The following is a 56804-nucleotide window of genomic DNA, read 5'->3' on the forward strand; positions in this document are numbered from 1 at the left end:
CTGCTCGTCGTCGGCCCGTGCTCGATCCACGATCACGACCAGGCGCTCGACTACGCGCGCCGCCTGAAAGTTGCCGCCGATGCGCTGAAGGACGACCTGCTGATCACGATGCGCGTCTACTTCGAGAAGCCGCGCACGACGGTCGGCTGGAAGGGCTACATCAACGATCCGCGCCTGGACGGCAGCTTCCGCATCAACGAAGGGCTGCGCGCCGCGCGGCAGTTGCTGCTCGACGTCAACGCGCTCGGCCTGCCGGCCGCGACCGAATTCCTCGACCTGCTGAGCCCGCAGTACATCGCCGACCTGATCGCGTGGGGCGCGATCGGCGCGCGCACGACCGAAAGCCAGAGCCACCGCCAGCTCGCGTCGGGGCTGAGCTGCCCGATCGGTTTCAAGAACGGCACCGACGGCGGCGTGCAGGTCGCGTCGGATGCGATCGTCGCCGCGGCCGCGAGCCATGCGTTCATGGGGATGACGAAGATGGGGATGGCCGCGATCTTCGAAACGCGCGGCAACGACGATGCGCACGTGATCCTGCGCGGCGGCAAGAGCGGCCCGAACTACGACGCCGCGCATGTCGAGGCGGGCTGCGCGGTGCTGCGCAAGGCCGGGCTGCGCGAGCAGGTGATGGTCGACTGCTCGCACGCGAACTCGAACAAGTCGCACGAGCGGCAGATCGACGTCGCGCAGGATCTCGCGCGGCAACTGTCGCAGGGCGAGCACCGGATCGTCGGCGTGATGGTCGAGAGCCATCTCGAGGCCGGGCGGCAGGATCTGAAGCCGGGCGTGCCGTTGCAGTACGGCGTGTCGATCACCGATGCGTGCTTGAGCTGGACGCAGACGGAGCCGGTGCTCGATGTGCTGGCGGAGGCGGTGCGGCATCGGCGGGTGTATTCGCGGAATGCGTGACAGGGGTGGCGCCGACATGCGTGCTGCGTCATCGCGTTCGATGCAGCGTCTTGCGAGTGGCGCTAACATGGGCCGGTGCGATGTGTCGCGCACGGAGGCGGCGAGGCCGGCCGCCGATACCGACAACAATTCACCGGAGTGCATAAAAGTATGGCGTTCTACAAAACCCTCATCGCAGCAACCATCCTCGCATCGAGCGTCAGCGCACACGCGCAGATCGCCGGCGCACAGCCGATCAGCGTGACCGTCGAGCAATCGCAGGCACTGCTCGAAGGCTGGAGCGTGAAGAAGAGCGTGCTCGGCAAGGCCGTCTACAACGACGCGAACCAGAAGGTCGGCACCGTGCGCGACCTGATCGTCGCGCCGGACGGCTCGGTGTCGGCGGCGATCGTGTCGGCCGGCGGTTTCCTCGGCGTGGCCGCGCATGACGTCGCGGTGCCGATCGCGTCGCTCGACGTGCGCAACGGCAACATCTACCTGCCGGGCGCGACGAAGGATGCGCTGAAGGCGACGCCGGCGTTCCAGTACGCGAAGGTGCCGTCGCCGCCGAAGCCGAAGAAGCTCGACGACAAGCACTGATCGATGCGGCCCGGCGCGCGCTGCGCCGGGCCCGGCCGACCGCGGGCCGTGAATGGCCCCGCGCGTCGGCGCGATCGTCGGAGGCCGGGCGCCACATCATGGCGGCGAACGGATTGCTTCGACGATCGATGACGATGCGGCTGCATTGCCGCCGCGCATCCGGCGCGAATCGGTATCGTGATTCACGCCGCACCGCGAACGCCGGCGCTCAGCTTGCCGGCATCGTCTCGTCCACCCAAACCCCGTCGAAACCGAACGCGACCGGCCCGCTCAGGAACACGCTGCCGGTGCCGTCCCATTGAACGCCGACGTCGCCGCCGTCGCATTCCACCCGCACCGTATGGTCGAGCAGCCCGCGCCGGATGCCGTTGACCACCGCACCGCACGAACACGAGCCCGACCCGAGCGGCACGCCGCCGCCGCGCTCCCAGATGCGCAGGCGGATATGCGAGCGGCCGATCACCTGCACGAAATGCACGTTGGTTTTCAGCGGAAACAGCGGATGCGTTTCGATCGCCGGGCCGAGCGCTTCGATATCGATCGCATCGAGATCGTCGACGAAGAACGTGCAGTGCGGATTGCCCATGCTGCACGCGGCCGGTGCGCGGGGCAGCGGAAGGGCGAGCGTGTCGACGGCTTCGGCGACGGGCACGTCCTGCCAGCCGACGCACGGCGCGCCCATCTCGACCGTGATCAGCCTGTGCGCATCGTGCGAACAGAGCAGGCGCCCGCGGCTGGTGCGCAGCACGACCGACGCCGCGCCGGTTTCCCGCATCACCTTCCATGCAACGCCGCGCGTCGCGCTGCCACAAGTATCGAGCATCGAGCCGTCGGGGTTCCAGAACGCGACACGGGCCGCCGCGTCGTCGCAGTCCGATAGCACCGCGAGCTGGTTGAAGCCGATGCCGCGATGCCGGTCGCCGATGCGCCGTACGAGGTCGCAGTCGATCGCGTGCGCATGATCCTGATCCTCGCCGCGCAGGTCGACGATGACGAAGTCATCGCCATTCGCGTTCATCTTCTGAAATCGGATCGGCATGGCGGTTCCGGAATCGAGGCAGGCAAACACTGTACGTGGCTTGCCGGAGCGGATCAATCGACGTGGTCGGGGTGCGACGCACTACTTGGGGCTCACCCGGATTCCGAAGTGAATCGTAAGACATGTAATATAAATGAAAGATTGGATTCGGATCTGTCCTAGTCGGTTATCGCGTGCATTCGCGCAGCGGATCCGACCCACCGCCACGTGTCACCTGGTTCTCAACAGAAACGCCCTATGGAACAACTCGTCGATTCGATCAACGGTGTCATCTGGAGCCCCGCGCTCATCTTCCTCTGCCTCGCCGCGGGGCTGTACTTCTCGCTGCGCACGCGTTTCGCGCAGGTCCGCCACTTCATCGAGATGCTGCGCCTGATGCGCGGCAGCAAGGCGTCGGCGGAAGGCGTGTCGTCGTTCCAGGCGCTGGCGCTGTCGCTGTCGGGGCGCGTCGGCACGGGCAACATCGCGGGCGTCGCCACGGCCATCACGTTCGGCGGCCCCGGCGCGATGTTCTGGATGTGGCTCGTCGCGTTCCTCGGCGCGAGCACCGCGTTCGTCGAATCGACGCTGTCGCAGATCTACAAGGTGCGGCGCGAAGGGCAGTATCGCGGCGGCCCCGCGTATTACATCGAGAAGGGGCTCGGCATCCGCTGGTACGCGGTGGCGTTCGCGATCGCGACCGTGCTCGCGTGCGGGCTGCTGCTGCCCGGCGTGCAGGCGAACGGAATCTCGTCCGCGATCGAGAATTCCTTCGGCATCGCGAAGCCCGTCACCGGCGCGGTGCTCGTGCTGCTGCTCGGCCTGATCATCTTCGGCGGCGTGAAGCGGATCGCGCGCGTCGCGGAAATCGTCGTGCCGTTCATGGCGCTCGGCTACATCCTGATCGCGTGCGTGGTGATTGCGCTCGACATCGAACGCCTGCCGGGCGTCGTCGCGCTGGTGTTCGAGAGCGCGTTCGGCTTCCAGGCCGGCTTCGGCGCGATGCTCGGCATGGCGATCCAGTGGGGCGTGAAGCGCGGCGTCTATTCGAACGAAGCGGGGCAGGGCACGGGTCCGCACGCGTCGGCCGCCGCCGAAGTGAAACACCCGGCGCAGCAGGGGCTCGTGCAGGCGTTCTCCGTCTATGTCGATACGCTGTTCGTCTGCTCGGCGACGGGCTTCATGATCCTCATCACGGGCGCCTACAACGTGGTCGCGCCGAGCGGCCGCGCGCTGTTCTCGGGCGCCGCGGGCATCGAGGCCGGCCCCGGCTATACGCAGATGGCCGTCGAATCGGTGCTGCCCGGCTTCGGCGCGGCATTTGTCGCGATGGCGCTGTTCTTCTTCGCGTTCACAACCATCCTCGCGTACTACTACATCGCGGAAACCAACGTCGCGTACCTGAGCCGCACGCGCAGCAGCACCGCCGGCACGTTCGTGCTGCGCGCGGTGATCCTGCTCGCGACGCTGTACGGCGCCGTGAAGAGCGCGAGCGTCGCGTGGGCGCTCGGCGACATCGGCGTCGGGCTGATGGCGTGGCTGAACCTCGTCGCGATCCTGCTGCTGCAGAAGCCGGCGCTCAAGGCGCTGCGCGACTACGAGGCGCAAAAGCGCGCGGGGCGCGAGCCGTCGTTCGATCCGGCCGCGCTCGGGATCACGAACGCGACGTTCTGGGAGAAGCGGGAGACGGGGCAGGAGGCGACGCGGCTTGCGGAACCTGCTGTCCCGGCCGAACGGCAGACCTGATGCGCGCACCGGTCCGGTGGCCGGGCGAAGCGATCGCGATTGCGTCGATCGTCCGCGCCGCAGGCCGGCCGCTGCGCGGCACTTTGTCATTCGGGGGAGCGCCTGCGGTCGGCGGCAGTGGCGCTCTTGCTCCGTTCACGGGCATGGAGTTCATGCATTTTCGTGCGGTCGATCTTGACCTCGAACGTGCGATAGGCGATGCGCGGAAATCGAACCAGCGCTTGCACCGGAATCTCGGTGACACGCTCGGAAATCGTATCGAGCATCAATCGCAACTGCGGCAAGCCCGTCAGGTAGCGTTCCAGGTGATCCTCCGCTTCGTCGACGGTTTCGTAGAACCCGAGGGTATGGTCCGCAGACAAGGTACCGTCCTTGTCCACGCGGGCCGTTTCGACGAAGAAGCCTTCCACGTAACGTTCCAGCACGAGCAGGTCGACCACGGGAACGTCGTCTACGACACGGCCGACGTAGATCGGATTGTTGACGACAACGACGCGCGTCAACCGGAAGTCATCCGGAATGGATACGCCGCGCTTGGCTAGCGCTTTCGAGAACGCGGCACGATTGCGCTCGACGAAGGCGGACTTGCGCCTGATCTGTGCAACCGCGCCGGTGATGACGGACCGGTTGTTGAAATAGTCGATCGGCTCGGTAGGCGTGATCGAGCATTTGATTTCCCCCAGGATCACCCGTTTTCCGATGACCGCCACCAGGTCGATGTCTTCTTTTTCGCGGTCGCCAGCGTGAAACATAAATGCCGAGCGGAGCACCTGAAAGCGCTGTGAGAGCACGTCGGAGCGGCGCGCAGTCGCCAGGCGCTTGCGCACCTGCTGTTCGAACGGATTGCCTTTCTTCGAGACATTGAAATCCAGATATCGTAACCAGCGCTCGAGCACGTATGCCGAGTGTGCATGCTCGATCGACGGCGCCAACAGGCAGAGGCGCCCGCTCGGTAGTCGAATCAGCGGATGTGTCCAGAGCGTCTGTCGGGTGTTGCCATCAAAAATCATGAAATCGACGAGTCGGCGGGCCGTGTCGACGGCGATCGATAGTGCATATGCGACAGCCTCCGTTACTTCTTCGACGCTGTAGGTCTGCGAAAAATTGATCAGCGATTCGTTCGAGGCAATGCGGGGCCACGCATCCGACTCGGATTCGGCGGTCGAAATACTGCCTATGACCAGCCACGCCGCAACCAGTTGTCGCAAGCTGCAATTCCCGAGTTTTGCGACGGGCTGATCGAGAAGCGGCCCGAGGTAGTCGTCGGCGATCTCCCCGAGCGCAAACAGCGCCTGCTCGGCGGCTTGTGCGGCCCGCTTCTCGGTGGCGCCGGCGAAGTCGAACGCATGGCCTTCCGCGTGACGTTCGACCGCGACGACGAGGCGATGAGGCAGCCGCTGTGCAATCTGTCCGGTGTCGAGCCGCGCGAACTGGCGCGACGCAAAGGCCGCGCGGGAGGCCCGCAACGTTTCGCGGCGATACTCCGAAATCACGCGCCATAACGCGTCCAGTCGACTTTCGGTGGAAACCGGCGAAGCGATCACGCCGGGGAAATCGTCCGCCTCCGTCAGCGCATAGCCATTCCACAGACAGTCCTGCCAGAGAGATTCAAGCAGCCGGTACGTGCCGCAGAGGTTGAGGTCGAGTCGGCAGGCCTCAAACGTCGACATCGGGTCCGAATGGAGATCGAAGCGCGGTTCGCGCAGTCGTTCGCCGATGGCCTTCGTCAGCGATTCGACGATCACGGAGGCAATTTCCTCCACGTTGTGTGCCGAGCCTGAATCCAGATCGAGCTTCAGTTCGACAACGTCGTTGAGGGTTGCGCCATGTTCCCTGGACTGAAGGCGTTCGCTAGTCCGACGCCTCAGGATTCGTTGCTCGAGATTGCCGAGGCCGACGAGGGCACGAACGTAGGCGTCGACGTCGGCCTGCCCGACAATCGATTCATAGCGCCGCCGCAGCACCGCAAGCGCGTTATGGATGCTCAATCCTGTCCAATACAGCGCATCGCATGGTTCGTCCTTGCGATAGGTCCGATGCGCGTGTGTCCACGCTTCTCGCGAAAAGCCTTTGTGGATGGGGGCGGAAATGCCGCCGCGGCGTATGTGCTCGACGAACGAGGTTTCGCGACGAGGAGATGTGCTGGACGTGCTCTTGTTGGACATGATGTCGACCGGATCCGAATGGCCTCGTGCATTCTAGGGGCAATGGCGTGAGCGCGGCCGTGAACGGTTGCGGGCGGTTTCGCACCGCTAATCGTGCAGCCGATGTGCGGGGCTACGTAATTTTACGTAGCCCCGCGTACGTAGTTATCCGCTTGTAAGCCGCCCCCGTCGCACGGAATACTACGGCCCATTGCCGCGGCCTTTGCAAGACCGCGGCACGACGCATCGACGTCACGCGTGTGCGGCCACTTCGCCGCATGCCATCAAAACCACATTGGAGACCAGGAGACGCCATGAATCGGGCTTCCAGTACCCTGCTCTGGATCGCGGTCGCGCTGCTCGGCGCGTTCTCGTTCGGAACGATCGCACTCGCGCACGGCGAGCGCGTCAGTGCCCTCTGGATCGTGATCGCCGCAGTCTGCGTGTATCTGATCGCGTATCGCTTCTACAGCCGTTTCATCGCCAGCAAGGTCATGCAGCTCGACGGGCTGCGGATGACGCCGGCGGTCAAGTTCAACGACGGCCTCGACTACGTGCCGACCAACAAGTACGTGCTGTTCGGCCATCACTTCGCCGCGATCGCCGGCGCGGGGCCGCTCGTCGGGCCCGTGCTCGCCGCGCAGATGGGCTACACGCCCGGCATGCTGTGGATCCTGGCTGGCGTCGTGTTCGCCGGCGCGGTGCAGGACTTCATCGTGCTGTTCATCTCGACGCGCCGCGACGGCCGCTCGCTCGGCGATCTCGTCAAGATGGAGCTTGGCACGGTGCCCGGCGTGATCGCGCTGTTCGGCGCGTTCCTGATCATGGTGATCATCCTCGCGGTGCTCGCGCTGATCGTCGTGAAGGCGCTGACCAATTCGCCGTGGGGCACGTTCACTGTCGCCGCGACGATTCCGATCGCGCTGTTCATGGGCGTCTATACGCGCTACATCCGTCCGGGCCGCATCGGCGAAGTGTCGATCATCGGTTTCGTGCTGCTGATGGCGTCGATCGCGTTCGGCCAGACCGTGCACGATTCGCCCGCGCTTGCCGCATGGTTCACGTTCAGCGGCACGCAGCTCACGTGGATCCTGATCGGCTATGGCTTCGTCGCATCGGTGCTGCCGGTGTGGCTGCTGCTCGCGCCGCGCGACTACCTGTCGACGTTCCTGAAGATCGGCACGATCCTCGGCCTCGCGATCGGCATCCTGGTCGTCGCGCCGGAACTGAAGATGCCCGCGCTGACGAAGTTCGTCGACGGCACGGGCCCGGTATGGTCGGGCAACCTGTTCCCGTTCCTGTTCATCACGATCGCGTGCGGCGCGGTGTCGGGCTTCCACGCGCTGATTTCTTCGGGCACGACGCCGAAGCTGATCGACAACGAAACCAACGCGCGCTTCATCGGTTACGGCGCGATGCTGATGGAATCGTTCGTCGCGATCATGGCGCTGGTCGCCGCGTGCGTGATCGAGCCGGGCATCTACTTCGCGATGAACGCGCCGGCCGCCGTGCTCGGCTCGACGCCGGAAGCCGTCGCGAACACCGTCACGCAGTGGGGCTTCGTGCTGACGCCCGACATGCTCACGCAGACCGCGAAGGCCGTCGGCGAAACGACGATCATCGCGCGCGCAGGCGGCGCGCCGACGCTGGCCGTCGGCATGGCGCACATCCTGCACCAGGTGATCGGCGGCGAAGCGATGATGGCGTTCTGGTATCACTTCGCAATCCTGTTCGAGGCGCTGTTCATCCTGACGGCCGTCGACGCCGGCACGCGCGCGGGCCGCTTCATGCTGCAGGATCTGCTCGGCACGTTCCACCCGGCGCTCAAGCGCACCGAGTCGCTGCCCGCGAACCTGGTCGCCACCGGGCTGTGCGTGGCTGCGTGGGGCTACTTCCTGTACCAGGGCGTGGTCGATCCGCTCGGCGGCATCAACACGCTGTGGCCGCTGTTCGGCATCTCGAACCAGATGCTCGCCGCGATCGCGCTGGTGCTCGGCACCGTCGTGCTGTTCAAGATGAAGCGCGAGCGCTACGCGTGGGTGACGATCGTGCCGACCGCGTGGCTGCTGATCTGCACGCTGACGGCCGGCTGGCAGAAGATTTTCGATGCGAACCCGAAGGTCAGCTTCCTCGCGCACGCGGCGAAGCTGCAGGCCGCGGTGGACGAAGGCAAGGTGCTCGCGCCGGCCAAGTCGATCGCGCAGATGAAGCGGATCATCTTCAACGACTACATCGATGCGGCGCTGGCCGGGCTGTTCATCTTCGTCGTCATCAGCATCGCGGTGTACGGCGTGATCGCCGTGCTGCGCGCGCGCCGCGAGTCGAAGCCGACCGTGCGCGAGACGCCGTACGAAGCGATGCCGGCCGCGCAGGCGCTCGGCAGCGGACGTTAAGGGGAGGCCGCGATGTTCAGCGATCTTGGCAGCGACCTGCGCAGCGCGGGGCGTTACCTCGGGCAGGCGTTGCGGCTGATGGTCGGCCTGCCCGACTACGACACCTACGTCGCGCACATGCGCGAAACCCATCCGGACCGCGAGCCGATGACATACGAGGAATTTTTCCGCGAGCGTCAGAATGCGCGGTACGGGTCGGGAGCAGGGAAGTGTTGCTGAGCCGGGCCGGTGAAACGGTTCGGTGATTTACAAGGAAGCGCCGCGATGGATTTCGCGGCGCTTTTTTCTTTGGCGGGCCCGGCGGCGCGCCTGTCGCGGGTATCGCCGCGTCGTTTGCCGGCGCGCAGCACGGCAACGTCCGGCGGCCGGTATCATAGAACTCACTTTTCCCCCAGTGGACCCGCGCAGGAGAACACGTCGTGCATGTCGGTGAGCGTTTCAACAGCATTTCCCACCTCGTCGGCGCGGTGCTGTCGGTGGCGGGCCTCGTGGCGCTCGTGACGATGGGCGCGCTCGAAGGCGACCCGTACAAGGTGGTGAGCTTCAGCGTGTACGGCGCGATGCTGATCCTGCTCTACGCGATCTCGACGCTGTACCACAGCGTGCGCAACCCGCGCCTGAAAGCGATCCTGCAGAAATGCGACCATTCGGCGATCTACCTGCTGATCGCCGGCAGCTACACGCCGTTCACGCTGGTCACGTTGCGCGGCCCGTGGGGCTGGTCGTTGTTCGGCGTGAGCTGGGGGCTCGCCGTGCTGGGCATCGTGCAGGAACTGACGCTCGGGCGGCGCACGCGCATGCTGTCGATGATCCTGTACGTGCTGATGGGCTGGCTCGCGCTCGTCGCGGTGCGCCCGCTGATCCATGCGCTGCCGCCGGTGGGCACCGCGTGGCTCGTGGCCGGCGGCGTGATCTACAGCGCGGGCATCTACTTCTTCATCAACGACGAACGCATCCGTCACGGGCACGGTATCTGGCACCTGTTCGTGCTGGCCGGCAGCCTGTGCCAGTTCGTCAGTGTCGCGATGTATGTCGCGTGAGCGGAATGTGGCGTTGACCAGGTGACGGCGCGCGGGGTCTGCATGGGTACAGCCCGCTCGCCGGCGGCCGTCATGCACGGTCGGGCGCCGGCGTCGCGGCCTGCAGCGCGAGAAAGCCGACCCATCCCCAATACACGCGATGATGCGCGATCAGCCCGTCGCGCAGATCCATCACCTCGACGAGATCGACCTGGTCCCCTTCCGGTGTTTCGCGCGGATATTCCCACGTGAGCTGGCGGCCGTTCGAGAAGAACAGCCCGGTCCGGTACCAGCGTCCAAGTTTGTTGCCCGGATTACGCAAGCCCGCCGCGAAGAATTTTCCGATCGCGGCCTTGCCGTGCAGCACGCCCGAGCCGTGGTCGGGCAGCGTGACGACGATCAGCGGCGTTTCGAGTATCGCGTCGTCCGCATATAGCGACATCAGCGCATCGAGGTCGCGAGCGACGACGGCGGCGTGCCAGCCTTCATGGATGCGCCGGGCATCGGCGTCGGCGTGTGTCATGGTGGGTTCCCTGAAGTGTCGATAACGGAACCCACTGTATGGGCGCGACGCCGCGAGACGTTTCACGTCGGCCCGAAACGTGGATGCGGCCCTGGTTGAAGGCGGCCGCGTGCCAGACCTTATCCGGCCAGCGCGTCGAGATTCAGCACATACGACTTCCCGATCCACACCGCGCAATCGCGATGGTCGCGCAGGTCGTCGCCGGTATTCGGGTGCAGGAAGATATCGAGCGCGCCGTGGTTCAGCACGAGCCACGGCACGATGTCGTCGAATCGCGCGGCGTCGAACGCGATCTGGTACGACCAGGCCGGATGCGGGCCGACGAGGCGTTCATGAAAGCGGCCGAGTTCGATGACCGCGCCGAACCGTTCGTCGACGACCTGGCGAAACGCCCAGGCCGCGTCGCGGCTGGCCGCATCGAAATAGACGTGCGCGTGCCAACTGTCGATGGCGGTGGTGTCGAGGGCAGCCATGGAAGGACTCGATAAAAAATGGGGAATGCATGAGGCGCCGCGCGAAACGGCCGATGCGTGATTATCGCGCGTCCTTGCCGTATGCGTCGTATCACGGTCCGGCAATCCGAAGCCGATGATTTGTCCTGTATCAGAAGAATCGTTTGATCCGATGAAACCGGGCTTGTGGTATCCGCATGCGCGATATCACGCCGGAAACCTTGTCGGCACGTGCGTTTGCCGGAGTGGCACAGGCAACACGTCATTTCGGAAATTGAAAAAGCGGTGCGAGCGTGTTTTGAGGCAAGCGGAAAAATGCGATCAGGCAGTTGAATGAAATAAGGAAATTCCATTTCGGCTGGATGGGTGAATGACGCAGATCGCGCGCCGAATGCAAGGCTGAAAATATCAATTGCGAAATCGGCTATTCAAGCGGAATGCGGCGCGACATACGATGGTTTCAACGCATCGACGATCACCGATCGATGCGGGGACAACCATCTGGAGGCCACCATGCGATCCCTCGTTCCCGTTGCTGTTCTTTCCTGCGCACTCGTTGCGCTGCCCGCCGTCAGTTTTGCGCAGCCGGCCGGCTTCGACTGGTTGCCGAATACCGCACGGTTGAGCTGGTCGGCGGCGCGCGCCGAAACCGACACGCAACTGATGCAGATGACGCGTGCGGGCTATCGCGCGACGACGGCCGGCAACCAGAACTATCCGCTCGCGATGCAGCGCGCGCTCGAACGTGTCCACAATCCGGTGCCCGACCGGTCGCGCGAGGAGAAGGCCGCGATGGAAGCGCGCGTGGCCCGCGATGCGCAAGCAGGCCATCCGGTCAGGGCGTTCTTCGTGAAGACCGCGTACTACCTGAAAGGCGAGAACACGTTCTGATGCAGGAGACGAGCATGGCTTGCCCGATCCGATTCGCCGACGTCGTGCGCGCGTCGGCGCCGCACCGGTTGCCGGATGGGCGGGCAACGCAGCGGCGAGGCGATGCGCATGGCGCGCGGCGCGCGGCGAAGCGCAACCGCGATGCAGGCCGCGTCGGCGTCGCGTGCCGCATCGCGTGGCCGGATTTCGCGGTGAGCGACGCTCCCGCAAGCGAGCGCGAATCATGAAGGCCACCCGGAAAAACCGTCGCCACGTGCCGCTGACCCGCGAATGGCTGCTGCCGCTGCCGCCCGTGCACGTGCGCGACATCTCGCTGAAATGCCACATGGCGCTCGTCGCGCTGCGCGGCGAGCACGGCAACGAGGCGCTGCTGATGCGGCTGCGCACGAGCGTCTATCTGGTGTTCCTGGCGATCGACGATGCGGTGTGCGGGGGCGCGGACATCGACCTGTGCGTCGACGCGGAGCGCGCGCTCGATGCGGGCGTGGCGCGCGCGGCGCAAAGCGGCGCATGGGCGCTGCGCGACGACGAATGCGCGGTGCTCGAGCGCGTGCTCGCGGCGCACGACACCTGCGTCGCGACGCTCACGCGGCATCGGCTCGCCGAGCTGTGGCGTCATGTCTGCACGTTCGCGTCGAGCGGGCAGCCGGCGCTCGTGGCGAGCGCGGCGGAGAAGATGCGCATGCACGCGGCCGAAACGCTGGCCGCGTAGCGCCGCAATCGGTTTCGCGGGGAGGATGGAGGAGACAGGGCCGGCCGCACCGGCGCGGCCGATGCAATCGTCGACGTCGGCGATTGCACGGCTGCCGCGGCAACGTGGTGCGGGCAAATCCAGCGGCCCAAAACAAAAGCGCCACGGAGCGAACTCCGTGGCGCTTCATTCATGCTGTGCCTGCGCGGAGGCTTGACCCCCGCGAGGCGAGGCGCGTTTACGCCGCCGTTGCCGGCTTCGCCGGCTTCTGCAGCTTGCCCTTGCCGGCGCGCTGGATTTCCTCGAGCTTGATCTCGACGTGGCGCGAGAACACGTACTCGGCCGGACGCTGCTTCGCGATCGAGATGTCCGGTGCGAACGGGCCGTCGGTCTTGATGCCCTTCGTGCTCACGCGCAGCGCCTTCAGCGGGTGCGCGATCGTGTCCATCACGGCCGTTGCCTCGAAGCCGCAGTGGACCATGCAGTCCGCGCACTTCTCGTAGTTGCCGACGCCGTAGTTGTCCCACTCGGTCGTTTCCATCAGTTCCTTGAAGGTCTTCACGTAACCTTCGCCGACCAGGTAGCACGGCTTCTGCCAGCCGAACACCGTACGCGCCGGGTTGCCCCACGGCGTGCACTTGTACGTCTGGTTGCCGGCCAGGAAGTCGAGGAACAGCGACGACTGGCTGAACGACCAGCGCTTGCCGCCTTCGCCGCGCTTCAGGATTTCGCGGAACAGGTTCTTCGTCTTGTCGCGGTTCAGGAAGTGCTGCTGATCCGGCGCGCGCTCGTACGCGTAGCCCGGCGACACCGTGATGCCGTCGACGCCGATCGGCCCCAGCGTGTCGAAGAACTTCGCGACGCGCTCGGGCACCGCATCGTTGAACAGCGTGCAGTTGATGTTCACGCGGAAGCCGCGGCGCTTCGCTTCCTTGATCGCCGCGACGGCCTTGTCGTACACGCCTTCCTGCGACACCGAGTGATCGTGCGCCTGCTGGTCGCCGTCGAGGTGGACCGACCAGACGAAATACGGGCTCGGCGCGTAGTCGTCCATCTTCTTTTCCATCAGCAGCGCGTTCGTGCACAGGTACACGAATTTCTTGCGCTTCATGATGCCCTTGACGATTTCCGGCATCTCCTTGTGGAGCAGCGGTTCGCCGCCGGCGATCGACACGACGGGCGCGCCGCACTCGTCGACGGCCTGCAGGCATTCCTCGACGGACAGGCGCTGGTTCAGGATCGGGTCCGGATAATCGATCTTGCCGCAGCCGTTGCACGCGAGGTTGCAGCGGAACAGCGGCTCGAGCATCAGCGCGAGCGGATAGCGTTTGTTGCCGGACAGGTGCTGGCGCACGATATATGCGCCGACACGGACTTGCTGGAGCAGCGGAATAGACAAGGGATGTCCTCCTTAAACTTCGCGGGCGACAGCTTGCGTGAGCTTCGCCGGCAGCTTGAATTCGACTTTTTCCTCACGGCCCGCCATCGTCGCGACATCGACGGGCCCCAGCGCGCGCAGCGCGCCGATTACATCCTCGACCATCTCTTCGGGCGCCGACGCGCCGGCGGTCAGGCCGACCGTCTGCACGCCCGCGAACCATTCGGCTTTCACTTCCGAGCCGTCGGCGACGAGATAGCTCGGCACACCGCTTTCGGTGCCGATCTCGCGCAGGCGGTTCGAGTTCGAGCTGTTCGTCGCGCCGACGACGAGCAGCACGTCAACCTGTTCGCTCAGCTCGCGCACGGCAGCCTGGCGATTTTGCGTCGCGTAGCAGATGTCACGCGTGTCCGGGCCGACGAGGTCGGTGAACCGGCGCTGCAGCGCTTCGATGATGCCGCGCGTGTCGTCGACCGACAGCGTGGTCTGCGTGATGTACGCGACCGGCGTATCGACGGGCAGCGTCAGCGTCGCGACTTCGGCTTCGCTCTGCACGAGGATCACCTCGGCCGGAATCTGGCCGATCGTACCCTCGACTTCCGGGTGGCCCGCGTGGCCGATCAGGATCAGCCGGCGGCCCGCCGCGACATACTGGCGGCCCTGCACGTGCACCTTCGTGACGAGCGGGCAGGTCGCGTCGAGCACGTCGAGCCCGCGCGTTTCAGCGTCGCGCTCGACCGTCTGGGCGACACCGTGCGCGCTGAAGATCGCGACAGCGCCGTGCGGCACCTCGTCGAGTTCCTCAACGAATCGTGCCCCTTTATTACGCAGATTTTCGACGACATGCCGGTTATGAACGATTTCATGACGCACATAAACCGGCGCGCCGTGCTGTTGCAGCGCGCGATCGACGATCTCGATCGCACGGACAACCCCCGCACAAAAGCCGCGGGGCTGGGCAAGGATGACTCGCATATGTGAGCGAACTCCGACGACAGACGCCGGGGTTCGAGGAGCTGGCACTGCTCGCTCGCCCCGGCTTGAAGTTATGAAGGCAGGAACGAACCGGCCAGGCCAGGCCCCGGAACCCCGAATTAATCGCGCATTTTAACCCTATCGGGCAGTCCTTGCTCTGGTGCCGTGTCGGCCGTGTTGCAATTGCGGGAGAGCCGCGTCGGCGCTGGCGCGCGCGGAACCCAGTAAACTACGCGGTTTCGCGGGCGCCCGCTCCGGCTGCCCGGCGTCGCGCTCATTTCAAGGCCATTCGATGACCGTCGATTCTTACGCGTATTGCCCTGCCGCCCATGCGGTTTCGGGCGTTTTGTTCCTGACCCCGATTGAAAATGCCGGCGCCCGGCAGGAGGCGCGCCGATGATGCTGGCGATCGCTTTCCTGGTGTCCGGCCTGTCGCTGATGATCTGGATCGTGCTGCTCGTCGCGCGCGGCGGCTTCTGGCGCGCGGTGCCCGCGCGGCCGCTGCCGCCCGACGCGCGCGGCGCGGCGGCCGACGCCGGCTGGCCGGCCGTCGTCGCGGTCGTGCCGGCACGCAACGAGGCCGACGTGATCGCCCGCGCGGCGACTTCGCTGCTCGAGCAGGATTATCCGGGCGACTTTCATCTGATCATCGTCGATGACCACAGCGACGACGGCACCGCCGACGCGGCCCGCGCGGCGGCGCTCGCGATCAACCGCGCCGACCGGCTGACGGTGCTGGCCGCGAAACCGCTGCCGGCCGGCTGGTCGGGCAAGGTGTGGGCGCAGTCGCAGGGGATCGCCGCGGTGCAGACGCTCGGCCTGCCGGCCGACTACCTGCTGCTGACGGATGCCGACATCGGCCACCCGCCCGACGCCGTCGCACAGCTCGTCACGCGCGCGCAGGCCGAGAACCGCGATCTCGTGTCGCTGATGGTGCGGCTGCGCTGCGATTCGTTCTGGGAAAAGGCGTTGATCCCGGCGTTCGTGTTCTTCTTCGCGAAGCTCTACCCGTTCTCGTGGATCAACAACCCGCGCAACAAAACGGCCGGCGCCGCGGGCGGCTGCATGCTCGTGAAGCGCACGGCGCTGGAGGAAGCGGGCGGCATCGAGTCGATCCGCGGCGCGCTGATCGACGATTGCAGCCTCGCCGCGCAGATCAAGCATCGCGGCAGCGGCCGCCATCCGATCCGCCTCGACCTGGCCGACCGCAGCGTGTCGCTGCGCCCGTACGACAGCTGGCGCGACATCTGGAACATGATCGCGCGCACCGCGTTCACGCAACTGCACTATTCGCCGCTGCTGCTGGCCGGCACGCTGCTCGGGATGGCGATCATCTATCTGGTGCCGCCTGTCGCGGCGCTCGCATACGGCGCGCGCGCGTGGCCGGCGTGGCTCGCGTGGGCGTCGATGTGCGCCGCGTATGCGCCGATGCTGCGCTACTACCGGCGCTCGCCGCTGTGGGCACCCGCGCTGCCGCTCGTCGCGCTGTTCTATGTCGGCGCGACGTTTGCGTCCGCGTGGCGCTACTGGCGTGGCAAGGGCGGCCAGTGGAAGGCGCGCGTGCAGGCGCCGGTGGATCGCTGAGCGTTTCGCGCGCCGCCGGCGCGCGGCCCGTGACGCTGCCGTTCCGGCAGCCGGAAAGCAAACAGCCCGATCGGTGGAAACCGGTCGGGCTGTGTCGTTTTCGGCGGTGCTGCCTGCCGGTGCTTACCGCTGGGTCAGCATCATGTACATCTGGACCACGACGTCCGGCGAGAACGTGAACGGCACCCAGCCGTAGCCGGTGTGGCGGGCGACCAGCAGCCGGTCGCCGTTCGACTGCTTCTGCACGGCCATCATCGGGTTCTTCGTCGTCACGAAACGCCAGCCGGCCGGGATGCCGGGCGGCGGCTCCGGCTGCATCGACGCGCGCGCATGCGCGAGTTCCTCGATCAACTGACCGAGTTGCTCAGGATGCAGCGTGATCGATTCGCCGTTGATGGTCAGCGTGAGTTCGTGCTGCGACGGACGCGCCACGTGCAGCGTCGCTTTGTCGGCCGGGTTGGCGGCTGCTTCGGCCTCGGTTTCAGTCGCGGCTTCGGCTTGCGCCGGCGCAACGATCGCGGTTCCGGCGTCGGCCGCCGCATCGGCTGCAGCCGGCGCGGATGCGTTCACAGCCGGTTCCGCTGCCGGCGTGCCTGCCGGTGCCGGTTCGACGGTTTCGGCGGCAACGGCCGGGGCGGCAACCGCGTTCGTCGCGGCTTCCTTGACGACGGCCTCGACCAGCGCCTCGGCGTCGGCGATGGCCTTCGCGTGGTGCTGCGCGGCGGCTTCGGCCTGCGCGATCGCTTCGGCATGGCGCTGAGTGACGGCATCGGCCTGCGCGGTGGCGTCGGCGTGGCGTTGCGCGGCGGCTTCGGCTTGCGCGATCGCGTCGGCGTGACGCTGCGCGACGGCTTGCGCCTCGGCGGTCGCGTCGGCATGACGTTGCGCGGCGGCCTGCGCCTCGGCGATCGCTTCCGTATGACGCTGCGCGAGCGCTTCGGCCTCGGCGATCGCGGCCGTGTGGCGCTGCGTGGCCGCTTCGGCTTCGGCGGTCGCTTGCGCGTGACGCTTCGCGGCGGCCTCGGCTTCGGCGGTCGCTGCCGCATGGCGCTGCGCAGCAGCCTCGGCTTCGGTCGCGGCGGCGTCATGGCGTTGCGCGGCGGCCTCCGCTTCGGCGATCGCCGAAGCGTGACGTTGCGATGCGGCTTCCGCATCCGCGTGACGTTGCGCGAGCGCTTCGGTCCGTGCGGTGGCTTCCGTATGGCGCTGCACGGCGGCTTCGGCTTGCGCGGTGGCATCCGTATGACGGTGGGCGGCGGCTTCGGCGGCGGCGGTGGCTTCCGCGTGGCGCTGCTGCGCGGCTTCGGCCTCGGCTGCCGCCGCCGTGTGGCGCTGCGCGGCGGCCTGCGCTTCGGTTTCCGCGGCGGCGTGACGTTGCGCCGCGGCCTGGGCTTCCGCCGCTGCGGCGCGCGCGAAGGCTTCCGCGCTGCGGGCCGCTTGCTGCGCGGCGTGGTGATCGTGGAGGAGCTGATCGACGCCCGCGTTGAGCGAATCGATCTGATCGTTCAGGTTCATGCGTGTCTTCTCTGCGTAAGACCCGCGATTTTACCCGCTGCGCCGGTGCCGGTCCGTGCGCGACGTGTAACAAAGTGCGCAAGGCGGCGCGAGGCGCGCCGCTTTGTGTTATTTCAGGTACCCCGCCGAGCCGAACCAGTCGAGCGCATCGCGCAGCCCTTCGCGGTACGGGCGCGCGCGGTAGCCGAGCTCGCGCTCGGCCTTCGCGGATGTGAAATACATCTTGTTCTTCGACATCCGCAGCCCGTCCACGGTGACGAACGGCTCCTTCTTCGTGAATTTCGCGACTGCTTCGGCGCCGACCGCGAGCGGGTACAGCGGCCAGCGCGGCAGCGCGATCGTCGGCGCCTTGCGGCCCGTCATCTGCGCGATGTCGGCCAGCATCTGCTGCAGCGGCAGGTTCTCGCCGCCGAGGATGTAGCGCTCGCCGATCCGGCCGCGCTCGAGCGCGAGGAAATGGCCGTGCGCGACGTCGTCGACGTGCACGAGGTTCAGCCCCGTGTCGACGAACGCGGGAATCTTGCCGAGCGCGGCCTCGACGATGATGCGGCCGGTCGGCGTCGGCTTCACGTCGCGCGGGCCGATCGGCGTCGACGGATTGACGATCACGGCCGGCAGCCCTTCGTCGGCGATCATCCGCTCGACCGCGCGTTCCGCGAGCACCTTGCTGCGCTTGTAGACGCCGATCGCCTGCTCGGGCGTGAGCGGCCGGTTTTCGTCGGACGGGTCGCCCGCGCTCGTGACCTTCAGCGTCGCGACGCTGCTCGTGTAGACGATTCGCTCGACGCCTTCGGCGCGGGCCGCGCGCATCGTCGCGACCGCGCCTTCGAGGTTCGCGCGCTCGATCTCGTCGGGATCGGGCGCCCACAGCCGGTAGTCGGCCGCCACGTGCAGCAGGTAGCGCACGCCGCGCAGCGCGGCTCGCATCGACGCCTCGTCGCGCATGTCGCCGGTGACGATCTCGGCGTCGAGATCCGCGACGTTCGTGCGCGGGCTGGTCGGGCGCACGAGCACGCGCACCGCAAAGCCTTTCTGCTGCGCAATGCGCGCGACGGCCGAGCCGACGAAACCGGACGCGCCGGTGACGAGAACGAGATCGCGGGAGGTATCAGTCATGCGTTTCCTTCAAGGGCCGCGCGCGAGCGGCGCGGCGGTTGAGCGTCGGCGAGATTGTACGTGGTCGGCGCGCGCGGCGACGCAACGCCGGCGCACCGGCGGGCCGTGCTTCCGTGGCGGCGCGCGGCCGGGCCGCCGCACGCGTGTACGAAGCGGCCGACGCGACTACAATGCCGGGCTTGAATGCAACGGGAGGGCGACGCGATGAGCCGCAATGAACTGGACGAACGGATCGAGACCTACTACGTGCGGGTGCGCGGCGTCGTGCAGGGCGTCGGCTTCCGTCATGCGACGGTGCGCGAGGCGCATGCGCTGAAGCTGCGCGGCTGGGTCGCGAATCTCGAGGACGGCAGCGTCGAGGCGATGATCCAGGGCCCCGGCGCGCAGATCGACCGGATGCTCGCGTGGTTGCGCCACGGGCCGCCGGCCGCGCGCGTGACCGAGGTGACGTTCGAGGAACGCCGGACCGAAAGGCGCTTCGACCGTTTCCAGCAGCAGTAACCGGCACAGAACAACCATGACGGGGTATCCGGAAGCCGGGCGCGGCCTCTTGCTGTCGGTGATGGCATCGACGCTGTTCGCGCTGATGTCGGTTTACGCGAAACTGCTCGCGCCGCTCACGGGGCTCGACATCTTCGCGTGGCGCGTGTTGTGGACCGCGCCGGGCGCGCTCGCGCTGATCGCGTTGCGCGGCCGCTGGCCCGCGCTCGCCGACCTCGCGCGGCGCAGCGTGCGCGACTGGCGTTTGCTGATCGCGCTGCCCGCGAGCGCGGCGCTGCTCGGCCTGCAGTTGTGGCTGTTCCTGTGGGCGCCGCTGCACGGCCGCATGCTCGAGGTGTCGCTCGGCTATTTCCTGCTGCCGCTGACGATGGTGCTCGTCGGCCGCTTCTACTATCACGAACGCCTCGACCCGCTGCAATGGGCGGCGGTTGCGTGCGCCGCGCTCGGCGTCGCGCACGAACTGTGGGCGACGCGCGCGTTCGCGTGGCCGACGCTCGTCGTCGCGCTCGGCTATCCGCCGTATTTCGTGCTGCGCCGCCGGATCAACGCGGATTCGCTCGCCGCGTTCGCGGTCGAGATCGTGCTGTTGTGCCCCGTCGCGTTCGCGATGGTCGCGGCGAGCACGACGCGCGTCGCGAGCCATCCGGTGCTGTGGGCCACGCTGCTGCCGGGGCTCGGCGTGCTCAGCACGCTCGCGCTCGCGAGCTACCTGAAGGCGAGCCGGATGCTGCCGATGGCGCTGTTCGGGATACTCGGCTACGTCGAGCCCGTGCTGCTCGTCGCGGTGTCGCTGCTGCTGCTCGGCGAGACACTGAGCGTCGCGGAGCTTGCGACATACGGGCCGATCTGGGTCGCCGTGGCGCTGACCGCGTGGCACAGCGCAATGCTGATGCGGCGCTTGCCTGCGCGCGGATAAGCATCGATCTCGATCCCGATCGTGGTGCGGCGGCCGCACGGAACGTGCCGCGCATCGCGTATCGCTCGACGCTCGAACCGCGGTCGAACGCATCGATGCTGACCGCAAACTGGCGTCGCGCTGGCGTGAATCCGGCAACGCTGCCTGCTTCATTTCGCCAGCCTCGCGCCTGTAATCGAACAGAAGATTCGGTTGCACTTTGTTACTTAGGGTCTCCCCGGATCGGCCATTAGACTGGCCTGACCGACTTCCCTACGTATGCAGCTTTCCAATGAACGGTCATGTCCGCGCCTGGCCGGCCGGGTTGGCGCGATGCGGGCATACGCGCATCGCCGCTGATCGCGCTCGCCTTCTCCTTCCCGATCCATTCCCCGGCGCCTGTCGCGCCGCCGTTGCGCAGGTGCGCTCATGTCGTTGAGCATGCAGCCTTCCGCCGCGGTCCAGCCGTCGCGCGGCGGCCGCCTGATCGAAGTCGATTTCTTCCGCGGGCTCGTGCTGTTGATGATCGTCGTCGATCACATCAGCGCGAGCGTGCTGTCACGCGTGACGCTGCATGCGTTCGCGCTGTGCGACGCGGCCGAGGTGTTCGTCTTTCTCGGCGGCTTCGCGACCGCGAGCGCGTACGGTACGATCGTCGAACGGCAGGGCGCGCGCGCCGCGCAGCGCCGGTTCGTGCGCCGCGCGATGCAGATCTACCGCGCGTTTCTCGCGACGTCGACGCTGATGCTCGTCGTGTCGGCCGTGCTCGATCACTACGGGATCGATGCGCCGAACCTCGCGCTCGACGACGTCGGCGTGATGCTCGCGTCGCCGCTCACGGGCCTCGCCGAATTGCTGACGTTCCAGCGCCAGCCGTATCTCGCGTCGGTGCTGCCGATGTACGTGTTGTTCGCGCTCGCGTCGCCGGTGTTCGTGCCGTTCGCGCGCCGCCATCCGTGGCTGCTGGTCGCGCTCGGCGTCGCGTCGTGGCTGGCGGCGGGCTGGCTCGGCCCCGAGCTGCTGGATACCGACGGCTTCCGCTGGAGCTTCAACCCGTTCGCATGGCAACTGATGTTCGTCGCCGGCGTGCTCGCGCGCTGCCAGCCGTTCTACCGGCGCATCGCGCTCGGGCGATGGGGCGCCGCGGCGACCGGCGTCGCGTGCGCGGTCGTGCTCGGTTGCGCGAGCTACAAGCTGTTCTCGGGGCTACCGCTGCCCGAAGGCGTGTTCAAGCGCGATCTCGCGCTGCCGCGCGTCGTGAGCTTCGCGGCCGTCGCGTGGCTGATGGCCGATTGCGTGCGCTACGGCTGGATCGCGCGGATCGCGCAGGGCGTGCGGCCCGTCGTCGCGATCGGCCAGCGCGGGCTGATCTGCTTCGTCGCGGGCGCGGCGATCTCGCTCGTCATCGATGCGCTGCTGCACCCGGTCGCGCACAGCGCCGATCTGCGGCATGTCGGCGTGGGACTCGTGGCCGACGGATGCGCACTCGGGCTGATGATGGCCGTGGCCGGTTCGGGAACGTGGATCGCGCGGTGGCGCGGTGCGGCCGCGTGAGCGGCGCGTGCGGCACGGAACGTGCCGTGCGGCGTCAGTGAGGTGAGCCGATACGGGAGCGGGGAACGGCGGTTGCTTCGTCGGATTCGGCGTCGTCGCGTTCGTCCGGCGCCGGGTCGTCGTGCTCCGCGAGTACCGCGTCGGCTTCGGCCGCGGCTCGGGCGGCGCGTATCGCGGTGCAGCGCTGAGCGTGCCGGATGTCCGACAGTATCCTCAGCAGCCGCGTGGTCTTGCTTTTCATGATCTTCTCCCGCCAGTGCGCATCGCGACGGATCGGATGCGTTTTCACCAGTGTAGGACGCGATCGCGCAACCGGCAGGGGAATGTGGCGTGCATGCCGCACGCCAAGGGATAGTACTTACTGGGCCGCGGCGACGCCCTGCGCCTGCCGCGCTTCCTCGCGACGCTCTTCCGCGCAGCGCTGATGCTGGCGCGACAGGCGGTTCATCAGCGGCAGCAGCAGCAGCGCGAGCAGCATGCCGATCGCGGCGAGCCAGCCGAGCTTCTCGAACAGCGAAAGATAGAGCGGCAGCGATTCGGTGGCCGGCAGCTCGTGCGACGGCATCTGCGCGAAGTTCGCGACGACGCTGCCGAGATACTGCGACACGCCCGTCGCGACGAAATACGCACCCATCATGAAGCCGCTCATGCGCGCCGGCACGTAGCGGGCGATCATCGCGAGGCCGAGGCCGCTCACCAGCAGTTCGCCGAGCGAGTAGAGGCCGTAGCCCCACACCATGAACCACGACGACACGCGGCCGTCGACCGCGTAGCGGCCGCTGATCGTGAACACCAGGTAGCCCGCGGCGACCGCGCCGAAGCCGAGCGCGTACTTCGCGGCGACCGGCAGGTCGCGGCCGCCCTTCGCGACTGCGTTGTAGACCCACACGAGCACCGGGCTCAGCAGCATGATCCAGATCGGGTTCAGCGCCTGGAACTGCGCGGCGCTCCACGTGAACAGCGTCGTGCCGAACAGGATGAAGCGCGGATCGACGTTGCGCAGCGCGAACAGCGTCAGCGACGTCGACATCTGCACGTAGAAGATGAAGAACAGGATCACCTGGCCGATCAGCACGAGCGCCGCGATCAGGCCCGCGCGTTCCGAGCGCTCCGACTTCGCGATCATGTACGCGAAGATCGCGAGGATCGCGAACGCTGCCGTCCACACGCTGGCGACCGCGAGCTGCTTGTGCTGCAGCACGTACAGCGTGATCAGCGCGAGCGCGACGCCGCCGGCCGCGACCGCGCCGAGGCGCTTCCAGCGGATCGGCTGTTCGTCGGGCTGCGAGCCGACGTGCGCGAGCGTGCGGTGCATCAGCATGAAGTTGAGGATCGCGAGCAGCATGCCGCCGCAGCAGACCGCGAACGCGGCGTGCCAGCCCCAGTGATCCTTGATCCACGGCGTCGCGAGCATCGACACCGTCGAGCCGATGTTGACCGCCATGTAGTAGATCGTGAACGCGCTGTCGATGCGCGCATCGTCGCCTTCATAGATGCGGCGCACGAGGTTCGCCGCGTTGGCCTTGAACAGGCCGTTGCCGACCACGATCACGCCGAGCGACGCATACATGTACGTCAGGTGATCGTTCGGTACCGCGAGCATCAGGTAGCCGGTGCACAGCACGGCCGCGCCGATGATCATCGTGCGACGGGCGCCGAGCACCTTGTCGCCGATCCAGCCGCCGATCGACGGCGCCGCATAGACGAGCGCGGTGAACGCACCCCAGGTCAGGTTCGCATGGCTGTCGGTGAAACCGAGCCGGTCGACCATGAAGAGGACCAGGAGCGCGGCCATGCCGTAGTAGCCGAAGCGCTCCCACATTTCGATGAGGAAGACCGTCGTGAACGATCGGGTTTGTGAAACAGGTGAATGCATCATCAATCTCTGTTGAAACGGACGGCACGGATCACGCGTCGTCTTGGGGTCGAACTGGCGCCGATGCACAATGGGCCGGGTAGGTCTTGTGCAGGCGATGGAACAGTCGGGCGGTTAGCCCGGGCCGGGGTCGGACTCCGCCTCGTGGGGCGGGGAAGGACCTCGACCGGCGCGCGAATGGTAACGTTTGCCGGTCCGGTGCGTCAGGTATGCGCCACTTAGGGAAATTCCCGATGTGGCAGCAGCTTTCAGGAAGATTCGTCTCGTCATCTATTTGTAAACCTCTCCGCCGGCCCTCCCAAGATTCCCGGAGAGCCGCTTGCAGCTTGCCTGTGAAGCCGGCGAGTCTGGCAAGATAGCGCGTCGTTTCGCTCGCTTCGTGTCCTGTTTAGTGCACCGGGCTCAATACCGAAGACGTGTGCGAACCCGAAGACTAAGCTATATCGATCTAACTTAGTTATTTTCCATCAAACATTTTTTGACGACTACTTTTCGGCCTGCTATGGTTCCCCCCACTGAAAACTCGCGGTCAGCAGACGCTGCCGCCGTACTGGGCAGCAAGATTCGCGCGTTGCGCCAACGACTCAAGCGCACGCTCGACGACACCGCTACTGCTGCGGGGATTTCGAAGCCGTTTCTGTCTCAAGTCGAGCGCGGGCTCGCGTCGCCGTCACTGACGTCGCTGGCCGGTATCGCGCACGCGCTCGGTGTGACGGTGCAGTACTTCGTGGATACGCCGAGCGAGGAACGCTCGGTCTGCCGAGGCGAGCAGTTGCGCTTCTTCGGGTTTGCCGATTCCGCGAACCTGTTTGCGCGGCTGACGAACGTATCCGAAGGGCGACAGCTCGAGGCGATCCTCGTGAGGTTGCCGCCGGGGCAGAAGCGGTCGGAGGTGACGACACATGCAGGAGAGGAGTTCCTGTATGTGATTGAAGGGGAAGTGTCTCTGACGCTGGAAGGCAAGACGTTCGTCCTGCAGGCCGGCGACAGTTCGCACTATCAGTCGACGGTCCCGCACAGTTGGGTCAACACCGCGAAGATCGAGTCGGTGGTGGTCTGGGTCGGTACACCGAGGCTGTTCTAACGCACAGGTATTCCTTCGTTTCCAAGACGGGATGCCTGTCGAAAGAAACGTAAGGAATACTAAGATGAAATTCGGGAATCACGGGCCTCCTCAATCGCTGCACCCGTCAGCGTCTCACGCGTAAGCCGCGGCATTCGCCGCGCGACGCTCACCGAACCCACTTTCTCAAGACTGCCACGATGAAATCCTTGCATGCCATGTCGGCCGTGCTGGCCGCGCTCGCCCTGACGACGCCCGTCGCCCACGCCGTTAACGTCCCGTCGAACGTCGCGCTCGCTCCTCAGCAGGACCTGACGCGACAGGTGCCCGCCGAAGTCGAGTCGCTCGACCCCGCGCACATCGAATCGTGGACCGGCAACACGATCGGCCTCGACCTGTTCGAAGGGCTCGCCCGCATCGATGCGGCCGGCCAGATCGTGCCGGGCGTCGCGCTGTCGTGGGAACGCAAGACGCCGCAGACGTGGATCTTCAAGCTTCGCCACGACGCGAAGTGGAGCAACGGCCAGCCGGTGACGGCCGCCGATTTCGTCTATGCATGGCAGCGCCTCGTCGATCCGAAGACGGGCTCGAAATACACGATCCTCGTCGAATTCGTGAAGAACTCGAAGGACATCATTGCCGGCAAGGCCGCGCCGTCGACGCTCGGCGTGCGCGCCGTCGACCCGTACACGCTCGAGGTGACGACCGACGTGCCCGTCGCGTTCTTCCCGGAGCTGACCGCGATGGTGCCGCTCGCACCGGTGAACAAGGACACGGTGACGAAGCTCGGCGACGCGTGGACGCGCCCGGGGAACATCGTCAGCAACGGCCCGTTCCAGCTGGTCGACTGGCAGCCGAACAACCGCATCGTGATCGCGAAGGACGCGAAGTACTGGAATGCGCCGAAGGTCGTGATCAACAAGGTCACGTACCTGCCGATCGAGAGCGACGAGACCGCGATGCGCATGTACCAGGCCGGCCAGATCGACTACAGCTACTCGATTCCGTCGGGGATCTTCCAGCAGGTCAGCAAGCAGTTCGGCGGCGAACTGCGCCAGGGCCTGCAGCTCGCGACGTACTACTACTACCTGAACAACAACGATCCGGCGCTGAAGGACAAGCGCGTGCGCCAGGCGCTGTCGATGGTGCTCGATCGCGAGGTGCTGACCTCGAAGCTCACGCAGGCCGGCGAGAAGCCGATGTACGGGCTGATGCCGAACGGCACGAAGGGCGTGCAGCCGTTCACGCCGGACTGGGCGTCGTGGCCGATGGCCAAGCGCGTCGACACCGCGAAGAACCTGCTGAAACAGGCCGGCTACTCGGATGCGAAGCCGCTGTCGTTCACGCTGACCTACAACACCAACGACCTGCACAAGAAGGTCGCGCTGTTCGCCGCATCGGAATGGCGCACGAAGCTCGGCGTCAATACCAAGCTCGAGAACGTCGAGTTCAAGGTGCTGATGAAGGAGCGGCATGACGGCAAGGTGCAGATCGCGCGCGACGGCTGGTTCGCCGACTACAACGACGCGATGACGTTCTTCGACCTGCTGCGCTGCGGCAGTGCACAGAACACCGTCGGCTACTGCAACAAGCAGGCCGATGCACTCGTCGACGAAGGCAACCAGAAGCTCGACGACAAGGCGCGTGCCGCGCTGCTCACGCAGGCACACGACCTCGCGCTGAACGACACGCCGATGGTGCCGCTGTTCCAGTACTCGGCCGACCGTCTCGTGAAGCCCTATGTGGGCGGCTATTCGCTGAAGAACGTGATCGACATGCGTGCTTCGCAGGACATGTACCTGATCAAGCACTGAGCGGAGCGATCATGCTGGCCTACGCTTTGAGGCGCACGTTGTGGGCGGTGCCGACGATCCTCGCGGTCATCACTGTCTGCTACCTGCTGCTGCATTTCACGCCCGGCGGCCCGTTCGATACGGAGAAGCAGCTTTCCGCCGCGACGCTTGCGAACCTGAACGCGAAGTACCACCTCGACCAGCCGCTGTGGAAGCAGTACTTGATGTATCTCGGTTCGCTGCTGCAGGGCGACCTCGGTCCGTCGTTCCGCTACGTCGACTGGTCGGTGAACGACCTCGTGAAGAAGGCGCTGCCCGTGAGCCTCGGCGTGGGCGGCGTGTCGATCCCGGTCTCTATCGTGTTCGGCGTGCTGCTCGGCACCGTCGCGGCCGTGCGCCGCGACAGCGCGATCGACCGCTTCGTGATGCTGATCGGCAACTTCGGCAACGTCGTGCCGCCGTTCGTGCTCGGCCCCGTGCTCGTGTGGATCTTCGCGATCCTGCTGAAAACCTCGGCCGGCAACGGCTGGCTGCCGGCGGGCGGCTGGGGCGACGGCGGCTGGCAGTACCGGCTGCTGCCGATCGTGCTGCTGACCTTCATCAACGTGTCGCTGCTCGCGCGCGTGATGCGCGGCTCGATGATCGAGACGCTGTCGAGCAACTTCATCCGCACCGCGCGCGCGAAGGGCCTGCCGGGCTCGACGATCGTGCTGCGTCACGCGCTGAAGCCCGCGCTGATGCCGGTCGTGTCGCTGTTCGGCACGGTCTGCATCACGTCGATCACGGCGGCCGTCGTCACCGAATCGGTGTTCGCGCTGCCGGGGCTCGGGCAGCTCGTCGTGAACGGAGCGATCAACCGCGACTACACGCTGGTGCTCGGCCTCGTCGTGCTGACGACCGTCTGCGCGGTGCTGTTCAACCTGCTGGTCGACCTCGCGTATGCGTGGCTCGATCCGCGCATCCGTTATTGAGCGAGGCACAGCGATGACTCCGACTACTCCCGTCGTCGGCCTGCCCGTGCAGACCGACTCGCCGCCGCGTTCGCGCTCGCCGCTCGCGCTCGCGATGGCGCGCTTCCTTCACAACCGCGCGGCCGTGTTCAGCCTCGTGCTGCTCGCGCTTATCACGCTTGCGTGTTTCGTCGGCCCGTGGGTGCTCGCGGCCGATCCCGCCGCAAGCGACTGGGGCTCGATCAGCCTGCCGCCGACGCTCGCGAACCAGCACTGGTTGGGCACCGACGAGCTCGGCCGCGACCTGCTGGTGCGCACGCTGATCGGCGGCCGCGTGTCGATCGAGGTCGGCGTGCTCGGCACGCTCGTGTCGGGCCTGTTCGGCGTCGCGTGGGGCGCGACCGCGGGCTTCGCGGGCGGCCGCATCGACTCCGTGATGATGCGTATCGTCGACATGATGTACGCGATCCCGTACCTGCTGATCGCGATCCTGATGATGACCCTGTTCGGCCGCTCGTTCATGCTGGTCGTGCTGACCATCAGTGCGTTCTCGTGGATCGACATGGCGCGCGTCGTGCGCGGCCAGACGCTGTCGCTGCGCAACCGCGAGTTCGTCGATGCCGCGCGCGCGATCGGCGTGACGCCGACGTCGATCGTGCTGCGCCACGTCGTGCCGAACCTGCTCGGCGTTGTCGTTGTGTACGCAACTGTATCGGTGCCGAACATCGTGCTGACCGAATCGGTGCTGTCGTTCCTCGGCCTCGGCGTGCAGGAACCGATGACGAGCTGGGGCGTGCTGATCCAGGACGGCGCGCAGAAACTGGAATCGATGCCGTGGCTGCTGCTGGCCCCGGCCGTCATGCTGTGCGTGACGCTCTACTGCGTGAACTTCGTTGGCGACGGCCTGCGTGACGCGCTCGACCCGAAGGATCGCTGAAATGGGTGCATTACTCGAAGTCGACAACCTCGGCGTGCGCTTCACGCGCAAGGACGCGCCGCCGATCGACGCCGTGAACGGCGTGTCGTTCTCGGTCGAAGCCGGCAAGACGCTCGGCATCGTCGGCGAATCGGGCTCGGGCAAGAGCCAGACCGTGATGGCGCTGCTCGGCCTGCTGGCCGGCAACGGCACGACGACCGGCACCGCGCGCTATCGCGGCGACAACCTGCTCGAGATGGATACGCGCGCACTGAACAAGGTGCGCGGCGACCGGATCGCGATGATCTTCCAGGATCCGATGACGTCGCTCAATCCGTTCCTGACGATCGAGCGGCAGATGACCGAGACGCTGCAACTGCATCGCAAGCTGTCGCGCAAGGAAGCGACCAAGCGCGCGATCGAGGCGCTCGAATCGGTGCGCATTCCCGATGCGGCGCGGCGCATCCGCATGTATCCGCACGAGTTCTCGGGCGGCATGCGCCAGCGCGTGATGATCGCGATGGCGCTCTTGTCCGAGCCGGAAATCCTGATCGCCGACGAGCCGACCACCGCGCTCGACGTGACCGTGCAGGCGCAGATCATCGACCTGCTGCGCGAGCTGAACCGCGAGCGCGGCACCGCGATCGTGCTGATCACGCACGACATGGGCGTGGTCGCGGGCCTCGCGGACGACGTGATGGTCATGTATGCCGGCCGCACCGTCGAATACGCGCCGGCCGATTCGATCTTCGCGGCGCCGTCGCATCCGTACACGATCGGCCTGCTCAATGCGCTGCCGCGCTTGACCGACGCGCACGATGCGCCGCTCGTCGCGATTCCCGGCAATCCGCCGATGCCCGGCACCGCGCCGGCCGGCTGCGCGTTCGCGAAGCGCTGCACGTATGCGGAAGAACGCTGCGGCGCCGCGCGGCCCGCGCTCGAAACTTATGGCGCCGCGGGCGCGGTGCGCGCGTGCCACCGCCCGGTGGCCGATCTGGCGGGAGGTCTGCGATGAGCGTCAATGAACGCCGCAATGCGGGCGCGACGGACGACACGCTGCTGTCCGTCGACGATCTGAAGGTGCATTTTCGCGTGCCGCTCGGCGGCTATCCGTGGTCGCCGAAGGGCACGCTGCGGGCGGTCGACGGCGTGTCGTTCGACGTGAAGCGCGGCGAGACGGTCGGGCTCGTCGGCGAGTCGGGCTGCGGGAAGTCGACGCTCGCGCGCGCGCTGATCGGCCTCGTGCCGATGACGGCCGGCACCGTGAAATGGCGCGGCGAAGCCGTCGCGCCCGATCACCTGCGCGGCACCGCGATGCGGCGCGAAGTGCAGATGATCTTCCAGGATCCGCTCGCATCGCTCGATCCGCGCATGACGATCGAGCAGGTCGTCGCCGAGCCGCTCGTCACGCACCACGCCGGCCTCGGCCGCACCGAGGTGCGCCGCCGCGTGGTCGCGATGCTCGAACGCGTCGGCCTGAACGCGCATCACCTGCTGCGTTATCCCCATGAATTCTCCGGCGGGCAGTGCCAGCGCGTCGGAATCGCACGCGCGCTGATCAGCGAGCCGAAGCTCGTGATCTGCGACGAACCCGTGTCGGCGCTCGACGTGTCGATCCAGGCGCAGATCGTGAACCTGCTGCGCGACCTGCAGCGCGACCTGTCGCTGTCCTATCTGTTCGTCGCGCACGATCTGGCTGTGGTCAAGGCGATCAGCCAGCGCGTGCTCGTGATGTATCTCGGCCGCGTGATGGAGTTCGGCACGCGGCATGACGTGTACGGCGTGCCGCAGCACCCGTACACGAAGGCGCTGCTCGATGCGGCGCCGACGCCGGAGCCGGCGCGCGAGCGTGCTCGCCGTCCGATGCTGCTGGCGGGCGAGATGCCCTCGCCGCTCAACCCGCCGTCCGGCTGCGCGTTTCGCACGCGCTGCCCGGTCGCGATCGACGCGTGCGCGCAGGACGTGCCGCTGCCGGAAGTGCGGCAGGGGTCGGCGGCGCGTGTCGCGTGCATTCGTGCGGGCGCGGCGTGATTTGAAGTAGCTCGGCAAACAAAACCAAGGCTGGTCAACAGGGGCAGGTGCGGCGCGAACGATCTTCGCGTCGCGGGGTACAGGCGCGTCCTTAGCCGGGCACGCCGGGGGGCCGGGAGCGGATCGCAACCGGCGTGGACGATATCAACACAAGACGAGAATCACGATGAAGAAACAGAAGACGATCGGGACGGCATCGAAGATGCTGCTTGCATGGGGACTGCCGGCACTCGCCGGCGTCTCGCTGACGGGCGTCGCACACGCCGACGACGCGGCCCCCGCGCCGCTGACGGTCGCGCAGGCCGCGCCGGCTGCCGGTACGGGCACGACAGTTGCGCAGGCAACGACCCCGAACGCCGTCATCAACGCCGAAGCGACGCAGGCCGTCACGCCGCCCGACGAGCCGTCGGCCCAGTCGAAGTCGAAGGGCTTCATTGCCGACAGCCATCTCGACTTCCTGTTCCGCAACTATTCGGACGTGCTCGACAGCAAGGGCGGGCCGCATCGCCACGCGTGGGTCCAGGGTGCGATGGCGAACTTCGAGTCGGGTTATACGACCGGCCTGATCGGTATCGGCTTCGACGCGTCGCTGTATGCGGCACTGAAGCTCGACGGCGGCCAGGGCGCCGGCAGCATGGTGCACATCGCGAAGGGCGGCGGCGGCGGCAACCAGCTCGCGTGGGCCTACCCGGGCATCTACGACATCAAGGCGCGCATCTCGAACACGGTGGTCAAGTACGGTCTGCAGGCCGTCGACAACCCGTTCATGGAGCAGCACGACAACCGTGCGCTGCCGCCGACGTTCCTCGGCGCGACGATCGTCAGCAATGAATTCAAGAACGTGATGCTCGAGGCCGGCAGCTTCACGAAGACCGACGCGCGCGGTCATACGACGCTCACCAACCTGACGACGCAATACGGCGGCACGCGCATCAATCGCCTGTCGTATGTCGGCGGCACGTGGGATTACTCGCCGAACGGTGAAGTCGCGCTGTACGCGAACCAGGCCGACGACGTGTGGCACCAGTACTACGCGTCGGTGAAGCACAGCATCGGCAGCCCGCAGACGATCAAGTGGACGGGCTTCGGCAACGTCTACTCGACGCACGATACGGGCGATGCGCTGCAGGGCAAGATCGACAACAACGCATACAGCCTGTCGGTGGCCGCGCAGCACGGCCCGCACGAGCTGCTGCTCGGCTTCCAGCAGGTGCTCGGCGACCAGTTCTTCGATTACCTGAACGAAACGAACGGCATCTTCCTGACCAACTCGATGGACGTCGACTACAACGCGCCGCATGAAAAGTCGCTGCAGCTGCGTTACACGTTCTATGGCAAGGAAGCGGGCCTGCCGGGCTTCAAGGCGATGGTCTGGGGCGTGACGGGCTGGGGTGCGGACGGCAGCGCGGGAGCGGCGAACGACCCGAGCAAGTCGAGCATCTACTGGAGCAACGGCGCGCCGGTGCAGGGCCGTCACCACGAGTTCGGCTTCATCCCGTCGTACACGTTCCAGAGCGGCAAGCTGAAGGACACGAAGGTCACGTTCATCGCGATGTGGCACAACGGTTCGGCACACTACTCGGACGCGACCAACCGCGAGTATCGCCTGGTCGTGAACCTGCCGCTGCACGCGTTCTGATCGAAGGGGGGCGCACGGCCCCCCGCATCGCACGGCCGGCCTGCGAGCAGAGCGATCAGGCCGGCTTGTGCAACCCCGCGACCGGATCGTTCGCGGCGGGCACCTCTTCCGCGAGCGACGTGAGCTGGCGGCCCGTATCGCGCCATGCGTCGAGGCCGCCGCGCAGCGCGAGCGCATCGTTGAAGCCTGCGTCGAGCAGGCGTTTCGCCATCAGCGCGGCCGTCACTTCGTTCGGGCACGAGCAGAACACGACGAACTTCTGCGTGAGCGGATAGCGCGCGACGATGTCGCCGATCTGCCGCTCGTCGGCGAACTGCGCACCGGGAATCGTGAACGGGTCGAGCTTGCGGTGCTCGGGCGAGCGCACGTCGAGCACCACCGGCGCGGTGGCGTCGCGCAGCAGCAGGTCGAGTTCGTCGACGCCGATCCGTGCGTTCGCGAGCTGGCGGATCAGCGCGCGGCGGCGCATCCAGCGCACGGCCGCATAGATCGCCAGCAGCGCGACGATGACCAGCAGCACCGCGCGGCCGAGGTGGCTCGCGCCGGCGAACAGCCAGTCGATCTGCCGGTAGAACACCAGCCCGGCCACGAGTCCGACGATCGTCCACAGCGCGGCGCCGAGCGCGTCGTAGCCGGCGAACGTGCGATAGCGCGTGCCGAGCGCGCCGGCCATCGGCACCGACACGAGCGACAGCCCGGGAATGAAGCGCGCGACGGCGAGCACGCGCACGCCGTAGCGGCCGAAGAAGCGCTCGGTCTTTCTCACGCAGGAATCGCGCGACAGCGACAGCCGGCAGATCGTCTTCAGCGTCGTGCCGCCGTAACGCCTCCCGGCGACATACCAGACGGTGTCGCCGATCAGCGCGCCGAGCACCGACAGCGCGACCACCGTCACGAGCTGCGAGCCGATCATCGCCGGATGCATCGCGGACATCGCGCCGAACAGCACGAGCGTCGGCATCGCGGGCACCGGCAGGCCGATGGCCGCCGCGAGCACGTTGGCGAACACGAGAAGCGGCCCGTACTGGGCGACGAGGTCACGGAGGAGCATGACGGCTGGCCGAAAAGGGGATGCGTGGGCAGAAAACGCAGATGGACCGATTATCGGCCATTTTCAAGACAGTGGCGGGAATGACGCAAAGCGCCTGACGGCGGCAGCGGGCGCGGTGAGCCAGCGCGTTGCGCGCGGCTCACCGTGAGAGATCAGGAGGAAGTACGGGCGAGCGACGCGGCGCCGTGGTTTTCGCCGGGCAGCTCGGCGCCGTGCGAGCGGATCGCCGCGATCAGTTCGGCCGGCGTGATCTCGTAGCGGACCTCGCGATGGATGCCGGGCTTGCGTTCGTCGATCTCGATCAGCAACACGCTCTTGCCGTCGCCGGTTGCTTCGAGCCGGAGCGAACGCAGTTGGCGGCCGTCGGTCGCGTCGTGTTCGGTGAGCAGGGTCATTGCCCCGGATGAGCCGGTTGTGCGCATCGAACCTATCCTCGTGTCGTGGGTGCCGTAACGGCGAAGATGCGTTTGTTGAATACAGCTTGTCGCAGTTTAACGCGAACGGGCCGCAACACGGAGCATTTTCGCGGTGGCGAAATGAGGGGGCACCATCGATCCCTCTGATGTTTGAGCCGCGCCGGGCGGGCGTTTCAGCCGGATCGGGCGCGGCCGCGGCCGGCGCCTGACCGGCGTTCGCGGCCGCGTCGGCGCGGGCGGCGACACGCGGTGCAACGCGCGTCGCCGTGGCGGCGTCAGAAGCGGTCGGCCAGCCCCATCGCCGGGTCGCTGACCGAGTGGCGGCCCGTTTCGACGCGGCCGGCCACGCGGCGCGAAAAGCTCGCGTCGCTGTCGGCGGTGACGATGAAGTCGTACCAGTGGCCGGTCGAGTCGAGCTTCCAGTGCAGCTCGGACTGGTCGCCGGCGCGCACCGTGACGGTCCACGTGGTGCCCGTGCCGTTGCCATTGCCGTAATAGTGACCCTGGTTGTTACCTTCCTCGTTGCCGTTGCCGTGGCCATGACCGCGATCGTCGTTCGCGCCGCGGCCGGGCAGCGGCCCGTAGACCTGGTTCGACTTCACCGTGAAGCGCACCGTGCCGCCGCCGTCGTTGCGCAGCCGCAGGTGGAGGTTGCCGCTCGCGCCCGCATAGCCGACGCGCACTTCCGGACGAGGCGCGTGGGCGCCGGCCAGGCGGTTCAGGTCGCCGGTGAAGCGGCGGTGATAGCCGTTCGGGCCGAGCACCCACAGGTCATATTTGCCGCCATTGTCGGCGCGCGCGGCCCAGTCGCCGTGCAGCGTCTTGCCCGGCTCGACGACGTAGCGCCGCGGCAGGCGCTCGAGGTGCAGCTTGTCGTAGACGTGAAACACGGCGGCGGCGCGGCCCGTGTTCGCGAACTTCAGCGTGACCGTGCCGGTGCCGGCATCGGTGCGCGCGCTCGCATGCAGCTCGTACGGCAGCGCGCGCGACGGGCGCACGCCGGTGGCCTGCGCGGGCAGCGACGGCGCGGCCGGTGGCACGATCTTCGGCGCGGCCTGCTGCGCGGTGCTCAGCGCGTCGACCTGGCTTTTCGTCGTATGGCCCGCGAGCGTCGGCAGCGGTTCGTTGTTGGGCGAGCGGAAGTTGAACGCGCTCGTCAGGTCGCCGCACACCGCGCGGCGATACCCGCTGATCTGCGGCTCCGCGACGCCGAAGCGCTTTTCGAGGAAGAGCAGCGTCGACGTATGGTCGAACACCTGCGAGTTGACCCAGCCGCCGCGGCTCCACGGCGACACGACCCACATCGGCACGCGCGGGCCCGGGCCGTACGGGCGGCCGTCCGCCGCCGGCTGGCTCGACGTGGCCGGCGTGAAGTCGTGGTATTCGACGGCGACGTCGGCGTCCCGCAGCGTATGGCCGCCCGCGAGCGTGCCGTCGGCGTTGCGCGACGGCACGGCCGGCGACGGCATGTGGTCGAAGAAGCCGTCGTTCTCGTCGAAGTTGACCAGCAGCACCGTCTTGCTCCACACCTCCGGGTTCGCCGTCAGCGCATCGAGCACGGCCTGCACGTACCAGCCGCCCTGCGCGGGGCTCGACGGTCCCGGGTGTTCGCTGTACGCGGACGGCGGGATGATCCACGACACTTCCGGCAGCTTGCCGTTGCGGATGTCGTCGCGCAACGTTTCGAGAAAGCCGTACGGCATCGTATTGCCGAAGCCTTTCGCGAGCGGGCTCAGCGGATCGTCGATCGCCGGATCGTAGAACGCGCCGGCTGCCGTCACGGGCTGCGTGATGTCCGTCGACGCGACGTACGCGGGCCGGCGCGCGGCCGGCATCTGCTCGATCGCCGCGCGCCAGTGGCGGAAGCTCATCATCTCGTTGCAGCCGAAGTTGTCGATCAGGCTCTGGTAGACCTTCCAGTTCACGCCGGCCTGTTGCAGCCGGTCGGCATAGGTCGTCCAGGTCCAGCCCTGGCTCGACGGGCCGATGTCGTTGCCGCCGTTGAACTGGTTGTTCAACGCGGCGATCTTCACGCGGCTGCCGTCGGCCGGGCTGATGCCGTTCGGGCCGTTGGTGCCGCTCCAGTAGAACAGGCGGTTCGCGATCGTGCCGGTGTGCATCCCGCAGTGATAGTGGTCGCACAGCGTGAACGCGTCGGCGAGCGCGCGCTGGAACGGCACTTCCGCCGCGTCGTAATAGCCCATCGACAGCGGCGTCTTCGCATCGGGCCAGCGGTTCATCCGGCCGTGATCCCATGCGGCCTGCGCATCGGCCCACGAGTGCGGCGTGCCGCCCGCGCGCTGCGCGTTGCCCTGGCTCGCGTCGAGGTGATACGGCGTGCAGGTCGCGGCTGGCGTCGCCTTCGTGTACGTCTGGTAGAACACGTCGCGGCCGTTCGGCGACGGCACCGCGAAGCGGTCGCCGTAGCCGCGCACGCCCTTGAACGTGCCGAAGTAGCTGTCGAATGCGCGGTTCTCCATCATCAGCAGCACGACGTGCTTGACGTCCTTGATGGTCCCCGTTTCGTGAAACGCGGGAATGGCGAGCGCACGGCGGATGCTCGGCGGAAACGCGGACAGCGCGGCGGCGGCGAGGCCGGAAGTGGCGGTCTGCTGAAGGAATTTGCGGCGTGACGTCATGGCGTTCGGATCCTGTGATGGTGGGAGCGTTCGTGACTTCGTCTGGAGGCGCCCGTGCGTCGTCCCCTTGGGACGATCCGCGATGCGTGTGCGTTCGAGTGCGTCGGCCGCGCGTGGCGAAGCTGCGCGCATCGCGCGACGCGTCGCGTCGAGCGGTGTCGCGCGGATGCATCGGCCGTCGTCGCGATCCTGCGCGCCGCGCGCTCGTGATGCGCGGGCCAGGACGTCGGCACACATGGGCCCGGCATATGCCGGGCTGGGCGGCGCCCAGTCTAGGGAGCCGACATGACGTCGACGTGATGAAGAAGTGACATCGCATGTCGCGCGCGTGACGTTGTGTACGCAACGATTCGTTCGGGCGCGATGTGTGACGGAAGAGGGTAAGGAATTACCGATCGCCGCATGCGGAATCGGTCGGATTTTTCCGAATCGCGGCCGGCAGCGTGATCGTGTGTCGTTGGGGATGCAACGGCATCGCGCGACGACGCGACACCCATGTTTCAAATGCGTGAAATCGGCTAAGCTCGAAACGGTGCTGCGCATGTGCGCAGTCCGCGCCGCAGGCGCGACTATTCGGACCGGCCCACCCATGACCGACATCAAGATCCGGCACAGCGAGACGCACGACGTCGACGCGATCCGGCAGATCGCCGCCCATCCCGCGGTGTACATGAATACGCTGCAGTATCCGTTTCCGTCGCTCGAGAAATGGCAGAAGCGGCTCGAAAACGCGCGCGAGCACGGCGTGAGCCTCGTCGCCGAAATCGACGGCGCGGTGGTCGGCCATCTCGGCCTGCATTTCGAGGCGAATCCGCGCCGGCGCCATGCGGCGGGGCTCGGCATGATGGTCGATGCGGCCCGTCACGGGCGCGGCGTCGGCCGCCGGCTGCTCGCGGCCGCGATCGATCTCGCGGAAAACTGGCTGAACATCACGCGCCTCGAGTTGACCGTGTTCACCGACAACCGCGCGGCGATCGCGCTCTACGAGAAGCACGGTTTCCGGATCGAAGGCGAATCGCCGGGCTATGCGCTGCGCGACGGCGTGCATGAGGCCGTGTATCACATGGCGCGGATCAAGGGCCGGGAGTGAACGGGCGATCGGTGCTGGCGTGACGGAACGTGCGGCCACGGTGCCGCGCGTCATATTCATTCGAGAATTCGTTCGTTTTCCGCACGCTGCGCCGGTCGTATCGTTGATCGATTTGCCGGTCGCTTCGGCCGGCATCCGTTTTTCCGCGTCGATACGCCGCCGCATTCCGGCATGCGTCTCGCCGCACGTCGGTGCGCTTCATCGTTTCATGAACGTCGCTTCATGGTCATCGTTTCGCGCGACACATCTTCCCGCAACCGTCTCTTTCAACGGACCCTGCCTCGATGAAAACCGCTCTCAGGAATCTGACCGCCGCCTGCCTGTTCGCCGCCGCGGGTGCGGCGTTTGCCACTCCCGCACCTTCGGGCACCGCGGTGGCGAGCGCGGCGCCCGAAGGCGCGCATCTGCCGCCCGGCATCGCGTGGCAGCACGGCGATGTCGATGCTGCATTCGCGCTCGCAAAGCGCACCGGCAAGCCGCTGCTGCTCTACTGGGGCGCGGTATGGTGCCCGTCGTGCAACCAGGTGAAGTCGACGATCTTCAGCCAGCAGGCATTCAAGACCCGCTCGTCGTTTTTCGTGCCCGTCTATCTCGACGGCGATACCGAAAGCGCGCAGAAGCTCGGCGAGCGTTTCAAGGTGCACGGCTATCCGACGATGATCCTGTTCCGCCCCGACGGCACCGAAGTGACGCGGCTGCCGGGCGAGGCCGATCTCGACCGCTACATGCAGGCGCTGTCGCTCGGGATGACGGCCGCGCATCCGGTGCGGCAGACGCTCGCGACGGCGCTGAAGAACGGCGCATCGCTGACGCCGGACGAATGGCGCCTGCTGGCCGACTATTCGTGGGATACCGACGGCGCGCTGCCGGTGCCGGCCGATCGTGTCGCCGAGACGCTGCAGTCGCTTGCGCAACGCGCGCGGGCAGCCGGCGCGAAGGCCGAATCGGCGCGCTTCGCGCTGAAGTCGGCGGTGGTCGCCGCGTCGGACGATCCGGCGCAGGCCGGCGCGCTCGACAAGGCGGCGCTCGCCGATTCGCTGCGCGCGGTGCTGCACGATCCCGCGCTGGCGCGGGCCGATTCCGACGTGCTGGTCGCGGCACCCGCGCGCGTGGTCGCGTATCTCGGCGGCGACGACGCGCAACGCGCGAAATTGCGCGGCGCGTACGACACGGCGCTCGCGCGCCTGTCGACCGACACCACGCTGTCGTCGATCGACCGGCTGATGGCGCTGCACGGTCGCGTGCTGCTTGCGCGCGGTGACGCGCGCAAGGGCGCGCCGCTCGCTGCGCCGGCGTTGGCCGATACCACGCGCAAGCAGATTGCCGCGTCGGTGCAGGGCGCCGCGAATGCGTATGAACGGCAGGCGCTCGTCAGCGAAGGCGCGGACACGCTGACCGACGCGGGGCTGTACGACGAGTCGGATGCATTGCTGAAGGCCGAGCTGCCGCGTTCGTCGACGCCGTATTACTTCATGTCGGGGCTGGCCGCGAATGCGAAGGCGCGCGGCGACAAGGCCGCGGCGCTCGACTGGTATCGCAAAGCATACGACTCGGCGAGCGGGCCGGCGACGAAGCTGCGCTGGGGTGCGACCTATTTTGCGAATGCGGTCGAACTGGCGCCGGACGATTCGGCGCGTATCGAAGGGATTGCCGCGAGTGTGCTCGCACAGGCCGACAAGACCCGGGATGCGTTCTACGGCGCGAACCTGCGCGCGTTGACGAAGGTCGTCACGCAATTGAACCGCTGGCGCAGCGGCGGCGCGCATGATGCGTCGGTCCGGTCGTTCGTGAAGCAGTTCGACGGCGTATGCGGGAAACTGCCCGCGGGCGATCCGCAGGCAGCGGCGTGCGCGAAGCTGATCCAGCCCGTGAAGGCGTAACGACGCACGCGCACATCGTCGAGCGGGCCGGACGGTCGATTACCGGCCCGACTCCGACGACGCGCCGCGATCGCTGCCGTATCCGGCGTCGTGCTGACGGGCAATCTTCGCTTCGGCGGAAACGATGCTGGCCGGATAGAACCAGTCGCTCGACTGGAAACCGGCCTGCTTGAGCGCCTTCACTTCGGCGTGGACCTGCGCGCGCGTCAGCGGCTGGTTCGACTGCGCTTGCGCGGCGAGCGGGGCCGATACGGCCAGGGCAATGGCAACGGCTTGGATCAGGCGCTTCATGGTCGGGACCTCCAGGATTCCGGTGATTCGCCGCGCTTCGTTCGTCGAAGCGCCGGGCGACGTTGAAACCAGTGTAGGCCGGGGTGGGCGCGCGAAAAATGCGATCGCGCCCAACGCAGTGTTTTGCTGCGGGTAACAATGGGCAGGCGGTGGCGGGCGATGCTGGATGTCGGCTTGACAAGAGTGACGGGCGACGCGACACGCGAGCCGCGCGGCGGTGCGGAGCCGACCGGTTCCGGCGAGCGGGGAATTGAAATCGGACCGGATGTGAATTCCGGAATCCGTTCCGGTTCGCATGCGGTCCGATCGTGACAGGCAGGTGAGGTTTGAAGAGGCCTGCACGTCGATGCGGCAGGCCGGGAGGCGGCGTACGAAACGCCGCCTCATGCAGGCGCTTACACGAGCCCCGTCATGTAGAACACGGCGATCACGAAGAACACCGCGAGCGTCTTGATGACGGTGACCGCGAAGATGTCGCGATACGACTCGCGGTGCGTGAGGCCCGTGACTGCGAGCAGCGTGATGACCGCGCCGTTGTGCGGCAGCGTGTCCATGCCGCCGCTCGCCATCGCGACGACCCGGTGCAGCACGTCCATCGGAATGTTGGCTGCCTGCGCGCCCTTGATGAACAGGTCCGACATCGCGGCGAGCGCGATGCTCATGCCGCCCGACGCCGAGCCCGTGATGCCGGCGAGCGAGCTGACCGACACGGCCGCGTTGACGAGCGGGTTCGGGATACTCTTCAGCGCATCGCCGACGACCAGGAAGCCCGGCAGTGCGGCGATCACGCCGCCGAAGCCGTATTCCGACGCGGTGTTCATTGCGGCCAGCAGTGCGCCGCCGACGGCGGCTTTCGAGCCGGCCGCGAAGCGGTCGCTGACACGGCTGAACGCGGTCAGCACGACCAGCACGATGCCGAGCAGCAGCGCCGCCTCGACCGACCAGATCGCGACGACGGTCTTGATCGACGTCGTCACCGGCGTGTGCACGCCAGGCAGCACATCCGGCGCGACCGTGTACGACGCGGCGCCGTACCACTGCGGGATCAGCTTCGTGAACAGGAAGTTCGACACGCCGACGAGGATCAGCGGCAGGATCGCGAGCGCCGGGTGCGGCAGCGACGTCGCTTCGACGCGCTCCGGCTCGTTGACGAGCGACGTGCCGTAGCCTTCGCCCTTCGCCATCGCCGAGCGGCGGCGCCATTCCAGATAGGAGAGACCGACGACGACGATGAACAGCGAGCCGATCGTGCCGAGCGCCGGTGCGGCCCACGCGGTCGTCTTGAAGAACGTGGTCGGGATGATGTTCTGGATCTGCGGCGTGCCGGGCAGCGAATCCATCGTGAACGAGAACGCGCCGAGCGCGATCGCGCCGGGCATCAGCCGCTTCGGAATGTTGCTCTGGCGATAGAGTTCGGCCGCGAACGGATAGACCGCGAACACCACGACGAACAGCGACACGCCGCCATAGGTGAGCAGCGCGCACACCGCGACGATCACCGCATTCGCGCGCGAGCGGCCGATGTAGCGGATCGCCGCGTGGACGATCGATTCGGAGAACCCGGACAGTTCGATCACCTTGCCGAACACCGCGCCGAGCATGAATACCGGGAAATACAGTTTGACGAAGCCGACCATCTTCTCCATGAAGATGCCGGAGAAGACCGGTGCGACGGCGGCGGGTTCGGTCAGGAGCACCGCGCCGAGCGCGGCGATCGGCGCGAACAGGATCACGCTGTAGCCGCGATATGCGGCATACATCAGGAACGCCAGCGCGGCGAGGACGATCACGAAAGACAAGGGGAGTCTCCTAATGGCTTTGGTTGTTGTTCGATCGCGCGACGCGCCGCGGACCGGCTCAGGTTCGTGCAGGTTTCGTGCCATCGGCCGGATTGCGCCGCCGGACATGGGTCCGCCGGAGACCGGCGGGGCCGCGCCGGTCCATGTCTGACGATTCTACAGAAAACGTCTCGATTCGGAGACGATATGGCCATCCGGCCAGCCCGTGAAGTCGGGCAGGGCTTTCCCGGACAACGCATTGTGGCATGTCTCCAGAGTGAGATAATCTGTCTCGTTCCGGAGACATCCGGTCGAAAATACACGGAGACGAAGACACGATGATGAACGACTGGGCCCGCCTGCCCGTCAACTACGGCGACGTGCTGCGGCGCGCCGCCGAGTCGCTGTTCCGGACCTTCGAGGATTCGAGCGCGGGCACGGTGGTCGTCGATCGCGACGCGCGCGTCGTGTGGATGAACGAGCGTTACGCGGCGCGCTTCGGTTTCGCCGATCCGCAGCAGGCCGTCGGCCTCGACTGCGAGGCCGTGATCCCGAACAGCCTGATGCGCGAGGTCGTGTCGACCGGGCAGCCGATCCTGCTCGACATCATGGAGACGGGCCGCGAGCCGCTCGTCGTCACGCGCCTGCCGCTGAAGAACGAGGCCGGCGAGACGGTCGGCGCGATCGGCTTCGCGCTGTTCGACCAGTTGAAGACGCTCACGCCGATCTTTTCCCGCTACGTGCAGCTTCAGCAGCAACTGATCGCGACGCAGCGTTCGCTCGCACAGGCGCGCCGCGCGAAATACACGTTCGCGAGCTTCGTCGGCACGAGTGCCGCGAGCCTCGAAACCAAGCGCCAGGCGCGGCGCGCCGCGCAGGTCGATTCGCCGGTGCTGCTGCTCGGCGAGACGGGTACCGGCAAGGAGCTGCTCGCGCACGCGATCCACGCGGCTTCGGCGCGTGCGCTCCAGCCGCTCGTGACCGTCAACGTCGCCGCGATTCCCGACACGCTGCTCGAAACCGAATTTTTCGGTGCGGCGCCCGGCGCGTACACGGGAGCCGACCGCAAGGGGCGTGTCGGCAAGTTCGAGCTGGCCGATCGCGGCACGCTGTTTCTCGACGAGATCGGCGACATGCCGCTGCCGTTGCAGGGCAAGCTGCTGCGCGTGCTGCAGGACAAGGAGTTCGAGCCGGTCGGCTCGAACCGGATCGTGCGCGCGGACGTCCGGATCATCGCCGCGACGTCGGCCGACCTGCCGGCGCTCGTGGAGGCCGGGCGTTTTCGCGCGGATCTCTATTACCGGCTCAACGTGCTGACGATCCACGCGCCGCCGCTGCGCGAGCGGGCGTCCGACATCGCGGCGCTCGTCTATGCGACGCTCGAGGAACTGGCTGCCCAACACGGGCGCGCCGCGCATTGCGAGCTGACCGACGATGCGCTGCGGATGCTGTGCGCGTACCCGTGGCCGGGCAACGTGCGCGAGTTGCGCAATACGCTCGAACGTGCGCTGATGCTGTCGGACCGTTCGGTGATCGATGCACGTGCGCTCGCACCGTTCCTCGGGCCGGTGCGCATTTCGACGGACGGCGCATCGCCGGCGCAGCGGGTTTCCGCAGCGCCGGTCGAGCGGGGCGCGTCCGGTGCATCCGGTGCGCCGGTCGCTTCGTATGCCGATGCATTGGCGGCGTGGGAGCGCCAGTTCCTGATCGACGCGCTGGCTGCCTGTGACGGCAAGGTCGTGGAAGCCGCCGCGCGCATCGGGATCGGCCGCGCGACGCTGTACAAGAAGCTGGTGGCGCTGGGCATCGAACGGTAGGCCGATCAGCGGCGCCGATGCTGCCCGAGTTGAAGCATCGAACAGGAGATCACGATGAAGCGAATCGGTATCGCAGGTTGGCTGACCCTGTTGCTGGCGACCTCCGCGCTCGCGCAGTCCGGCGACGCAGACGTGCCCGAGGCGCGGCGCAACTGGTACAACGATCCGTTCGTTGCGCTGTCGCAGGACCTGGCCGAATGCCCGTTGCCGCTCGGCCCGTGGATGACCCGCGCCGAGATGTCGGACGATGCGCATTACCGCGCCGAACGTGGCACCACCTGCTGGCTCGCGCACCGCTGCACGAAACCGAATTCGTATATGTATGACGCGCCGATCGCCGATGCCGCAAAAGCGCACTTCGCGGGCTCCGATCGCCTGCACGGTACGAGCCTGTGGATCACCGTGCAGCGGCGTTTCATCTATGTCGAAGGATGCGCGAATACGGCGTTCGATCGCCAGGCGCTGCAACGCGAACTCGAGGCGCTTCCGGACGTCGAGCAGGTTTTCGTTCGCATCACCGACGATCCGCGCCGGAGCTTGCCGTACAAGGCGCGCGGGCAACCGGGCCGCACGCCGAACTGACGACCGAAGGGCCGCGCATGGCATACTCGCGACATTCAAAAAATGGTTGACGGGAAGAATAATGAAACACATGCTTGCGTCGGTCTGTCGGTGGCCTCGGGTGGCCGGATTGTTGGCTCTTGTTGCAGGGCTCGGCGGGTGCGGTGGCAGCGCGCCGCTGTTCACTTCGGACGGGCGTCCGACCACGCAGGTGCAATGCACCGGCAGCGGCTGGAGCAATTGCACGGACAATGCCCGGGCCATGTGCAACGGGGATTTCGAAGTGATCCAGCAATCGACTGATGGCGCCGTGCGAAATCTTCTCTTCGCATGCAAGAAGAAAAGCGGTTATTGATCCCGAAATGACCGGCCGAGGAGACCGCGATCGGGAGAAGCGCTTTTCTGTTTGCTTGGAGTCATCTATTTTTTACGAATAACACTCATGGAGTCCCATCCATATGGCGACCTACAGGCAACTGACTGCGCAGCTCGAACGGCTTCAGCAAAAGATCGACAAGGAACGCGAAAAGGCGATTGCCGACGCGATTGCCGATATCCGCGCGAAAATCGACGAATACGACATTACGCCGGAAGAACTCGGTTTTCGTCCGGCAGGGTCCGCCGCCGCTACTTCGAAGCCGAAGCCGAAGCGCACGTTGCCGCCGAAGTACCTGAATCCGAAGACGGGCGAAACCTGGAGTGGCCGCGGGCGCGCGCCGGCGTGGCTCGGCAAGAATCGCGCACGTTTCGTGATCAAGGACTGACTCCCGAAAAACCTCACCTTTCGTGCGCCGACTGACGGTGCGAACGGCCAGGCGGCCGTCGCACCGTTTTGTTTTTGTGCCGTCGCCGTGCGATTCCCGCCGACGAATGGAAGTGCAATGCCGCGCGATTAACGGATCCCGCTTTGCGAATTCGCCGCGATTCGGCCGCCTATCGCGGCCAATTCCGGTAAACAACCGTGCAATTGCGCAGTGCATGCGCATTGGCGATCGCCATTTTCGCGGTGCACGCATGCCGCCGATTTCCATCACCTTTCGCGTGTTTGCGCGTTGTGCCGTGCAATTCCCGAAGATACTCACCATGGCTCCTGTAAATCCTCACCTTTGAGGAAGCGGCAGCGTCGCGCCGTGTTGCTTGCGGCATGCGGCGATGTCGCGTCGCGCTTGTGTTGCAGGCCCATGGTGCGAGCGTTGACGTTCGTCGGGTAGTCGGCCGTTCGGCATATAGGCAGCCGCGTGCGCTTCGCCTATGCTTGGGGTTCGCGTCGAGCGGCGCGCGGCCTGTCCGTGCCGTATGCCGCTCGGGTCGTCTTTCGTTACCGCAGGGAGCCGATGTGACCGTTCGCCATCTCGATGCGTTGTTCCAGCCCAAGTCCGTTGCAGTCGTCGGCGCGTCGTCGCGCGCGGGCAGTATCGGCGCGATGGTGTGGTCGCGCGTACTCGACGGCGCGTTCGACGGGCCCGTGTGGCCCGTCAATCCGAAATATCGCGAGCTGGACGGGCATGCGGTCGTCTCAGACGTCGACCGGCTGCCCGCACCGCCGTCGGTTGCCGTGATCTGCACGCCGCCCGCGACCTGGGCCGGCATCGTGCGCAAGCTCGGCGAACTCGGTACGCGCGTCGCGGTGATCGTCGGTGAGGCGCGCACGGATGCCGATCGCACCGCGCTCGATCGCACTCTGAAGGCGGCGAAGCCGTTCGTGCTCCGTATCGTCGGGCCCGGCAGCCTCGGCGTGCTGTCGCCCGCGCGGCATGCGCATTTCGGCGCACCGGCCTATACGGCGCGCTCGGGCGGCGTCGCGTGGGTGTCGCAATCGAATGCGCTGACGAACGCGGTGCTCGGCTGGGCCGATGCGCGGGGCCTCGGCTTTTCTCATGTCGTCGCGCTCGGCAGCGAGTCCGACGTCGATGCGGGCGACGTGCTGGATTATCTTGCGAGCGATCCCGGCACGCGCGCGATCCTGCTCGAACTCGATACCGTGCGTGCCGCGCGCAAGTTCATGTCGGCCGCACGCGCGGCCGCACGCAACAAGCCGGTGCTCGCGTTGCGCACCGGGCGCGCCGATCCCGGCGACGCGCTTTATACGGCGGCGTTCCAGCGCGCGGGCATGGTGCGCGTCGATGCGCTCGACGATCTGCTCGACGAGATCGAGACGCTCGGCGTCGGTCGCGTCACGGCGCGCGGCGCGGCGACGCTCGTGACGAGCGATGCGGGCGTCGCGAAACTGGCGGTCGATGCGGTCGCCGAGGTGCGCGACGTGCTGGTCGACTGGTCGCCTGCGGCAACCTCGGCCGTGTCGGCCGCGCTGCCGCATCTGGCTGCGCCCGGCAATCCGCTGACGCTGGGCGACGACGCGCGCCCCGAGCACTTCGCCGCGGCGATCAAGGCGCTCGCGCCGTTCCCGCAAACGGGCACGCTGTTCGTCGTCCATTCGACGTCCCACAGCGCGCCGGCCGATGCGGTTGCGCGCACGCTGATCGAATCGCGGCAGTATGCGCATCGCGGCATCCTCGCATGTTTCTTCGGCGCGGTCGACGCGGCGACGCGCGATGCGCTGCACGCGAACGGCATTCCCGTACACACGACACCGCAGCGGCTCGCGCGCGCGTATGCGCGTCTCGTCGACTACAACCTCGGGCGGCAACTGCTGATGCAGACGCCCGAGGGCACGCCGCTGCAGCCGGCCGAGTGCGTCGCATCCGCACAGGCCGACGCGCGCCGGATGGTCGAAGCCGGCCAGCATGAACTGGCCGGCGAGGCCGCGCTGCACTGGCTGTCCCATTTCGGCCTGCAAGGCGAGCAGGCGGGCGAGCCGGCCGGCGCGAAAATTGTCGATGTCAACGTCGACATGTACGACGATTCGAACTTCGGTCCGGTGTTTCGCTATGCCGTGCCGCCTGCGGACGGCGTGTCGGCGCCGTTCGTCGTCTACGGCCTGCCGCCGCTGAACACCGTGCTCGCCCGCGCGGTGATGGAGCGCTCACCGTATGCGCGCAGCACGCCCGTCGAGCCGACGCTCGACGCGTTGACGGCGCTGTCGCAGGTCGTCTGCGACGTGCGTGAAGTCGTCGCGATGTCCGTCACGCTGCGCGTGTTGTCCGACCGTGCGCAGGTGATCGCGCCGCGCATCACGCTGGCCGCGGGGCGCAGCCGGCTTGCGATCATGCCGTATCCGCGCCACCTCGAACAGACACTGGAGTGGCGCGGCGAGACGGTGACGATCCGTCCGATCCGTCCGGAAGACGAGGTCGCGCACAACGAGCTGCTCGGTGCAATGACGCCGGACGATCTGCGGATGCGTTTTTTCGGCGCGGTGCGCAGCTTCGATCATTCGCAGGTGGCGCGCATGACGCAGATCGACTACGACCGTGAGATGGCCCTCATCGTGTCGTACACCGATGCGTCGGGGCGCGACCATACGCTGGCGGTCGTGCGCGCGGTCGCCGATCCCGACAACGAGACGGCGGAGTTCGCGATCGCGGTGCGGCCCGATCAGAAGGGCAAGGGGCTTGGCCGGCTGCTGATGAACCGCATCATCGACTACGCACGCTCGCGCGGAACCGCATGGATGATCGGCGAGGCGCTGCGCGAGAACTCGGCGATGATCTCGCTCGCGAAGTCGTGCGGTTTTGAGGTGTCGACGACGGAGGAGCCGGGCGTCGTGGGTTTCAGGATGAAGTTGCAGCCGTAGCGTCTGTCGGCTGCGTGAAGCGCGGCGCCATCGCATGCCGTCGATGGCGCCAATCCTTCACCGCATTGCGCATGCGCCCATTCAGGGGTGCAAAGTATTCGGGCCTGCCTGTTGTACGAAACGTCCGAACGTATCGGGCCCGTTCGCTACGCCGATATCGACGCACGCATGGCGTCCGGAAGCATTTGCTGCGTGCCGCGCTAGCCGCTCCGCACAGCCGTTTCACGCGATGTGCTCGCGCGCATTCGCAACCGCATTCCGGCTTCGCCGATTCGGAATCGTCGCAAAGGTGAGGTTTTTCGGGAGCCGCGAGTGAGCTTTTCCGGGGAAGCGCGGTGAGCCGATACGGGAGCGTTCGGTGAGCCTTCTCGGGAGCTGCCGGTGAGCACCTGCGGGAGGCGCTGGTGAGCCTTTCCGGGACGCGTTGGTGAGGGTCTGCGGGAGATGTCGGTGAGGACATTCGGGAGACTTCGGTGAGGGTCTCCAGGAGCCTTGGGTGAGCTTTTTCGGGAGGGTTTGGTGAGCGCTTGCAGGACACCAAGGTGAGACTTTGCGGGAGCGTGCGGGCACACGGCTCTCGCGCGTGCGGCGCCGGCCAATGCCGGTGTCGCACGCGGGTGCGGGCACGCATGAACCGTGCCCGCGATCACATTCAGGCAGCGAGTTTCGACGCCGCGTCGTTCACCTGGTCGCGCGAAATCGCGAGTTCCTCGAGGTGCGGATCGGCATAGACGGCGCCGGTTTCGCGCTCGAGGCGGGCGATCGTCAGCGCGCAACGCGCGGTGTCCTTCGGCATCGCGATGAAGCGCTTGACCGACTCGCCGGACGTGAATGCCTCGAACAGCGCGCCGCGCACGTCGTCCGGAAGCGTCTTGGTCCACTGGTACGGCTTGCCGTTGAACGTGATCGACGGCGGCAGCGTGCGTTCCTTCTTGGTTGCCGTGATGAGCCCGTAGGTGCGGGCCGCGTCGCCGATCTGCTCGGGCGAGAAGAGCTCGTCGGGCGTGATGTCGAACTGCTCGATGTAGTTCTCGATCGCTTGCATCGCGGCGGCACGATCGTCGCGCTTCTTCTGCGCGCGCGCGACGATATCGCGCAGCTCGTCCGCCTCCTCGGGCGTGATCGTGAAGCTTGCCTGCTTCTGCTGAAGTTCGGAGAAACGCTGGAATTCTTGATCGTTCAGAAGTTTGGCCATGACATCCATCGGACACGACGGCCGCGACAACCGGCCGCCGTAGTTTTTGAGAGGGCCGCTATTCTAGCGTAGCGCCGTGAGCGCACGATATGGCACCGCACATCGCGCGCTGCGCCGGTGTCGCGCGCGGCCGGGCCGGCGCAGGTGCGCCGTACCCGGTGCGCTTCGTCGGACCCGCGCGTCAGCAGATCTCGGTGCGGCCCATCGACAGATGGGCGGCCGTGTCGCGCAGCCCTTCAACGGCGACGTCGACGGACGGTGCCGCGTGCGCGTCGATCCGGCGCATGTACGGGCAGGTCAGCACCGCGATCGCATGGCCGGACGGCCCGAGGATCGGCGCGGTCAGGTCGGTGACGCCGTACGCCTGGCGGCTGTCCTGGCGCAGGTAGCCGGATTGCCGGATGGAATGGCACGCATACGCGAGTTCCTGCTCGTTCAGCGGCGCTTCGCCCTTGACCTTGCGATGCTCGGCCAGCATGTGCGCGCGCTGCTCGGGGCCCTGGAACGACAGCATCACGCGCCCCGACGCCGTATCGGCGAGCCCGATACGCGAGCCGAGCCGGACCGACACGCCCCACGGGCCGGGCCCGTCGACTTGCGCGATCACGAGCAGGTTGCCGCGATCGTAGACGGTCAGGTGGCACGACTGTTCGGCGGCATCGGCGAAGCGCTGCATCTGCGGCAAGGCCTCGGCAATCAGCCGGTTCATCGGCGGATGCCGGTGCGCCAGCGCGAACAGCTTGAGGCTGAGCGTGTAGCGGTCGCCGCTGGTCGAGCGCATCACGTAGCGGCGCGCGACGAGGCGTTCGAGCATCCGGTAGATTTCGCTTGCGTTGCGGCCGAGTTGCTTCGTGATTTCGGTGCGGGTGAGTCCTTCCTTCTGCTCCGACAGGAGTTCGAGAATGTCGAGGCCCTTGTCGAGCGCGGGTGCGCGATAGCGATCGATTGCGCCCAGCGATTCCCGCGCGTCGCAGCCGGGAAGTGGGTCGTTGGTTGTTTGCATTTTGGGTGTGAGGTTGGGGGATTACCGTCGATCGGTCGGCGACGCACGCTGGCCGGTTCTGCACGCGCATAAGTCGGGCCTGCGGATGGCGATACAAGCCATTCGTACGAGCTTAACAATAAACATATAGTGTGCAATGCAGCGTCTTTTTACCGATCGTTACCGTACAAGAACGGATTGGCAAACGTTTCCGATGACAGGGGCACCCCGAATAGCCAGTATTGATGCACCGATGGCAGGCGATGCCGGCATGCGCGGCGGATCGCGTTGCGCCGGCGCGTCCAGTGTTGCGCCGCAGCGTCTGCAGGCGCACCAATAGTCGGTATCCGCCGCGCGTCATTTCACGGCGCGCGGCCGATGGTACAAAGGCTTGCGGGCCAGCGACGGTGCGGCCGCGCGTGAAGTCGGCCGGCATCGGCCGGCACGCGTCGCGGGTGCCGGGCCGTCGTCGCCGATGCGCAGACCGGCGGCCGCCCGTTCGATGCGCGTCGTACTTTTCGTGCGGCGTCACGATCGCTGCGCCCGCGCGTCGACGGCAGGCCGGATGCGGTGCCGACGCGCGCAATCGACGATCGACGATCGACAATCAGTCCGGTGCGCTGCCGCGAATGGCCGCGTCGGCCGGTATCCTGTCCCATTCGACAACAGAGGTTTGAGCACGATGAAACTGCTTCGCTATGGCCCGTCAGGCCAGGAAAAGCCCGGTATTCTCGACGCGGCCGGCCGGATTCGCGACCTGTCCGCGCACGTGCCGGATCTTGCCGGCGATGTGCTGTCCGACGCGGGTCTCGCGCGGCTGCGCGCGATCGATCCGGCCACGCTGCCGCTCGTGTCCGGCGAGCCGCGCATCGGCGCGTGCGTCGGGCACGTCGGCAAGTTCATCGGCATCGGCCTGAACTATGCCGATCACGCGGCCGAAGCCGGCATGCCGGTGCCGAAGGAACCGGTCGTGTTCGGCAAGTGGACGAGTTCGATCTGCGGCCCGAACGACGGCATCGACATCCCGAAGGGTTCGGTCAAGACCGACTGGGAAGTCGAACTGGGCGTCGTGATCGGCGCGCGGTGCAAGGACGTCGACGAAGCGAGCGCGCTCGATTACGTCGCCGGCTACTGCGTCGTCAACGACGTGTCCGAGCGCGAGTGGCAGATCGAACGCGGCGGCCAGTGGGACAAGGGCAAGGGCTTCGACACGTTCGGCCCGATCGGCCCGTGGCTCGTCACGCGCGACGAGGTGCCGGATCCGCAGCGTCTCGACCTGTGGCTCGAAGTCGACGGCCACCGCTATCAGAACGGCAACACGCGCACGATGGTGTTCACCGTCGCGCAACTGATCGCGTATCTGTCGCGCTGCATGACGCTGCAGCCGGGTGACGTGATCACGACCGGCACGCCGCCGGGCGTCGGCATGGGCATCAAGCCGTCGCCGGTTTTCCTGAAGGCCGGCCAGATGGTGCGCCTCGGGATCGACGGGCTCGGCGAGCAGTTGCAGCGTACGTGCGACGCACAGTAACCGCACGAGCCGCGATCCTGTTGAGCGACCAAGGCAGGCGGTCGCCGAAAACCGGACGCCGACGCTGACGCGTCAAAACCGAGGGCCCGATTCCGCGCTATGCGGAATCGGGCCCTTGCCGTTTGTACGCGGTGTGCGTGGGCGGGTCACACGAAGTTGTCGAGTTCGCAATGCGCTTCCAGCCGATACCCGTCGGGATCGACGACGAACGCCGCGTAGTAGCCGGGGCCGTAGTGCTCGCGCTTGCCGGGCCCGCCGTTGTCCTGGCCGCCGTGCTCGAGCGCGGCGCGGTAGAACGCGTCGACTTCGACGGGCGAAGCGGCCTTGAACGACAGGTGCAGCCCCGATTCGGGATCGGCGACGACGGGGCGGGCAGCGTGCTGCAGCCACAGCTCCGGTTCGGTCGTGCCGTACCCGATAGATCCGTCGTCGCTATACAGCCGCTTGTAGCCGAGCGCGCCGAGCGTGCTGTCGTAGAACGCGCGGCTGCGGCCGATGTGGGCGACGCCGAAGGAAAGGTGATCGATCATCTGTTGGCTCCTTGAACTGAAGGGGGGAACGTCAGTGCAACAAACCCGCTTATAAGCACCATGCCAGCCGCTTGTAGCGGAGCGCGCCGAGCGTGCTGTCGTAGAACGCGCGGCTGCGGTCGTTGTGGATAACTCCGTAGGAAAGGCGATCGATCATCTGTGGCTCCTTGAACTGAAGGGGGGCGTCAGTGCAGCAAACCTTTTCGTAACCACCATGCTGGTTATGTTAGAAAGCGTCCGGACGCTTGTCAACCGGCATGGTGGTTAGATACGATGGGGTCATGAGCGATACGCAACCTTCCGTCACGATGGACTGCCTGATTCCGGCGCCGCCCGAAACCCTGAGCATCGATTTCGCGAACACGCTGTACTGGCGTGGCAGCGAGGCGCCGACGGAAACCTTCGGAACGATGGACGACCTGCTGGCGTGGTGCCGCGAGCAGGCCGGCGTGCCGGCCGGCCTGGCCGACAGGTGCCGCGTGCGCGGCGTGGAGGAAGGCGAGCCGGCGATGCTCTTGCGCGCGCTCGCGTTGCGCGAGGCGTTGTACCGGCTCTTTCATGCGCAGGCCGAGCGGCGCGAGCCGCAGGCCGACGATCTCGCGCTGCTCGGCGGCTTCCTGGCGGAAGCGTCGCCGCGCGTCGCGCTGGCGCGCGTCGACGGCGGTTATGCGTGGCGGATCGCAGGCGCGGGCGCAACGCTCGCGGGGCTGCTGAGCCCGGTGCTGTGGTCGGCGATCGACCTGCTCGGCGGCGCGCGGCTCGCGAAGGTCAAGCGATGCGCGAACGATGCATGCCAGTGGCTGTTCATCGACGACAGCAAGAACGGCAGCCGCCGCTGGTGCTCGATGTCGTCGTGCGGCAATCGCGCGAAGGCGTACCGCCACTATCACAAGGCCGACTGACGAGCCCGTTCAGGCACGCGCATACGAGCGAGCGTGTCGACTCCAGACCTGCCTATTTTGCCGACAACTTCCGCCACAGCGTCGTCTTGCTGATGCCGAGCATCGCGCATGCGCGGTCGCGGTCGCCGCCGCACGCGTCGAGCACCGCACGGATCTCGTCGGCTTCCGCGCGGCGGCGGCGCGCGTGCAGCGTCTGCGCATCGTCGGTGTCGGTCGCGTCGGGCGGCGCCGCGAACAGCTCGGGCGCAATCGCCTGCAGCGCGTCGGGATCGAGCGCGGCGCACGCGGCGGCCGGATCGTTTTCATCGGCTTCCTCGGCGAGTTCCACCGCGATCCGCTCGATCACGTTCTGCAGTTCCCGCACGTTGCCGGGCCACCGGTAGCGCGCCAGTGTCGCCTGTGTCGCGCCGAGCACGCGCGCGGCATCGCCGGCGTCGCGCAGGCGTTCGGCGAGGCGCGGCTCGCGCCGCGCGGCCTGCACGAGCAGCGTCGCCGCGAGCGCGGGGATGTCGGCCGCGCGCTCGCGCAGCGGCGGCAGGCCGACGTTCAGGATGTTGAGCCGGTAATAGAGATCCGCGCGGAACGTGCCGGCCTCGACGGCCGCGAGCAGCGGACGATGCGTCGCCGCGATCACGCGCACGTCGATGCGGATCGGCTCGGTCGAGCCGAGGCGGATCACCTCGCGCTCCTGCAGCACGCGCAGCAGCCGGCTCTGCAGCGACGGCGGCATTTCGCCGATCTCGTCGAGAAACAGCGTGCCGCGGTGCGCGGCTTCGAACAGGCCGGTCTTGCCGCCGCGCCGCGCGCCGGTGAACGCGCCTTCCTCATAGCCGAACAGTTCGCTTTCGAGCAGCGCTTCCGGAAACGCGCCGCAATTGACCGCGACGAAAGGATAGCTGCGCCGCGCGGACCGCGCGTGCAGGCTTTGCGCGATCATTTCCTTGCCGGTGCCGCTTTCGCCGAGCACGAGCACGGTCGCGTCGGATTTCGCGTAGCGGCGCACGAGGTCGCGCACGCGCGCCATCGGCGCCGATGCGCCGATCACGTCGTCGAGCGCGTAGCGCGCCGCGAACTGCTGGGTGGTCGGCTGCGAACGCAGCGCGCGATCGAGCCGTTCGACCGCGCGCGATTCCTGGAACGTCAGCACGCTGCCCGACGTGACGCCGCGATCGACGAGCGGCCCGCGATGCACGACATAGCGCACGCCGCGCACGGTCGCGAGCGCGTCGCCGTCCTCGCCGCGCAGCGTGCGCAGCTCGGGCCGCAAGTCGACGAGCGCGCGGCCGACGGCCGCCGCGGGTTCGACCCCGAGCGCCGATGCGAGCCGCTCGTTGATTGCTTCCACGCGGCCGCGCGCGTCGAGTGCGACCACGCCGTCGCGCAGGTGTTGCAGTAGGTTGTCGAGCCGCTGGCGGCGGTATGCCTCGGCGTGCGTCGCATACGCGACTTCGAGCGCCGTATCGACGGCCTTGCGCACCGACGCATGCGAATACAGGAACACCGCGCCCATGCCGGCGCTGGCCGCGAGGTCGGTGACGAGGCCGGGGCCGACGATCGTCTCGATGCCGCGGTCGCGCAGGTCGTGCACGCAGGCTTCCGCTTCCTGCGCGGACTGATATGACGCAAACTGCACGTCGAGGCCGTACGCGGCGACGAAGCGGCGCACTTCGGGCGGCGTTTCCCCGGCGCTGACGAGCGCGATCCGCGACGCGTCGCGCCGGGCGCGCGCGAGCGCCTGCATCACGTCGAAGCCGGTCGGCGATACGACCACGACCGGCACCTGCGCACGCGTCTTCAGGAAGGCGCCGTTCGAGCCGGCCGCGACGATCACGTCGGGCCGCGCGGCGCCGGCCTCGGCGATCGCGCTGAGCGCATCCTCATACGCGCGCGTCACGATGCGCACGTCGGCGCGTTCGTCGAATTCGCCGGCGATCTCGCGAAAGAAGTCGCGCAGGCGGCTGATGCCCATCGCCCAGATGCGCGGGCGCGCCGCGCGATCGGCCGGGTCGACTGGCTTGGTCGAGGAGAGGTCCATGACGGTCGATTATGCGCGCGGGATTTCATTTTTGAAACATGAAATTGCCGAATTGAAATCGCCGGGTGTGGCATCGCCCGTGCCGGTTGCTTAAGAATCAGTGGGTTAGCGACGTTTCGCGAGCTGGCCCGGTCCTTGCTGTTATCGGGCATTCCTTCAGGAGGCCGTTCATGAGCAACACGCATCTTCAGAGCGCCGGCGCGAAATTCCGCGCGGCAGTCGCGGCCGAGCAGCCGCTGCAGGTGGTCGGCGCGATCACCGCGTACGCGGCCAAGATGGCGCAGGCCGTCGGCTTCAAGGCCGTGTACCTGTCGGGCGGCGGCGTCGCCGCGAACTCGCTCGGGATCCCCGATCTCGGCATCAGCACGATGGAAGACGTGCTGATCGACGCGAACCGGATCACCAACGCGACCGACCTGCCGCTGCTCGTCGACATCGATACGGGCTGGGGCGGTGCATTCAACATCGCGCGCACGGTCCGCTCGTTCATCAAGGCCGGCGTCGCTGCCGTGCACATGGAAGACCAGGTCGGCCAGAAGCGCTGCGGTCACCGTCCGGGCAAGGAAGTCGTGCCGACCGAGGAAATGGTCGATCGCATCAAGGCCGCGGTCGATGCGCGCACCGACGACCAGTTCGTGATCATGGCGCGTACCGATGCGGCCGCCGCCGAAGGGATCGATTCGGCGATCGAGCGCGCGGTCGCGTACGTCGAAGCCGGCGCCGACATGATCTTCCCGGAAGCGATGAAGACGCTCGACGACTACCGCCGTTTCAAGGCGGCCGTGAAGGTGCCGATCCTCGCGAACCTGACCGAGTTCGGCTCGACGCCGCTGTTCACGCTCGACGAACTTCGCGAGGCGAACGTCGACATCGCGTTGTACTGCTGCGGCGCGTATCGCGCGATGAACAAGGCCGCGCTGAACTTCTACGAGACGCTGCGCCGCGACGGCACGCAGAAGGCGGCCGTGCCGACGATGCAGACGCGCGCCGAGCTGTACGACTTCCTCGGCTATCACGAATACGAGCGCAAGCTCGACGAACTGTTCGCGCAGGGCAAGAAGTAACGCGGCCCGCGCGCCGGGGCATGGTTCCCGGGAAGCTTTGCATGGGACCGCACTAGGCGCTGAAGCGCCAAGTGCGGTCGACAGCTTTGCATGGGACCGCACTAAGCGCTGAAGCGCCAAGTGCGGTCGACAGCTTTGCATGGGACCGCACTAAGCGCTAAAGCGCCAAGTGCGGTCGACACGATACATATTGGAGAACGGAAACATGAGCGAGACGAAAGACGCAGCAGCACCGGCCGCCGCAGGCGCCTTCAAGCCGAAGAAGTCGGTCGCGCTGTCGGGCGTGACGGCCGGCAACACGGCGCTGTGCACGGTCGGCAAGACCGGCAACGACCTGCACTACCGCGGCTACGACATTCTCGATGTGGCCGAGTCGTGCGAATTCGAGGAAATCGCGCACCTGCTCGTGCACGGCACGCTGCCGAACCTGACCGAACTGGCCGCGTACAAGACCAAGCTGCGCGCGCTGCGCGGCCTGCCGAGCGCGCTGAAGGCGGCGCTCGAGCAGATCCCGGCGTCCGCGCACCCGATGGACGTGATGCGCACGGGCGTGTCGGTGCTCGGCACCGTGCTGCCGGAGAAGGACGACCACAACCTGCCGGGCGCGCGCGACATCGCCGACCGCCTGATGGCGTCGCTCGGCTCGATGCTGCTGTACTGGTATCACTTCTCGCACAACGGCAAGCGCATCGAAACGGAAACCGACGACGATTCGATCGGCGGCCACTTCCTGCACCTGCTGCACGGCAAGACGCCGTCGAAGTCGTGGGTCGAGGCGATGCACACGTCGCTGATCCTGTACGCGGAGCACGAATTCAACGCGTCGACGTTCACGGGCCGCGTGATCGCGGGCACGGGCTCGGACATCTACTCGGCGATCACCGGCGCGATCGGCGCGCTGCGCGGGCCGAAGCACGGCGGCGCGAACGAAGTCGCGTATGAAATCCAGAGCCGCTACAGCTCGCCGGACGACGCCGAAGCGGACATCCGCCGCCGCGTCGAGAACAAGGAAGTCGTGATCGGGTTCGGCCACCCGGTCTACACGATCTCCGATCCGCGCAACAAGGTGATCAAGGGCGTCGCGCACAAGCTGTCGAAGGAAGCGGGCGACACGAAGCTGTACAACATCGCCGAGCGCCTCGAATCGGTGATGTGGGAAGCGAAGAAGATGTTCCCGAACCTCGACTGGTTCAGCGC

51 protein-coding genes (2 of these 51 cut by a window edge) are annotated in these 56804 nt (G+C 67.0%); 32 read left to right on the forward strand and 19 right to left on the reverse strand.

The window, feature by feature from the left end:
* Positions 1 to 909, forward strand: the 3' portion of a protein-coding gene (locus OEJ37_RS25065) for a 3-deoxy-7-phosphoheptulonate synthase (protein ID WP_244130604.1). Its footprint begins 222 nt before the window's first position; the window shows 909 of its 1131 coding nt (coding positions 223-1131); the start codon falls outside the window, past its left edge; its stop codon occupies positions 907 to 909.
* Positions 910 to 1059: 150 nt separating this feature from the next.
* Entirely contained in the window at positions 1060 to 1488 is a 429-nt protein-coding gene (locus tag OEJ37_RS25070) for a PRC-barrel domain-containing protein (RefSeq protein ID WP_263346576.1), read from the forward strand.
* 208 nt (positions 1489 to 1696) lie between these two features.
* Here the strand turns inward: OEJ37_RS25070 and dapF are convergent, their stop codons facing one another.
* Positions 1697 to 2527 (reverse strand): diaminopimelate epimerase, encoded by an 831-nt coding sequence (dapF, locus tag OEJ37_RS25075; RefSeq protein ID WP_263346578.1) that lies wholly within the window; start codon positions 2525 to 2527, stop codon positions 1697 to 1699.
* Between the two features lie 237 nt (positions 2528 to 2764).
* Between dapF and OEJ37_RS25080 the strand changes: the two genes are divergently transcribed.
* The gene (locus tag OEJ37_RS25080; protein ID WP_263346581.1) at positions 2765 to 4252 is read left to right on the forward strand and encodes an alanine/glycine:cation symporter family protein; all 1488 of its coding nucleotides are present in this window, start codon (positions 2765 to 2767) and stop codon (positions 4250 to 4252) included.
* A gap of 86 nt (positions 4253 to 4338) precedes the next feature.
* Here OEJ37_RS25080 and OEJ37_RS25085 read toward each other — a convergent pair whose 3' ends face one another.
* Entirely contained in the window at positions 4339 to 6417 is a 2079-nt protein-coding gene (locus OEJ37_RS25085) for a hypothetical protein (protein WP_175917161.1), read from the reverse strand.
* Between the two features lie 293 nt (positions 6418 to 6710).
* Between OEJ37_RS25085 and OEJ37_RS25090 the strand changes: the two genes are divergently transcribed.
* From OEJ37_RS25090 to trhA, 3 genes are all read left to right on the forward strand, one after another.
* Complete coding sequence (locus OEJ37_RS25090; RefSeq protein ID WP_263346584.1) at positions 6711 to 8789, forward strand: carbon starvation CstA family protein; 2079 nt, start codon at positions 6711 to 6713, stop codon at positions 8787 to 8789.
* 12 nt (positions 8790 to 8801) lie between these two features.
* Entirely contained in the window at positions 8802 to 9008 is a 207-nt protein-coding gene (locus OEJ37_RS25095; RefSeq protein WP_006480280.1) for a YbdD/YjiX family protein, read from the forward strand.
* Between the two features lie 200 nt (positions 9009 to 9208).
* On the forward strand, positions 9209 to 9829 hold the full coding sequence (gene trhA / locus OEJ37_RS25100) for a PAQR family membrane homeostasis protein TrhA (protein ID WP_047902192.1): 621 nt from the start codon (positions 9209 to 9211) through the stop codon (positions 9827 to 9829).
* A 70-nt stretch (positions 9830 to 9899) separates the two neighbouring features.
* Here the strand turns inward: trhA and OEJ37_RS25105 are convergent, their stop codons facing one another.
* Both OEJ37_RS25105 and OEJ37_RS25110 read right to left on the reverse strand, forming a co-directional pair.
* Positions 9900 to 10331: a nuclear transport factor 2 family protein gene (locus tag OEJ37_RS25105; RefSeq protein WP_263346628.1), complete on the reverse strand. Its 432-nt coding sequence runs from the start codon at positions 10329 to 10331 to the stop codon at positions 9900 to 9902.
* Between the two features lie 119 nt (positions 10332 to 10450).
* Positions 10451 to 10804, reverse strand: coding sequence for a DOPA 4,5-dioxygenase family protein (locus OEJ37_RS25110; RefSeq protein ID WP_072440019.1), 354 nt, complete (start codon positions 10802 to 10804; stop codon positions 10451 to 10453).
* A gap of 492 nt (positions 10805 to 11296) precedes the next feature.
* Here OEJ37_RS25110 and OEJ37_RS25115 point away from each other — a divergent pair, with 492 nt between their 5' ends.
* From OEJ37_RS25115 to OEJ37_RS25125, 3 genes are read left to right on the forward strand one after another with little or no spacing between them, the layout of a single operon-like run.
* Positions 11297 to 11674, forward strand: a complete 378-nt coding sequence (locus tag OEJ37_RS25115; protein ID WP_174421903.1) for a hypothetical protein — start codon at positions 11297 to 11299, stop codon at positions 11672 to 11674.
* 14 nt (positions 11675 to 11688) lie between these two features.
* The gene (locus tag OEJ37_RS25120; RefSeq protein WP_263346630.1) at positions 11689 to 11901 is read left to right on the forward strand and encodes a hypothetical protein; all 213 of its coding nucleotides are present in this window, start codon (positions 11689 to 11691) and stop codon (positions 11899 to 11901) included.
* A complete protein-coding gene (locus tag OEJ37_RS25125) occupies positions 11898 to 12386 on the forward strand; it encodes a hypothetical protein (protein WP_174421901.1) in 489 nt (162 codons plus the stop codon). The genes OEJ37_RS25120 and OEJ37_RS25125 overlap by 4 nt, the downstream gene beginning before the upstream one ends.
* 217 nt (positions 12387 to 12603) lie before the next feature.
* Here OEJ37_RS25125 and hpnH read toward each other — a convergent pair whose 3' ends face one another.
* The gene (gene hpnH / locus OEJ37_RS25130; RefSeq protein WP_034181593.1) at positions 12604 to 13764 is read right to left on the reverse strand and encodes an adenosyl-hopene transferase HpnH; all 1161 of its coding nucleotides are present in this window, start codon (positions 13762 to 13764) and stop codon (positions 12604 to 12606) included.
* Positions 13765 to 13776: 12 nt separating this feature from the next.
* Complete coding sequence (gene ispH / locus OEJ37_RS25135) at positions 13777 to 14718, reverse strand: 4-hydroxy-3-methylbut-2-enyl diphosphate reductase (protein WP_034181594.1); 942 nt, start codon at positions 14716 to 14718, stop codon at positions 13777 to 13779.
* 396 nt (positions 14719 to 15114) lie between these two features.
* Here ispH and OEJ37_RS25140 point away from each other — a divergent pair, with 396 nt between their 5' ends.
* The gene (locus OEJ37_RS25140; protein WP_263346634.1) at positions 15115 to 16302 is read left to right on the forward strand and encodes a glycosyltransferase; all 1188 of its coding nucleotides are present in this window, start codon (positions 15115 to 15117) and stop codon (positions 16300 to 16302) included.
* A 123-nt stretch (positions 16303 to 16425) separates the two neighbouring features.
* Here the strand turns inward: OEJ37_RS25140 and OEJ37_RS25145 are convergent, their stop codons facing one another.
* Together OEJ37_RS25145 and hpnA are read right to left on the reverse strand one after the other, a co-directional pair.
* A complete protein-coding gene (locus OEJ37_RS25145; protein WP_263346636.1) occupies positions 16426 to 17817 on the reverse strand; it encodes a phage tail protein in 1392 nt (463 codons plus the stop codon).
* A gap of 108 nt (positions 17818 to 17925) precedes the next feature.
* On the reverse strand, positions 17926 to 18933 hold the full coding sequence (hpnA, locus tag OEJ37_RS25150; RefSeq protein ID WP_072440028.1) for a hopanoid-associated sugar epimerase: 1008 nt from the start codon (positions 18931 to 18933) through the stop codon (positions 17926 to 17928).
* A 204-nt stretch (positions 18934 to 19137) separates the two neighbouring features.
* Between hpnA and OEJ37_RS25155 the strand changes: the two genes are divergently transcribed.
* The 3 genes from OEJ37_RS25155 to OEJ37_RS25165 all read left to right on the forward strand — a co-directional run bounded on the left by OEJ37_RS25155 (position 19138) and on the right by OEJ37_RS25165 (position 21883).
* Complete coding sequence (locus OEJ37_RS25155; protein ID WP_152857577.1) at positions 19138 to 19434, forward strand: acylphosphatase; 297 nt, start codon at positions 19138 to 19140, stop codon at positions 19432 to 19434.
* Between the two features lie 16 nt (positions 19435 to 19450).
* A complete protein-coding gene (rarD, locus tag OEJ37_RS25160) occupies positions 19451 to 20350 on the forward strand; it encodes an EamA family transporter RarD (RefSeq protein ID WP_174421898.1) in 900 nt (299 codons plus the stop codon).
* Positions 20351 to 20758: 408 nt separating this feature from the next.
* Entirely contained in the window at positions 20759 to 21883 is a 1125-nt protein-coding gene (locus OEJ37_RS25165) for an OpgC domain-containing protein (protein ID WP_263346642.1), read from the forward strand.
* 34 nt (positions 21884 to 21917) lie between these two features.
* Here OEJ37_RS25165 and OEJ37_RS25170 read toward each other — a convergent pair whose 3' ends face one another.
* Positions 21918 to 22124, reverse strand: a complete 207-nt coding sequence (locus tag OEJ37_RS25170; RefSeq protein ID WP_174421680.1) for a hypothetical protein — start codon at positions 22122 to 22124, stop codon at positions 21918 to 21920.
* Between the two features lie 117 nt (positions 22125 to 22241).
* Positions 22242 to 23762: a peptide MFS transporter gene (locus tag OEJ37_RS25175; protein WP_175917152.1), complete on the reverse strand. Its 1521-nt coding sequence runs from the start codon at positions 23760 to 23762 to the stop codon at positions 22242 to 22244.
* Between the two features lie 499 nt (positions 23763 to 24261).
* Between OEJ37_RS25175 and OEJ37_RS25180 the strand changes: the two genes are divergently transcribed.
* The 7 genes from OEJ37_RS25180 to OEJ37_RS25210 all read left to right on the forward strand — a co-directional run bounded on the left by OEJ37_RS25180 (position 24262) and on the right by OEJ37_RS25210 (position 32151).
* Positions 24262 to 24843, forward strand: coding sequence for a cupin domain-containing protein (locus OEJ37_RS25180; RefSeq protein WP_034181602.1), 582 nt, complete (start codon positions 24262 to 24264; stop codon positions 24841 to 24843).
* Between the two features lie 179 nt (positions 24844 to 25022).
* Complete coding sequence (locus OEJ37_RS25185; protein ID WP_263346646.1) at positions 25023 to 26636, forward strand: peptide ABC transporter substrate-binding protein; 1614 nt, start codon at positions 25023 to 25025, stop codon at positions 26634 to 26636.
* An 11-nt stretch (positions 26637 to 26647) separates the two neighbouring features.
* Complete coding sequence (locus OEJ37_RS25190; protein WP_152857583.1) at positions 26648 to 27586, forward strand: ABC transporter permease subunit; 939 nt, start codon at positions 26648 to 26650, stop codon at positions 27584 to 27586.
* A gap of 13 nt (positions 27587 to 27599) precedes the next feature.
* Positions 27600 to 28502 (forward strand): ABC transporter permease, encoded by a 903-nt coding sequence (locus OEJ37_RS25195; protein ID WP_174421683.1) that lies wholly within the window; start codon positions 27600 to 27602, stop codon positions 28500 to 28502.
* A gap of 1 nt (position 28503) precedes the next feature.
* Complete coding sequence (locus OEJ37_RS25200; protein ID WP_263346649.1) at positions 28504 to 29496, forward strand: ABC transporter ATP-binding protein; 993 nt, start codon at positions 28504 to 28506, stop codon at positions 29494 to 29496.
* The gene (locus OEJ37_RS25205) at positions 29493 to 30512 is read left to right on the forward strand and encodes an ABC transporter ATP-binding protein (protein WP_174421685.1); all 1020 of its coding nucleotides are present in this window, start codon (positions 29493 to 29495) and stop codon (positions 30510 to 30512) included. Before OEJ37_RS25200 ends, OEJ37_RS25205 begins: the two co-directional genes overlap by 4 nt.
* A gap of 166 nt (positions 30513 to 30678) precedes the next feature.
* Entirely contained in the window at positions 30679 to 32151 is a 1473-nt protein-coding gene (locus OEJ37_RS25210) for an OprD family outer membrane porin (RefSeq protein WP_175942997.1), read from the forward strand.
* 55 nt (positions 32152 to 32206) lie between these two features.
* Here OEJ37_RS25210 and OEJ37_RS25215 read toward each other — a convergent pair whose 3' ends face one another.
* From OEJ37_RS25215 to OEJ37_RS25225, 3 genes are all read right to left on the reverse strand, one after another.
* Positions 32207 to 33202 carry a DedA family protein/thiosulfate sulfurtransferase GlpE gene (locus OEJ37_RS25215; protein WP_263346652.1) on the reverse strand — a complete coding sequence of 332 codons (996 nt, stop codon included), beginning with the start codon at positions 33200 to 33202 and terminating at the stop codon, positions 32207 to 32209.
* Positions 33203 to 33354: 152 nt separating this feature from the next.
* On the reverse strand, positions 33355 to 33624 hold the full coding sequence (locus OEJ37_RS25220; RefSeq protein WP_174421688.1) for a hypothetical protein: 270 nt from the start codon (positions 33622 to 33624) through the stop codon (positions 33355 to 33357).
* 269 nt (positions 33625 to 33893) lie between these two features.
* Positions 33894 to 36257 carry a phosphocholine-specific phospholipase C gene (locus OEJ37_RS25225; RefSeq protein ID WP_263346655.1) on the reverse strand — a complete coding sequence of 788 codons (2364 nt, stop codon included), beginning with the start codon at positions 36255 to 36257 and terminating at the stop codon, positions 33894 to 33896.
* A gap of 54 nt (positions 36258 to 36311) precedes the next feature.
* Here OEJ37_RS25225 and OEJ37_RS25230 point away from each other — a divergent pair, with 54 nt between their 5' ends.
* The 3 genes from OEJ37_RS25230 to OEJ37_RS25240 all read left to right on the forward strand — a co-directional run bounded on the left by OEJ37_RS25230 (position 36312) and on the right by OEJ37_RS25240 (position 39227).
* Positions 36312 to 36467 carry a hypothetical protein gene (locus OEJ37_RS25230; protein ID WP_175917147.1) on the forward strand — a complete coding sequence of 52 codons (156 nt, stop codon included), beginning with the start codon at positions 36312 to 36314 and terminating at the stop codon, positions 36465 to 36467.
* A gap of 379 nt (positions 36468 to 36846) precedes the next feature.
* Positions 36847 to 37347, forward strand: a complete 501-nt coding sequence (locus tag OEJ37_RS25235; RefSeq protein WP_174421690.1) for a GNAT family N-acetyltransferase — start codon at positions 36847 to 36849, stop codon at positions 37345 to 37347.
* Between the two features lie 284 nt (positions 37348 to 37631).
* Positions 37632 to 39227 (forward strand): thioredoxin family protein, encoded by a 1596-nt coding sequence (locus OEJ37_RS25240; protein ID WP_263346660.1) that lies wholly within the window; start codon positions 37632 to 37634, stop codon positions 39225 to 39227.
* Between the two features lie 39 nt (positions 39228 to 39266).
* Here OEJ37_RS25240 and OEJ37_RS25245 read toward each other — a convergent pair whose 3' ends face one another.
* Positions 39267 to 39518: a DUF4148 domain-containing protein gene (locus OEJ37_RS25245; protein WP_111020388.1), complete on the reverse strand. Its 252-nt coding sequence runs from the start codon at positions 39516 to 39518 to the stop codon at positions 39267 to 39269.
* Between the two features lie 395 nt (positions 39519 to 39913).
* Complete coding sequence (locus tag OEJ37_RS25250) at positions 39914 to 41317, reverse strand: GntP family permease (protein WP_152857593.1); 1404 nt, start codon at positions 41315 to 41317, stop codon at positions 39914 to 39916.
* A 317-nt stretch (positions 41318 to 41634) separates the two neighbouring features.
* Here OEJ37_RS25250 and OEJ37_RS25255 point away from each other — a divergent pair, with 317 nt between their 5' ends.
* From OEJ37_RS25255 to OEJ37_RS25275, 5 genes are all read left to right on the forward strand, one after another.
* Entirely contained in the window at positions 41635 to 43113 is a 1479-nt protein-coding gene (locus tag OEJ37_RS25255; RefSeq protein WP_174421693.1) for a sigma-54 interaction domain-containing protein, read from the forward strand.
* A gap of 54 nt (positions 43114 to 43167) precedes the next feature.
* Positions 43168 to 43695: a BON domain-containing protein gene (locus OEJ37_RS25260; protein WP_174421694.1), complete on the forward strand. Its 528-nt coding sequence runs from the start codon at positions 43168 to 43170 to the stop codon at positions 43693 to 43695.
* A 61-nt stretch (positions 43696 to 43756) separates the two neighbouring features.
* Positions 43757 to 44029 carry a hypothetical protein gene (locus OEJ37_RS25265; protein WP_174421695.1) on the forward strand — a complete coding sequence of 91 codons (273 nt, stop codon included), beginning with the start codon at positions 43757 to 43759 and terminating at the stop codon, positions 44027 to 44029.
* Between the two features lie 103 nt (positions 44030 to 44132).
* A complete protein-coding gene (locus OEJ37_RS25270; RefSeq protein ID WP_175917144.1) occupies positions 44133 to 44438 on the forward strand; it encodes an H-NS family nucleoid-associated regulatory protein in 306 nt (101 codons plus the stop codon).
* Between the two features lie 572 nt (positions 44439 to 45010).
* On the forward strand, positions 45011 to 47368 hold the full coding sequence (locus OEJ37_RS25275) for a GNAT family N-acetyltransferase (RefSeq protein WP_175943015.1): 2358 nt from the start codon (positions 45011 to 45013) through the stop codon (positions 47366 to 47368).
* A 652-nt stretch (positions 47369 to 48020) separates the two neighbouring features.
* Here OEJ37_RS25275 and OEJ37_RS25280 read toward each other — a convergent pair.
* Positions 48021 to 48572, reverse strand: coding sequence for a hypothetical protein (locus OEJ37_RS25280; protein ID WP_034181621.1), 552 nt, complete (start codon positions 48570 to 48572; stop codon positions 48021 to 48023).
* 172 nt (positions 48573 to 48744) lie between these two features.
* On the reverse strand, positions 48745 to 49566 hold the full coding sequence (locus OEJ37_RS25285) for an IclR family transcriptional regulator (RefSeq protein ID WP_174421698.1): 822 nt from the start codon (positions 49564 to 49566) through the stop codon (positions 48745 to 48747).
* Positions 49567 to 50227: 661 nt separating this feature from the next.
* Between OEJ37_RS25285 and OEJ37_RS25290 the strand changes: the two genes are divergently transcribed.
* Entirely contained in the window at positions 50228 to 51076 is an 849-nt protein-coding gene (locus OEJ37_RS25290) for an ureidoglycolate lyase (RefSeq protein ID WP_263346663.1), read from the forward strand.
* Positions 51077 to 51222: 146 nt separating this feature from the next.
* On the opposite strand, the gene OEJ37_RS25295 is transcribed toward OEJ37_RS25290, so the two are convergent.
* A complete protein-coding gene (locus OEJ37_RS25295) occupies positions 51223 to 51606 on the reverse strand; it encodes a VOC family protein (protein WP_263346664.1) in 384 nt (127 codons plus the stop codon).
* Between the two features lie 257 nt (positions 51607 to 51863).
* Here OEJ37_RS25295 and OEJ37_RS25305 point away from each other — a divergent pair, with 257 nt between their 5' ends.
* A complete protein-coding gene (locus OEJ37_RS25305) occupies positions 51864 to 52508 on the forward strand; it encodes a CGNR zinc finger domain-containing protein (protein ID WP_263346665.1) in 645 nt (214 codons plus the stop codon).
* A gap of 52 nt (positions 52509 to 52560) precedes the next feature.
* On the opposite strand, the gene prpR is transcribed toward OEJ37_RS25305, so the two are convergent.
* Entirely contained in the window at positions 52561 to 54543 is a 1983-nt protein-coding gene (gene prpR / locus OEJ37_RS25310; protein WP_263346666.1) for a propionate catabolism operon regulatory protein PrpR, read from the reverse strand.
* A 170-nt stretch (positions 54544 to 54713) separates the two neighbouring features.
* Between prpR and prpB the strand changes: the two genes are divergently transcribed.
* A complete protein-coding gene (gene prpB / locus OEJ37_RS25315) occupies positions 54714 to 55607 on the forward strand; it encodes a methylisocitrate lyase (protein WP_152857602.1) in 894 nt (297 codons plus the stop codon).
* A gap of 205 nt (positions 55608 to 55812) precedes the next feature.
* Positions 55813 to 56804, forward strand: the 5' portion of a protein-coding gene (prpC, locus tag OEJ37_RS25320; protein ID WP_034181628.1) for a 2-methylcitrate synthase. Its footprint extends 181 nt past the window's final position; only the first 992 of its 1173 coding nucleotides appear in the window; its start codon is at positions 55813 to 55815; the stop codon falls past the right edge of the window.

This window comes from Burkholderia sp. BKH01 (assembly GCF_025685725.1).
GTDB classification, from domain to species: domain Bacteria; phylum Pseudomonadota; class Gammaproteobacteria; order Burkholderiales; family Burkholderiaceae; genus Burkholderia; species Burkholderia pyrrocinia_C.

Bases quoted from the DNA above. Each gene is read 5' to 3' on its own strand.
- OEJ37_RS25090 (WP_263346584.1), top strand. From the start codon at position 6,711: ATGAATCGGGCTTCCAGTACCCTGCTCTGGATCGCGGTCGCGCTGCTC.
- OEJ37_RS25200 (WP_263346649.1), top strand. From the start codon at position 28,504: ATGGGTGCATTACTCGAAGTCGACAACCTCGGCGTGCGCTTCACGCGC.
- OEJ37_RS25235 (WP_174421690.1), top strand. From the start codon at position 36,847: ATGACCGACATCAAGATCCGGCACAGCGAGACGCACGACGTCGACGCG.
- OEJ37_RS25115 (WP_174421903.1), top strand. From the start codon at position 11,297: ATGCGATCCCTCGTTCCCGTTGCTGTTCTTTCCTGCGCACTCGTTGCG.
- OEJ37_RS25145 (WP_263346636.1), bottom strand. From the start codon at position 17,817: ATGAACCTGAACGATCAGATCGATTCGCTCAACGCGGGCGTCGATCAG.
- OEJ37_RS25180 (WP_034181602.1), top strand. From the start codon at position 24,262: ATGGTTCCCCCCACTGAAAACTCGCGGTCAGCAGACGCTGCCGCCGTA.
- OEJ37_RS25170 (WP_174421680.1), bottom strand. From the start codon at position 22,124: ATGAAAAGCAAGACCACGCGGCTGCTGAGGATACTGTCGGACATCCGG.
- hpnA (WP_072440028.1), bottom strand. From the start codon at position 18,933: ATGACTGATACCTCCCGCGATCTCGTTCTCGTCACCGGCGCGTCCGGT.
- OEJ37_RS25305 (WP_263346665.1), top strand. From the start codon at position 51,864: ATGGTGGTTAGATACGATGGGGTCATGAGCGATACGCAACCTTCCGTC.
- OEJ37_RS25220 (WP_174421688.1), bottom strand. From the start codon at position 33,624: ATGCGCACAACCGGCTCATCCGGGGCAATGACCCTGCTCACCGAACAC.
- OEJ37_RS25070 (WP_263346576.1), top strand. From the start codon at position 1,060: ATGGCGTTCTACAAAACCCTCATCGCAGCAACCATCCTCGCATCGAGC.
- OEJ37_RS25175 (WP_175917152.1), bottom strand. From the start codon at position 23,762: ATGATGCATTCACCTGTTTCACAAACCCGATCGTTCACGACGGTCTTC.
- OEJ37_RS25270 (WP_175917144.1), top strand. From the start codon at position 44,133: ATGGCGACCTACAGGCAACTGACTGCGCAGCTCGAACGGCTTCAGCAA.
- OEJ37_RS25285 (WP_174421698.1), bottom strand. From the start codon at position 49,566: ATGCAAACAACCAACGACCCACTTCCCGGCTGCGACGCGCGGGAATCG.
- OEJ37_RS25295 (WP_263346664.1), bottom strand. From the start codon at position 51,606: ATGATCGATCACCTTTCCTTCGGCGTCGCCCACATCGGCCGCAGCCGC.
- OEJ37_RS25140 (WP_263346634.1), top strand. From the start codon at position 15,115: ATGATGCTGGCGATCGCTTTCCTGGTGTCCGGCCTGTCGCTGATGATC.
- prpR (WP_263346666.1), bottom strand. From the start codon at position 54,543: ATGGACCTCTCCTCGACCAAGCCAGTCGACCCGGCCGATCGCGCGGCG.
- OEJ37_RS25125 (WP_174421901.1), top strand. From the start codon at position 11,898: ATGAAGGCCACCCGGAAAAACCGTCGCCACGTGCCGCTGACCCGCGAA.
- OEJ37_RS25210 (WP_175942997.1), top strand. From the start codon at position 30,679: ATGAAGAAACAGAAGACGATCGGGACGGCATCGAAGATGCTGCTTGCA.
- OEJ37_RS25080 (WP_263346581.1), top strand. From the start codon at position 2,765: ATGGAACAACTCGTCGATTCGATCAACGGTGTCATCTGGAGCCCCGCG.
- ispH (WP_034181594.1), bottom strand. From the start codon at position 14,718: ATGCGAGTCATCCTTGCCCAGCCCCGCGGCTTTTGTGCGGGGGTTGTC.
- OEJ37_RS25265 (WP_174421695.1), top strand. From the start codon at position 43,757: ATGAAACACATGCTTGCGTCGGTCTGTCGGTGGCCTCGGGTGGCCGGA.
- OEJ37_RS25240 (WP_263346660.1), top strand. From the start codon at position 37,632: ATGAAAACCGCTCTCAGGAATCTGACCGCCGCCTGCCTGTTCGCCGCC.
- OEJ37_RS25120 (WP_263346630.1), top strand. From the start codon at position 11,689: ATGGCTTGCCCGATCCGATTCGCCGACGTCGTGCGCGCGTCGGCGCCG.
- OEJ37_RS25225 (WP_263346655.1), bottom strand. From the start codon at position 36,257: ATGACGTCACGCCGCAAATTCCTTCAGCAGACCGCCACTTCCGGCCTC.
- OEJ37_RS25190 (WP_152857583.1), top strand. From the start codon at position 26,648: ATGCTGGCCTACGCTTTGAGGCGCACGTTGTGGGCGGTGCCGACGATC.
- OEJ37_RS25260 (WP_174421694.1), top strand. From the start codon at position 43,168: ATGAAGCGAATCGGTATCGCAGGTTGGCTGACCCTGTTGCTGGCGACC.
- OEJ37_RS25290 (WP_263346663.1), top strand. From the start codon at position 50,228: ATGAAACTGCTTCGCTATGGCCCGTCAGGCCAGGAAAAGCCCGGTATT.
- OEJ37_RS25105 (WP_263346628.1), bottom strand. From the start codon at position 10,331: ATGACACACGCCGACGCCGATGCCCGGCGCATCCATGAAGGCTGGCAC.
- OEJ37_RS25155 (WP_152857577.1), top strand. From the start codon at position 19,138: ATGAGCCGCAATGAACTGGACGAACGGATCGAGACCTACTACGTGCGG.
- OEJ37_RS25215 (WP_263346652.1), bottom strand. From the start codon at position 33,202: ATGCTCCTCCGTGACCTCGTCGCCCAGTACGGGCCGCTTCTCGTGTTC.
- OEJ37_RS25280 (WP_034181621.1), bottom strand. From the start codon at position 48,572: ATGGATGTCATGGCCAAACTTCTGAACGATCAAGAATTCCAGCGTTTC.
- OEJ37_RS25165 (WP_263346642.1), top strand. From the start codon at position 20,759: ATGTCGTTGAGCATGCAGCCTTCCGCCGCGGTCCAGCCGTCGCGCGGC.
- OEJ37_RS25255 (WP_174421693.1), top strand. From the start codon at position 41,635: ATGATGAACGACTGGGCCCGCCTGCCCGTCAACTACGGCGACGTGCTG.
- OEJ37_RS25245 (WP_111020388.1), bottom strand. From the start codon at position 39,518: ATGAAGCGCCTGATCCAAGCCGTTGCCATTGCCCTGGCCGTATCGGCC.
- rarD (WP_174421898.1), top strand. From the start codon at position 19,451: ATGACGGGGTATCCGGAAGCCGGGCGCGGCCTCTTGCTGTCGGTGATG.
- OEJ37_RS25185 (WP_263346646.1), top strand. From the start codon at position 25,023: ATGAAATCCTTGCATGCCATGTCGGCCGTGCTGGCCGCGCTCGCCCTG.
- OEJ37_RS25205 (WP_174421685.1), top strand. From the start codon at position 29,493: ATGAGCGTCAATGAACGCCGCAATGCGGGCGCGACGGACGACACGCTG.
- OEJ37_RS25110 (WP_072440019.1), bottom strand. From the start codon at position 10,804: ATGGCTGCCCTCGACACCACCGCCATCGACAGTTGGCACGCGCACGTC.
- OEJ37_RS25085 (WP_175917161.1), bottom strand. From the start codon at position 6,417: ATGTCCAACAAGAGCACGTCCAGCACATCTCCTCGTCGCGAAACCTCG.
- OEJ37_RS25095 (WP_006480280.1), top strand. From the start codon at position 8,802: ATGTTCAGCGATCTTGGCAGCGACCTGCGCAGCGCGGGGCGTTACCTC.
- prpB (WP_152857602.1), top strand. From the start codon at position 54,714: ATGAGCAACACGCATCTTCAGAGCGCCGGCGCGAAATTCCGCGCGGCA.
- OEJ37_RS25195 (WP_174421683.1), top strand. From the start codon at position 27,600: ATGACTCCGACTACTCCCGTCGTCGGCCTGCCCGTGCAGACCGACTCG.
- dapF (WP_263346578.1), bottom strand. From the start codon at position 2,527: ATGCCGATCCGATTTCAGAAGATGAACGCGAATGGCGATGACTTCGTC.